63 protein-coding genes (2 of these 63 cut by a window edge) are annotated in these 57671 nt (G+C 39.9%); 37 read left to right on the top strand and 26 right to left on the bottom strand.

Annotated features, from left to right (window positions below; genetic code table 11):
- The 5 genes from HPE63_RS15310 to HPE63_RS15290 form a co-directional block, all read right to left on the bottom strand.
- On the bottom strand, positions 1-598 hold the 5' portion of the coding sequence (locus HPE63_RS15310; protein WP_188315161.1) for a carbonic anhydrase. 185 nt of this gene lie to the left of the window's left edge; 598 of the gene's 783 nt are visible here — the first part of the coding sequence; it begins with the start codon at positions 596-598; the stop codon falls past the left edge of the window.
- A gap of 53 nt (positions 599-651) precedes the next feature.
- Positions 652-1266, bottom strand: a complete 615-nt coding sequence (locus HPE63_RS15305) for a fumarylacetoacetate hydrolase family protein (RefSeq protein WP_188315160.1) — start codon at positions 1264-1266, stop codon at positions 652-654.
- A 297-nt stretch (positions 1267-1563) separates the two neighbouring features.
- Complete coding sequence (locus tag HPE63_RS15300; RefSeq protein WP_188315159.1) at positions 1564-2073, bottom strand: redoxin domain-containing protein; 510 nt, start codon at positions 2071-2073, stop codon at positions 1564-1566.
- A 117-nt stretch (positions 2074-2190) separates the two neighbouring features.
- A complete protein-coding gene (locus HPE63_RS15295) occupies positions 2191-2637 on the bottom strand; it encodes an OsmC family protein (protein WP_188315158.1) in 447 nt (148 codons plus the stop codon).
- Between the two features lie 191 nt (positions 2638-2828).
- Positions 2829-3788, bottom strand: a complete 960-nt coding sequence (locus tag HPE63_RS15290) for an extracellular catalytic domain type 1 short-chain-length polyhydroxyalkanoate depolymerase (RefSeq protein WP_188315157.1) — start codon at positions 3786-3788, stop codon at positions 2829-2831.
- A gap of 489 nt (positions 3789-4277) precedes the next feature.
- Here HPE63_RS15290 and HPE63_RS15285 point away from each other — a divergent pair, with 489 nt between their 5' ends.
- Positions 4278-4634, top strand: coding sequence for a hypothetical protein (locus HPE63_RS15285; protein ID WP_188315156.1), 357 nt, complete (start codon positions 4278-4280; stop codon positions 4632-4634).
- On the opposite strand, the gene HPE63_RS15280 is transcribed toward HPE63_RS15285, so the two are convergent.
- The 7 genes from HPE63_RS15280 to HPE63_RS15250 form a co-directional block, all read right to left on the bottom strand.
- Positions 4631-5344 carry a pirin family protein gene (locus tag HPE63_RS15280; RefSeq protein ID WP_188315155.1) on the bottom strand — a complete coding sequence of 238 codons (714 nt, stop codon included), beginning with the start codon at positions 5342-5344 and terminating at the stop codon, positions 4631-4633. The genes HPE63_RS15285 and HPE63_RS15280 overlap by 4 nt on opposite strands.
- Before the next feature lie 191 nt (positions 5345-5535).
- Positions 5536-6867 carry a DUF58 domain-containing protein gene (locus HPE63_RS15275; RefSeq protein ID WP_188315154.1) on the bottom strand — a complete coding sequence of 444 codons (1332 nt, stop codon included), beginning with the start codon at positions 6865-6867 and terminating at the stop codon, positions 5536-5538.
- Positions 6868-6871: 4 nt separating this feature from the next.
- Positions 6872-7870 (bottom strand): AAA family ATPase, encoded by a 999-nt coding sequence (locus HPE63_RS15270; RefSeq protein WP_188315153.1) that lies wholly within the window; start codon positions 7868-7870, stop codon positions 6872-6874.
- On the bottom strand, positions 7860-9077 hold the full coding sequence (locus HPE63_RS15265; RefSeq protein ID WP_188315152.1) for a DUF4350 domain-containing protein: 1218 nt from the start codon (positions 9075-9077) through the stop codon (positions 7860-7862). The genes HPE63_RS15270 and HPE63_RS15265 overlap by 11 nt, the downstream gene beginning before the upstream one ends.
- Positions 9070-9810 (bottom strand): DUF4129 domain-containing protein, encoded by a 741-nt coding sequence (locus tag HPE63_RS15260; protein ID WP_188315151.1) that lies wholly within the window; start codon positions 9808-9810, stop codon positions 9070-9072. The genes HPE63_RS15265 and HPE63_RS15260 overlap by 8 nt, the downstream gene beginning before the upstream one ends.
- Positions 9811-9918: 108 nt before the next feature.
- Positions 9919-10794, bottom strand: coding sequence for a hypothetical protein (locus tag HPE63_RS15255; RefSeq protein ID WP_188315150.1), 876 nt, complete (start codon positions 10792-10794; stop codon positions 9919-9921).
- A complete protein-coding gene (locus HPE63_RS15250) occupies positions 10772-11752 on the bottom strand; it encodes a stage II sporulation protein M (protein WP_188315149.1) in 981 nt (326 codons plus the stop codon). Before HPE63_RS15250 ends, HPE63_RS15255 begins: the two co-directional genes overlap by 23 nt.
- A gap of 32 nt (positions 11753-11784) precedes the next feature.
- Between HPE63_RS15250 and HPE63_RS15245 the strand changes: the two genes are divergently transcribed.
- Together HPE63_RS15245 and HPE63_RS15240 are read left to right on the top strand one after the other, a co-directional pair.
- Complete coding sequence (locus HPE63_RS15245) at positions 11785-12501, top strand: RDD family protein (protein WP_188315148.1); 717 nt, start codon at positions 11785-11787, stop codon at positions 12499-12501.
- Between the two features lie 3 nt (positions 12502-12504).
- A complete protein-coding gene (locus HPE63_RS15240; RefSeq protein WP_188315147.1) occupies positions 12505-13116 on the top strand; it encodes a trimeric intracellular cation channel family protein in 612 nt (203 codons plus the stop codon).
- 440 nt (positions 13117-13556) lie between these two features.
- Here HPE63_RS15240 and HPE63_RS15235 read toward each other — a convergent pair whose 3' ends face one another.
- Entirely contained in the window at positions 13557-14273 is a 717-nt protein-coding gene (locus HPE63_RS15235) for a peptidylprolyl isomerase (RefSeq protein WP_188315146.1), read from the bottom strand.
- On the opposite strand from HPE63_RS15235, the gene HPE63_RS15230 reads away from it, so the two are divergent.
- Both HPE63_RS15230 and HPE63_RS15225 read left to right on the top strand, forming a co-directional pair.
- Complete coding sequence (locus tag HPE63_RS15230) at positions 14272-14913, top strand: NUDIX hydrolase (RefSeq protein WP_188315145.1); 642 nt, start codon at positions 14272-14274, stop codon at positions 14911-14913. The two genes, HPE63_RS15235 and HPE63_RS15230, sit on opposite strands and share 2 nt — an antisense overlap.
- 188 nt (positions 14914-15101) lie before the next feature.
- On the top strand, positions 15102-15917 hold the full coding sequence (locus HPE63_RS15225) for a lysophospholipid acyltransferase family protein (RefSeq protein WP_188315144.1): 816 nt from the start codon (positions 15102-15104) through the stop codon (positions 15915-15917).
- Here the strand turns inward: HPE63_RS15225 and HPE63_RS15220 are convergent.
- The 3 genes from HPE63_RS15220 to xerA form a co-directional block, all read right to left on the bottom strand.
- Complete coding sequence (locus tag HPE63_RS15220; RefSeq protein WP_188315143.1) at positions 15914-16564, bottom strand: hypothetical protein; 651 nt, start codon at positions 16562-16564, stop codon at positions 15914-15916. The two genes, HPE63_RS15225 and HPE63_RS15220, sit on opposite strands and share 4 nt — an antisense overlap.
- Positions 16565-16568: 4 nt before the next feature.
- Positions 16569-17063: an RNA polymerase sigma factor gene (locus HPE63_RS15215; RefSeq protein WP_188315142.1), complete on the bottom strand. Its 495-nt coding sequence runs from the start codon at positions 17061-17063 to the stop codon at positions 16569-16571.
- Positions 17064-17220: 157 nt separating this feature from the next.
- A complete protein-coding gene (gene xerA, locus HPE63_RS15210) occupies positions 17221-18117 on the bottom strand; it encodes a site-specific tyrosine recombinase/integron integrase (protein ID WP_188315141.1) in 897 nt (298 codons plus the stop codon).
- Positions 18118-18266: 149 nt separating this feature from the next.
- Between xerA and HPE63_RS15205 the strand changes: the two genes are divergently transcribed.
- From HPE63_RS15205 to HPE63_RS15105, 21 genes are all read left to right on the top strand, one after another.
- On the top strand, positions 18267-18749 hold the full coding sequence (locus HPE63_RS15205) for an outer membrane beta-barrel protein (RefSeq protein ID WP_188315140.1): 483 nt from the start codon (positions 18267-18269) through the stop codon (positions 18747-18749).
- Positions 18750-18884: 135 nt separating this feature from the next.
- On the top strand, positions 18885-19490 hold the full coding sequence (locus HPE63_RS15200; protein ID WP_188315139.1) for a porin family protein: 606 nt from the start codon (positions 18885-18887) through the stop codon (positions 19488-19490).
- 234 nt (positions 19491-19724) lie between these two features.
- Positions 19725-20240, top strand: a complete 516-nt coding sequence (locus HPE63_RS15195; RefSeq protein WP_188315138.1) for a hypothetical protein — start codon at positions 19725-19727, stop codon at positions 20238-20240.
- Positions 20241-20434: 194 nt separating this feature from the next.
- Entirely contained in the window at positions 20435-20854 is a 420-nt protein-coding gene (aroQ, locus tag HPE63_RS15190) for a type II 3-dehydroquinate dehydratase (protein WP_188315137.1), read from the top strand.
- An 87-nt stretch (positions 20855-20941) separates the two neighbouring features.
- Positions 20942-21487, top strand: a complete 546-nt coding sequence (locus HPE63_RS15185) for a TPM domain-containing protein (protein ID WP_188315136.1) — start codon at positions 20942-20944, stop codon at positions 21485-21487.
- A 159-nt stretch (positions 21488-21646) separates the two neighbouring features.
- Positions 21647-22198, top strand: coding sequence for a GNAT family N-acetyltransferase (locus HPE63_RS15180; RefSeq protein ID WP_317172919.1), 552 nt, complete (start codon positions 21647-21649; stop codon positions 22196-22198).
- Positions 22199-22435: 237 nt separating this feature from the next.
- Positions 22436-23134: a DUF2490 domain-containing protein gene (locus HPE63_RS15175; protein WP_188315135.1), complete on the top strand. Its 699-nt coding sequence runs from the start codon at positions 22436-22438 to the stop codon at positions 23132-23134.
- Positions 23135-23347: 213 nt separating this feature from the next.
- Entirely contained in the window at positions 23348-24094 is a 747-nt protein-coding gene (locus HPE63_RS15170; protein WP_188315134.1) for a DUF6090 family protein, read from the top strand.
- Between the two features lie 22 nt (positions 24095-24116).
- The gene (locus HPE63_RS15165) at positions 24117-25787 is read left to right on the top strand and encodes a SulP family inorganic anion transporter (RefSeq protein ID WP_188315133.1); all 1671 of its coding nucleotides are present in this window, start codon (positions 24117-24119) and stop codon (positions 25785-25787) included.
- 162 nt (positions 25788-25949) lie between these two features.
- On the top strand, positions 25950-26459 hold the full coding sequence (locus HPE63_RS15160; protein ID WP_188315132.1) for a lactoylglutathione lyase family protein: 510 nt from the start codon (positions 25950-25952) through the stop codon (positions 26457-26459).
- A gap of 33 nt (positions 26460-26492) precedes the next feature.
- Positions 26493-27449, top strand: a complete 957-nt coding sequence (locus HPE63_RS15155) for a hypothetical protein (protein ID WP_188315131.1) — start codon at positions 26493-26495, stop codon at positions 27447-27449.
- A gap of 376 nt (positions 27450-27825) precedes the next feature.
- Positions 27826-28560 (top strand): DUF1538 domain-containing protein, encoded by a 735-nt coding sequence (locus HPE63_RS15150; RefSeq protein WP_188315130.1) that lies wholly within the window; start codon positions 27826-27828, stop codon positions 28558-28560.
- Between the two features lie 10 nt (positions 28561-28570).
- Positions 28571-29347, top strand: coding sequence for a DUF1538 domain-containing protein (locus tag HPE63_RS15145; RefSeq protein WP_188315129.1), 777 nt, complete (start codon positions 28571-28573; stop codon positions 29345-29347).
- Positions 29344-29688 carry a P-II family nitrogen regulator gene (locus HPE63_RS15140; protein WP_188315128.1) on the top strand — a complete coding sequence of 115 codons (345 nt, stop codon included), beginning with the start codon at positions 29344-29346 and terminating at the stop codon, positions 29686-29688. The genes HPE63_RS15145 and HPE63_RS15140 overlap by 4 nt, the downstream gene beginning before the upstream one ends.
- A gap of 10 nt (positions 29689-29698) precedes the next feature.
- Positions 29699-30085 (top strand): CBS domain-containing protein, encoded by a 387-nt coding sequence (locus HPE63_RS15135; RefSeq protein ID WP_188315127.1) that lies wholly within the window; start codon positions 29699-29701, stop codon positions 30083-30085.
- A gap of 49 nt (positions 30086-30134) precedes the next feature.
- The gene (locus tag HPE63_RS15130; RefSeq protein WP_188315288.1) at positions 30135-30524 is read left to right on the top strand and encodes a serine hydrolase; all 390 of its coding nucleotides are present in this window, start codon (positions 30135-30137) and stop codon (positions 30522-30524) included.
- Between the two features lie 170 nt (positions 30525-30694).
- The gene (locus tag HPE63_RS15125) at positions 30695-31498 is read left to right on the top strand and encodes a helix-turn-helix domain-containing protein (RefSeq protein ID WP_188315126.1); all 804 of its coding nucleotides are present in this window, start codon (positions 30695-30697) and stop codon (positions 31496-31498) included.
- An 83-nt stretch (positions 31499-31581) separates the two neighbouring features.
- The gene (locus HPE63_RS15120) at positions 31582-32124 is read left to right on the top strand and encodes a cupin domain-containing protein (protein ID WP_188315125.1); all 543 of its coding nucleotides are present in this window, start codon (positions 31582-31584) and stop codon (positions 32122-32124) included.
- A gap of 548 nt (positions 32125-32672) precedes the next feature.
- The gene (locus HPE63_RS15115) at positions 32673-34214 is read left to right on the top strand and encodes a serine hydrolase (RefSeq protein ID WP_188315124.1); all 1542 of its coding nucleotides are present in this window, start codon (positions 32673-32675) and stop codon (positions 34212-34214) included.
- A gap of 28 nt (positions 34215-34242) precedes the next feature.
- Complete coding sequence (gene yiaK, locus HPE63_RS15110; RefSeq protein ID WP_188315123.1) at positions 34243-35253, top strand: 3-dehydro-L-gulonate 2-dehydrogenase; 1011 nt, start codon at positions 34243-34245, stop codon at positions 35251-35253.
- Positions 35254-35679, top strand: a complete 426-nt coding sequence (locus tag HPE63_RS15105; RefSeq protein ID WP_188315122.1) for a PH domain-containing protein — start codon at positions 35254-35256, stop codon at positions 35677-35679. It abuts the gene before it with no gap.
- 2 nt (positions 35680-35681) lie between these two features.
- Here the strand turns inward: HPE63_RS15105 and HPE63_RS15100 are convergent, their stop codons facing one another.
- The 5 genes from HPE63_RS15100 to HPE63_RS15080 all read right to left on the bottom strand — a co-directional run bounded on the left by HPE63_RS15100 (position 35682) and on the right by HPE63_RS15080 (position 39381).
- Positions 35682-36011: a DUF3817 domain-containing protein gene (locus HPE63_RS15100; RefSeq protein ID WP_317172918.1), complete on the bottom strand. Its 330-nt coding sequence runs from the start codon at positions 36009-36011 to the stop codon at positions 35682-35684.
- A 48-nt stretch (positions 36012-36059) separates the two neighbouring features.
- On the bottom strand, positions 36060-37451 hold the full coding sequence (gene lpdA / locus HPE63_RS15095) for a dihydrolipoyl dehydrogenase (protein ID WP_188315121.1): 1392 nt from the start codon (positions 37449-37451) through the stop codon (positions 36060-36062).
- A 133-nt stretch (positions 37452-37584) separates the two neighbouring features.
- Complete coding sequence (locus HPE63_RS15090) at positions 37585-38112, bottom strand: DUF1572 family protein (RefSeq protein ID WP_188315120.1); 528 nt, start codon at positions 38110-38112, stop codon at positions 37585-37587.
- 10 nt (positions 38113-38122) lie between these two features.
- Positions 38123-38629: a peptide-methionine (R)-S-oxide reductase MsrB gene (gene msrB, locus HPE63_RS15085; protein ID WP_188315119.1), complete on the bottom strand. Its 507-nt coding sequence runs from the start codon at positions 38627-38629 to the stop codon at positions 38123-38125.
- A 164-nt stretch (positions 38630-38793) separates the two neighbouring features.
- A complete protein-coding gene (locus HPE63_RS15080; protein ID WP_188315118.1) occupies positions 38794-39381 on the bottom strand; it encodes a collagen-like triple helix repeat-containing protein in 588 nt (195 codons plus the stop codon).
- Positions 39382-39557: 176 nt separating this feature from the next.
- Here HPE63_RS15080 and glgB point away from each other — a divergent pair, with 176 nt between their 5' ends.
- From glgB to HPE63_RS15060, 4 genes are all read left to right on the top strand, one after another.
- Positions 39558-41453 (top strand): 1,4-alpha-glucan branching protein GlgB, encoded by a 1896-nt coding sequence (glgB, locus tag HPE63_RS15075; protein WP_188315117.1) that lies wholly within the window; start codon positions 39558-39560, stop codon positions 41451-41453.
- A 101-nt stretch (positions 41454-41554) separates the two neighbouring features.
- Positions 41555-43954 (top strand): glycoside hydrolase family 31 protein, encoded by a 2400-nt coding sequence (locus tag HPE63_RS15070; RefSeq protein WP_188315116.1) that lies wholly within the window; start codon positions 41555-41557, stop codon positions 43952-43954.
- Between the two features lie 37 nt (positions 43955-43991).
- Positions 43992-44801 (top strand): M48 family metallopeptidase, encoded by an 810-nt coding sequence (locus HPE63_RS15065; RefSeq protein ID WP_188315115.1) that lies wholly within the window; start codon positions 43992-43994, stop codon positions 44799-44801.
- Positions 44802-44892: 91 nt separating this feature from the next.
- Positions 44893-46236, top strand: coding sequence for an MFS transporter (locus HPE63_RS15060; protein WP_188315114.1), 1344 nt, complete (start codon positions 44893-44895; stop codon positions 46234-46236).
- A 58-nt stretch (positions 46237-46294) separates the two neighbouring features.
- Here the strand turns inward: HPE63_RS15060 and HPE63_RS15055 are convergent, their stop codons facing one another.
- From HPE63_RS15055 to HPE63_RS15040, 4 genes are read right to left on the bottom strand one after another with little or no spacing between them, the layout of a single operon-like run.
- Complete coding sequence (locus HPE63_RS15055; protein ID WP_188315113.1) at positions 46295-47020, bottom strand: head GIN domain-containing protein; 726 nt, start codon at positions 47018-47020, stop codon at positions 46295-46297.
- 49 nt (positions 47021-47069) lie between these two features.
- Positions 47070-48158: a DUF4097 family beta strand repeat-containing protein gene (locus HPE63_RS15050; RefSeq protein WP_188315112.1), complete on the bottom strand. Its 1089-nt coding sequence runs from the start codon at positions 48156-48158 to the stop codon at positions 47070-47072.
- Entirely contained in the window at positions 48139-48699 is a 561-nt protein-coding gene (locus HPE63_RS15045) for a hypothetical protein (protein ID WP_188315111.1), read from the bottom strand. The genes HPE63_RS15050 and HPE63_RS15045 overlap by 20 nt, the downstream gene beginning before the upstream one ends.
- Positions 48699-49184: an RNA polymerase sigma factor gene (locus HPE63_RS15040; RefSeq protein ID WP_394355024.1), complete on the bottom strand. Its 486-nt coding sequence runs from the start codon at positions 49182-49184 to the stop codon at positions 48699-48701. Before HPE63_RS15040 ends, HPE63_RS15045 begins: the two co-directional genes overlap by 1 nt.
- 286 nt (positions 49185-49470) lie before the next feature.
- Here HPE63_RS15040 and lon point away from each other — a divergent pair, with 286 nt between their 5' ends.
- Both lon and cmk read left to right on the top strand, forming a co-directional pair.
- Positions 49471-51921 carry an endopeptidase La gene (gene lon, locus HPE63_RS15035; RefSeq protein ID WP_188315109.1) on the top strand — a complete coding sequence of 817 codons (2451 nt, stop codon included), beginning with the start codon at positions 49471-49473 and terminating at the stop codon, positions 51919-51921.
- 41 nt (positions 51922-51962) lie between these two features.
- A complete protein-coding gene (gene cmk / locus HPE63_RS15030; protein ID WP_188315108.1) occupies positions 51963-52670 on the top strand; it encodes a (d)CMP kinase in 708 nt (235 codons plus the stop codon).
- Positions 52671-52699: 29 nt separating this feature from the next.
- Here the strand turns inward: cmk and HPE63_RS15025 are convergent, their stop codons facing one another.
- Positions 52700-53080, bottom strand: coding sequence for a LysM peptidoglycan-binding domain-containing protein (locus HPE63_RS15025; RefSeq protein ID WP_188315107.1), 381 nt, complete (start codon positions 53078-53080; stop codon positions 52700-52702).
- 263 nt (positions 53081-53343) lie between these two features.
- Here HPE63_RS15025 and rpsA point away from each other — a divergent pair, with 263 nt between their 5' ends.
- The 5 genes from rpsA to HPE63_RS15000 all read left to right on the top strand — a co-directional run.
- The gene (rpsA, locus tag HPE63_RS15020) at positions 53344-55185 is read left to right on the top strand and encodes a 30S ribosomal protein S1 (protein WP_188315106.1); all 1842 of its coding nucleotides are present in this window, start codon (positions 53344-53346) and stop codon (positions 55183-55185) included.
- Positions 55186-55326: 141 nt separating this feature from the next.
- On the top strand, positions 55327-55866 hold the full coding sequence (gene pyrR / locus HPE63_RS15015; protein WP_188315105.1) for a bifunctional pyr operon transcriptional regulator/uracil phosphoribosyltransferase PyrR: 540 nt from the start codon (positions 55327-55329) through the stop codon (positions 55864-55866).
- A 3-nt stretch (positions 55867-55869) separates the two neighbouring features.
- Complete coding sequence (locus HPE63_RS15010; RefSeq protein WP_188315104.1) at positions 55870-56796, top strand: aspartate carbamoyltransferase catalytic subunit; 927 nt, start codon at positions 55870-55872, stop codon at positions 56794-56796.
- A 6-nt stretch (positions 56797-56802) separates the two neighbouring features.
- On the top strand, positions 56803-57135 hold the full coding sequence (locus HPE63_RS15005; RefSeq protein ID WP_188315103.1) for a ribonuclease Z: 333 nt from the start codon (positions 56803-56805) through the stop codon (positions 57133-57135).
- 27 nt (positions 57136-57162) lie between these two features.
- Positions 57163-57671, top strand: partial view of a ribonuclease Z gene (locus HPE63_RS15000; RefSeq protein ID WP_188315102.1) — the 5' portion only. Its footprint extends 397 nt past the window's final position; only the first 509 of its 906 coding nucleotides appear in the window; its start codon is at positions 57163-57165; its stop codon lies beyond the right edge, outside the window.

Below are 57671 nucleotides of genomic sequence, written 5' to 3'. Positions count from 1 at the left end.
TATTTTCAAGGGACAATCCCGTGATATCAAGTTGTTGGTGTATTTCTTTGGTTTCCCCATTGGCAAGGGGCAGAAAACTTTTGAAAAATTCAAATAATTGACTTTCTTCCCCTTCAATGCCCATGACACTGAATACCGTTAATCCATTGTTCTTGGACATATGTACCAAGTGGACCTCAATAGGGTAGGTTACACCGTTGATCTTATGCTCGGAAGGCTCATGGAAGTGAATCTGTTTTAAGTAGTATACTTCGTTATTGAATTGTATGGAATCGCCCGTTTCAAAATCGAATTGAATGGAGTGGCCATTGTTCTCCACTTTACTCAATAATGTTTTTGGGGAATAATAGAGTTGAAGACTATCCTTGATCTCTATGGGAACCGTGGTATTGTCAATGATATTTATGGGGGATTGGGCCGTACCTCCACAATCGGAATTTTTTTCAATTTCCATCCAATGCTCAGGGGAGGTCTCCCCATGGTAGCTCCAATGCTTTTGCACTGCATGTTCATCCAAATGATCGGATTTTTTATTGTTCTTACAGGAACCCAACACCATTATGACTGTGAAAAGGAATAGTATGATTTTTTTATCCATGCTGATTTAATTTATATCCAACGATTTACCAGAGCACAAATCCAAGGTCAAGATCAGATCATTTTAAAGTCCAACAGCAATTCCCCTTCGATACTGGCTTGTATATGGTCGTACTTGAATATTTGTCCCGTACCTGTCGCGGGCGTTCCCGTAAAGATCAGGTCTCCCGATTGCAAGGTCATGAATTGTGAGATGAAAGCGATAATTTCCTGAAAATTGTAGATCATAAGGCCCGTATTCCCTTCTTGTAATCGTTTTCCGTTGATTTTTAAATCAAAATCGATGTTGTTCAAATCCTTAAAATCGGAAACAGGTTTGAAAGGGGATATGGGTGCGGCCCCATCAAAACCTTTTCCAAGGTCCCAAGGTCCCTTAACTTCCCTAGAGGCATCAAAAATATCCTTAGCTGTAAAATCTATGCCGATCCCTATTTCGGCGATATGGGCAATAGCGTCTTGGGTCGAAATATTTTTCCCCGCTTTACCTATTTTAAGGACCAATTCGGCCTCATATCTAAGATCTTTTGTAAACGAAGGATAAGGAACATTCTTGTTATTAGTAACCAAACTCGATTCGGGTTTCGAGAATATGATTTGTTGGCCGGTTTTGTTCGCGCTTTTTTCTACTTTATTGTTTACGTAGTTTTTACCAATGGCAAGTATTTTCATAAAATAATTTTTTAGGTTACGCTATAAATGTGTACTAAGAATATCACACCGAAAGGTAGCAGATCGGCAAGAAACTATAACTGACAATTATCATGGATTTTTTTTGCTGATAGGTGATGTTTGTTAGTTGTTGGTTGAAGGTTGACGGAAGACGCGAGTCAGGAAATAGGTTAAGGATGGTCAGATGTCAAATGTCAGATGTCAGCAGTGGGAATTGAGGTGTTAATTTAGTGGTCAAAAATCTCAAATCGTAAATCGATGGTTGGTTGTTGTTTGCTTTGACCCGCAAGCTATTTACTATTGCCCAATGATTTCATCAAGATCGGTTTGTAACTCTTCATAGGTGGTATAACTTCCAAACTTGAATTTTCGATGCGGCCCTTTTACGATCAAGGTGGCGGGAAGGGCCCCATACCAGGAGGTATCGATCTTATCGGTCCATGCGGTATAGTTTTGATCATTAAGCACTACCACTTCCGGTAGAATACCATGTTTCTGTACAAAGGGATAGATATGACTGTTTAATCGTTTGGGATCCTCCAGACTGATGAGGAGTATTTTCACCTTTTTGTCTTTATACTCCGTCGCCAGTTGGTTGAAATGGGGCAGCTCCTTGATACATGGCGGACAGGCGGTTGACCAAAAGTTGAGTACGGTTACCTCATTATCTTTCCCATTGATGACCTCCTCGATCCCTGAAAATTGATCAATGATCTCAATAGTGGCATTGGGCACCTTATCCTTAAAGTTGCAGGAGCCTAATACGGTTAGAAATACAAAAATGAATAGGGAGATGACATATTTCATACAAATACTATTGTTTAATGAGCTGGATATCACTTTGGGGGTGTTGTGTACTAGTTATAATTCCCTTTCAATTTTGTTTTATCCCCTGGCCCTGCAAGTAAATAATATTTATGGGCCCTAACCTACCAAAATGGTAGGTACCATAGTTATTTTTGATTTTATGGAATTGGAAATCAAACAGGCCGCCTCGGATTTTTGTAAGACCTTTTCCGCTTTTTCCCTATATTTTTCGTCAGTAATGGTGACCGAGGGTTCCAGCAAAATTTCGCTCATAACGAATTTTCCTTCTACGCGTTCCAATTTTCCTTTTGATTTACAACTGAAATTTGAAAATTCCAATTTCGAATTTTCGGCAATGGCCAGAAAAGTGGTCATTAAGCAGGTGCTTACCGAAGCGGTAAACAAATGTTCAGGCGACCATATCCCGGGCATACCTTTAGGAAATTCTGGGGGGGTAGCCACTTCGATACAGGTGTTTGCATCCCTGATCAATTCTGGGGAACACATAACCCCTTTGCGGTCCTTGTTCCAATTTACTTCTACATTATAAAAGTGCGGTTCCATATGGTTTATTTTTAATGAAGTGTCTAAAAACACCCTATTCTTATCATTGGTAATTAGACCTGCAAGGTAGGGGTAAAAACGAAACTATTTTGTAACATAAGTCACGTTAAGACCAAGCCAAGGACCATGGTAAAAAGGGCTTGAATTGCTTCTCGAACGATTTTCCTTGAAAGTCACTCATACTGACATTATTATTGGGTGTCGGGCAAGGTTTTGAAAAAATCCCATATCACATCACAGGCAACGATGTCCCGATTGGTCCTTCCGATCCAACGCTTCCCTAAATATTGCTTGCCGCCTGGCCATGTATGTCCACCCCCATTTATCTTGTACAGTACCAAGGCCCCTTGGTTTTCACAATCGTCATATTCGTCCACACTGACGGTAGTACCATCATCAGCCGTATTTGGTAATTCGACCGTATTCTTTTTGGTGGTACAGCCATTCTTTTCTTTCCAAAACCCAACAAATTCATCTGTAGAGACTATATCACCCCTCGTTTTTCGAAACACCTTCACAGGACCACCATCATATGGGACGAGGGGATCATCAGTACCATTCATCACCATCACCGCTACCGGTTTTTGTGGGTCACATTTGGGTAGATAATCTTTGGAGAGTGAGGCGGTTAAAATAGCGCCGCCCCTAAAAAGCTCGGAGGCATCACATAACAAACGGGCAGACATAAAGCCGCCATTCGACATGCCCGTGGTGAAAATACGTGTTGTATCGATTTTATATTTTTGCTTGATTACATTTACGATGGCGATGATAAAACCAACATCGTCTATATTTTCTTCCGATGCCTTGACATCTGCCAATTTTCGGCCATCGTTCCAGTTTTTGTCAATGGCGTTGGGGTAGACGACAATAAATCCGTCCCGATCTGCCAATTCATTAAAGCGGCCAAAAGTGAGGCCGGCCGTACCTTTGGCCGTTCCTCCCCCTCCATGGATATGAAAAAGTAAGGGTACTGGTTTCTGTAATTTATCTGCAGGCGGTATATGAACTATATAATTACGTTTAATACCATCGTGTTGAAGTGTATAGGTCTGGTCGCTAATCGTAGCCCCACGTTTGGAGGCACAGGTATTGAGGTTTAGAACGAGGACTGTGATCGATCCAAAAAAAAGAGTGATAATCGTTTTCATGATAAGGTTTTAATCAAAGGGTATCAAATTTGGTTCCAGAAATACATATTTGGCTATTGATAAAAATAATTAATTTGACGGGAACCCCTCCGCCTGTCGGCACATCCCCTTATTAAGGGGAGGACAAATAAGTATGCTTATGTTTTCTTTTTCACCTCTCCGCCTGTCGGCACCCTACCAACGGTAGGCAGGCTCTACTTTATTAATGGGAGGAGGGGGAGGAGTGTTCTTATTGTTTTTTCACCCCTCCGCCTGTCGGCACCCTACCAAAGGTAGGCAGGCACTACTTTATTAAGGGGAGGACGGGGAATAGTTTTTTAGGTTTGCTTATTGAACTATAGACCCGTGTGTATCTCCAAATTACGGAAAGACCAAGGGTGTTGTGACCTTACTTTTTAAGGTCCCCTCCTTTTTACAAGAAGGGGTGGCCGAAGGTCGGGGTGGTCAATTCTTGCAAATATCCCAGTTCTAATTATCTTTATCGATAGTATGAAAAATAGTCTTGCACTTCTTATTTTGCTTTTTACCGTAGTACGGCTGAATGCCCAATTAGAGAACGATAAGGTCTTGCATTTCGGAGCAGGGGTATTAAGTGGGGCCATAGGCGGACTTTTGGCCAGTGAAATTTCGGATGGTGATCGCACATGGACCTATGTTGGGGCCGTGGGTACAAGTCTTTTGGCCGGTCTGGCCAAAGAGTCCATAGACCAAAGCAACGGTAATCCATGGGACAATGGGGATTTAGCAGCTACAATCCTTGGAGGGGTAACCGTAGGTGTGACCATAGATTTGTTTTCGGGGAAAAAGAGGCGAAAAAGAAATCAGCTAACCCTTGTAGTGTTCTAAAGTGACATGGGTACTTCCATTAGTAAAACTTTGGATGCGCGGTTCGTTTTTATATCGAGTTGGTCAACATCCCAAAGCCCATAACCATCCCTTTTTTGCACTAACTGACCGTTGACTTCCAACTCACCTTCCAACACAAAAACATAAACACCATTCCCTTTTTTCTTTAGGGTATACGTTGTTTTGTGTCCTGGATCAAAATCCCCCATATGAAACCAGGCATCCTGATGTATCCAAACGCCAGGGTCTTCTTGGAAAGGCGATAAAATCTGGTACAAAGCGTTCTTTCTTTCGATTTCCTGAAGTGAAATTTGATCATATCGAGGTTCCACATCAATTTTGTTGGGCATTATCCAGATTTGTAAAAATTTTACGGGCCGATCTTTGTTTTTATTGTATTCGCTATGCTGAATGCCCGTTCCGGCACTCATCACCTGCACATCCCCTTGTTTTATTACCGTAGCGTTGCCCATATTGTCCATATGTTGTAAGTCACCTTCCAAGGGTATGGAGATGATTTCCATATTGCGATGTGGATGGGTGCCAAAACCGCGAGCTTCGGAAACCACATCGTCATTGAGTACCCGTATGACCCCAAAGTTCATCCGGCTTGGATTTTGGTAGCTGGCAAAACTAAAAGTGTGGTGGGAGTCTAACCAGCCGTGATTGGCATGGCCTCTTGATTCGGCCTTATGTAATACTGTTTTCATGGGCGTTTGATGTTTGGATTTAGAGTACGATTTGGCGGATTGGATTTCGACCATCTTAACTGCACCTTTTATCGTTGGCATTATATGGCCAATGCAATTCGTATAAAGTTACCAATATATTTTGATGTAAATAAACGGATAAAAGTCCTGTTGTTGACCATCATCCTTGAATAGAGGCCTTAGGGCATATGCTATAACAATCCCCTTGCCTTTATTTCCAAATACTTGTTTATGGTATTGATGGTCAGCTGCTCTGGTTTGGTAAGGATAGTCTGAATACCATGCTGTTGTAATTCTTTTTGCATCAACCTTTTTTCCAAAGAGAATTTTTCGGCTATTGTTTTATGATAGATGGTTTGAAGGTCTTCGGCATCCGAACTTATAAGGGCTTCCAATTCCGTATTCTCAAAAAAGATGACAACTAGGACATGCTTTTTTGCCATGGCCAGTAGAAATGGCAATTGTCTTTTTAAGGCCGATATATGTTCAAAATTGGTGTAGAGCAACAGCAAACTTCGATGTGTTATTTTGCGTTTTACTCGGGCGTACAGTAGCCCAAAATCGGAGTCGGTGAAAGCCGTATTAATGTTATATAGCTGCTCCAAAATCGTATTTAAATGGGTTATTTTTTGAACAGCGGGCACGAAAGTTTCTATATTTTTAGAGAAGGCCACCAAACCGGTTTTGTCATTCCTTTTCAAGGCGACATTCGAAAAGGCCAAGGTGGAATTTATCGCATAGTCTAACAATTTCAGGCCGTTAAAGGGCATTTTCATGACCCGCCCCGTATCGATGATAGAATAGATAGGTTGCGATTTTTCGTCCTGATATTGGTTCACCATTAACTGGTTCTGTTTGGCGGTAGCTTTCCAATTTACCGTGCGTATATCATCCCCAGCCACATATTCTTTGATCTGTTCAAACTCCTGTGTATGCCCTATACGCCTTATTTTCTTAAGCCCAAATAGGGTGAGTTTATTGCTGATGGCCAGAAAGTCGTATTGTTGCATTTGAATAATGCTGGGGTATACGGGCACCTTTTGGTCTTTTTGGAACACGAAACGCCTTTTAATGATCTTCAAAGGGGTAGAGGCATAGACGTTAAGGTTCCCGAAAACATACTCTCCCCGTTCCACGGGTCGCACCAAATATTCGAATTCCTTTTTTTGATCTTTCAGTAAATTCGTTCGATGTTCAAAGTCGCGCTTTTGGAACTGTTGGGGTAACTCATCGATCAAGGAAATATAGGTTTTGAAAGGGTAATATGATCGATAAATGATGGGGATGGGATTCAAATCGCTGTTCGAGAGTTTTTGAGGCAAGTTGCGCTCGGCGACCACACCTCTGGAATGGGAATAGAGCAGGTAGATATCGAATAAAAACAGACCCAATAAGACCCACGTTAAGATCCAAGTGATGGGATATAATAAGGGTATCCAAAAGGAAAGTATAAAACAACCCGCAAGGATTGCGATATACCAGAAAAAAGTGTTGTGTATGTAGAGCGATTTTAGAAATTGCATTTTATTATCTGGGTATTTCCACAGATTCCATAATCATTTTCACCACGCTATCGGTGGTCATGCCCTCCATTTCGCGCTCCGGGGTCAGGATCACCCTATGGTTCAACACGGGAACCAAGGCTTTTTTTACATCTTCGGGAATGACGAAATCCCTTCCCTGAATCGCAGCAAAGGCTTTTGCCGTGTTGAGGGTGGCGATCGAGGCCCGGGGAGATCCCCCCAAATACAAATGGGGATGGTTTCGGGTCTTGGTAATGATATCGGCTATGTATTTGATTATTTTTTCCTCAACGACGACATCCTGGATCTTCGATTTAAAATCGGCTAGTTGTTCCGGGGTCAAAACCCCTGAAATTTGTTCTTGGGGGGTCGCCCCTTTGCGTTCGTGATGCGTTTGTATGATTTTGATTTCCTCGGCAACAGAAGGGTAATCTACCTTGATTTTAAAAATAAACCGATCCAATTGTGCCTCAGGTAGGGCATAGGTGCCTTCCTGTTCAATGGGGTTTTGGGTGGCCAAGACCATAAATGGGGTATCCATGTTATAGGTAAATCCGTCCATGGTCACTTGTCGTTCTTCCATCGTCTCGAACATGGCCGCCTGTGTTTTGGCCGGTGCCCGATTGATCTCATCGATGAGAATGATATTGGAAAAAATAGGGCCTTTTTTAAATTCGAATTCCGATGACTTTACGTTGAAGATCGAGGTGCCCAAAATATCACTGGGCATTAGATCCGGGGTAAACTGTATACGGCTAAAACCCGTTTTCAAGGTCTTGGCAAAAAGTTTGGCCGTGATGGTCTTTGCGATTCCCGGAACCCCTTCAATAAGTACATGGCCATCGACCAGGAGGGAGACGATCAAGAGTTCGATAAAGTTTTCCTGCCCTATGATGACCTTGGCCAATTCGGACTTGATATCGGTTACCGCTTTTTTTAACTCCTCCAACGAAATCCTATTGTCGAAATTCAGGTCATTGCTATTTTGTGGATTATTTTCCATCGGCTTTCAATTTAAATTTTTCGATTAACGTATTCAGTTTTTTTAAATCGGCATTGGTGATTACCGCGCGTATTTTGAGTTTTTCCATAAAGGAAAAAAGCTTTTTCACTTCTTCTTCGGAATGGTTGCTTCGAGCCGCCAAATTGTGAAAGAAGGCATCATCTTGCTTTGTGGTATCCATATAAAAATGGGAACGGATATATTCCATAAAATAGGCGATTTTATGTTCGGTAATCGATTTCTGCTCGTCTTTTTCAAAATACATATCGGCAATGGTCCTAGTAAAGGCAAGAGTCTGGTTCTTTAAGGGCACCACTACGGGAATGGCCCTTTGCTTGCGTTTTCCTTCGAAAACCACATAGAACAGAACCCCGATCAATACGATGTAATAGGCCCATTTGAATTCTTTGGTATTCAAAAAGATATACATGGGTGAAGTATAAAACGATTTTCCCGATTTATAATGATTGTCCATATAAATGGGCCGGTTGCCATCGATATAGGACAGGAGTCCGGCCGTATAATCCTTGTTGTTGTTTTTGAGGATAAAATAATTTGTAAAGGCTTTGGGAAAAGCACTGAGTATGATTTTGCCTTGACCAAAATCCTGTTTTATGACATTAAAGTGCCCTTGCTTAAGAGAATCCGCTTCGGAATCATACTCCACTTGGGCTATGACCTTGGCATTTACCGTATCGATTTCACTAAAATACAAGGCAAAATTGTCCTTATCGAAGGTTGGGAGGCTATCATTCGTAAAAGCTGGGTTCAGCAGTTTATGTACCTGTTTTTGGTCCTCTCCAAAATCGGCGTATAACCCTGAGGTTTCAAAATTCAGGGTATCCTTTAGTTCGGTATCAAAACTGCCCGAAGCGATAAAAAGGGTATTCCCTTTAGATGTCCAATCGAGTAGACTTTTCAGTTCAGCCTCGCCAAACGAAATGCGATCGTTCACGAAGAAATAGGTGCCTTGAAAATAGTCGTTAGTTTGAAGCACTTCATAGGGTGGTCTTGTCACCTGTTTTAGGTGCTCCTTATACTTTTTCCCCATTAGTTCATTCAGAACAAAGGTGCCGTATGGGATTTTGTGTTGGGATACGAATGATGGGAACCAATTGATTTGCTTGGGCTTGCTATACTGAAATAGCATCAGTAGGGCCAAAGTGACCAAAACGATGATGATATATATGGAACCTTTTTTACGCATCGGCATCCAGGGTTTTTCGCAACGATGCAAATTTCAGTTCGGCTTTCAGATATTTAGCCTCATCTATTGGGAAGTCGCCATACCAGATATAGTCGTACAACCATGTGATATGAGCGAACGTTTTTTTTAGCTCCTCCTTTTTCAATTCATCGATATAGTCATCATTGGTTTTTTGTATTTCCCAGTTGATGAGTTCTTTCTGGCTCAATTGTTTTAAAATGAGCAGGTAGTAATACCGAATGGCCAAGCGGTAGTTCTTCTCTTTCAACGCGTTTTGGATAAGTTGGTCAATATCCTCGTTTTTGATGATCAGTTCCTCATCGGAAAGGGATACGACTGCTTCGTTGGATTTGGAATATAGCAGGGCCCTTGAATTTACGTTCAAAAAGAACTTTATCAGTAGAAAAAGTAGGATTCCGATAAGGATATAGGGCAGTAGCTGCAAGAAAAATAAAAAATACCCAGTGGCTTTTTCAGCACCGAACAGCCATTCAAAAAAGCGAAGGACGAGGTTGCCCATCCAGGTTTTAAGATTTTCCCACCAGGTGATGTCGGCCTTAACGATCTCATAATCGAATTTAGGGTCTTCCCGATAGGGTAGCAGGTCCCCATCGGTGATTTGCATCACACTTAGGTTGACCGTATCGTACTGAATCAAGGTCGAATCTTGTTGTGCTCCTAGGGGAAAAGCCATTACACCGAAAAGCAATAAGATCGAAAGCCGTTTAATCATAGTAGTGCTCGGTTCTAGGAAGCTAACTTCTGTTTTGTCGATTTGCCCAATAATTTTTACCTTGGTTTGGAGCTTGGTCCACTTCCGATTTCCTGCTTTTGGCGGTAATCAAAGCTCCGGGGTTTTTCCTAAATTCTGAATACGTTCAAAGGTACCCGTAAAGTTTTTCTTTTCATTCAGATTAAAGAAGATCAAGGCGCCCGCGACTATAGAAATAATGTTCAATAAAAGCTGGGCCAAGGTGCCTACCATATTCAGGATCATATAGATGGGGTCGATAAAACCATTCATGCCTACAGCATCGATTTCACCTGAAAAAATACCCATTTTTGCGTATTGGTAAATAACGGCAGGTATGCTAAACGCATAGCCGGTAATACCCACGATGATTCCGATGACCAAAAGGGTAGCAAACGTAATCCACCATTCATCCTTTACTAAGGTGAAACCATAGCTATAGGAATCCCCAACACTTTTATTCATAAATACCATAATGCTAAAGGATAAAGAGAGAGGCACGGCGAGGTAAATACCGGGTACGAAACAAAAAACAAAACCTACCATTATAGATAACACTACAATGATCCCTAGACCTATAAAGCTCCATAGGGAATCATAGACGTCTTTTTTAATCTCATCAAACTCAATTTGCCCATTGTGGGCGGTGTATGATTTTATGTAGTGTAGTACCGTTGACTGCGATATGGCATAAACCAAGATTAAGGAAGCCATAAAAACCAATACTCCGATCACCATACTTACCCCACTAAAAAGCGCATTGGAACTCTCGGTATTGAAATCCAAAATTGAACTGAAGGAATAGAGATAAAACCCCATGGAAATCAGTAGGATCACCAGATAAGGGGCAACGATCTTAAAATAGGTCGACATAAAGGGTTTGAACTCTGCTCTTAGAAAGGCAAAAGTATCTGAAAGGATCTCGCCCAATTCGCGCTGTTTTTTAAACTGTATGTATTGGTTCATTAGGGTTGGTTTTTGAATGTATTTGATATGGGTATATAACGTAATAAAACAGGATTAGTGCCAAGGAGGCAATAATTATAACTATTGCCAACCAATCGGGCATTTCGGTATGTCGGGTCACAAAGCCTTCCAAAAACCCAGCAATGATAAAAAAGGGAACGGTACTCAGCATAATTTTCAATCCGTTCTTAACCCCTCTTTTGAAGGACTCCAATCGGGTATAGGTGCCGGGAAAAAGCATCCCATTGGCTAGGACCAGGCCCGCACAACCCGCGATAATGATCACCGAAATCTCTATAGTGCCATGGATCCATATGGTACGTGCAGATTCCCAAAGCAGTCCTTTTTCGTAAAAGAAATATTGAAAACTGCCCAACATGATCCCATTTTGCATCATAATCCATAAGGTGCCAATGCCCAATAATATACCATAGGCGAAGGCCATCATAGCCACACGGATATTGTTGATGGTAATCCCAAGGAACATATTGAATTCCCCCATTTTCTTATAGACGGCCATAGGGTCGCCTTTATCAATGTTGTCGAGGGTCATGTTCACGTACCCATCCCCTAGAATGGAGCGTACAAAATCGCCCTCATTGGCTGCTGAAAATGCACCGACCATGGTGAAAAACGCAAAGACGAGGAAAGCGATCAAAAGTTCCCTTTGATGGGAATAGAATAGAGTGGGAAATTCGGTCTTCCAAAACCCCAAGATACGGTTCTTGGGTTCCTTTTTGGTCTTGTAGATTTTTTGATGCGCCTGGGAAGCCAGGGTATTGAGATAAAACTCCGTATTACTACCGGCATAAAAGGTCTTGGCGTAACTTAGGTGGTCGGTAATTTCTATGTAGAGGTCAGACAATACATCGGGCGCTATCTTCGTTTTGTTTGACAGTGCATTTTCAAAAGTTACCCATTTGTCTTTATTTTGCTTTACGAAGGCGGCCTCACGCATTACTACCGGGTTTTACCCAAAGAAACTAAAATATGGAACAATTTCAAATAGAAACCGCCCAAAATATAAGCATTAGCCAAAATACCGCCCATTTGGGAGATCGCATGCTCGCCTACTTGATCGATAGTTTTGTCATTCTTGCCTATACCATTTTGATCATTTGGATATTGATTGCTATGGACATTGATTTTGGTGATATGTGGGCCCTTTATCTGTTGCTCGGTTTGCCGGCATTTTTGTACTATGTGCTCTTGGAAACCTTTATGGATGGGAAAACGATCGGTAAGGGCTTAATGCATATTCGCGTGGTTAAATTGGATGGTTCCAAACCCGGATTTTCCAGTTATTTTATTCGTTGGATCTTTCGAATCGTCGATGTGGTGCTTACCTCTGGTGGTTTAGCGGTTTTAACGATATTGATTCGAGGTAATGGACAACGTATAGGGGATATTGCTGCGGGTACCACGGTAATCAGTGAAAAGAAGCGTGTTGGGTTACGCGATACCCTGTTACGGGACTTGCCTGAGGATTACGTACCCCAATATCCCCAAGTCACGATTTTTGAAGATCGTGAAATGCAGACCATCAAGGAATTGTATGATCAGGCACGGCGCAATGGAGATCATCAAATTATCGTTTCGTTGAGCGAGCGGATTAAGAAAGTGACCGAAATCAACACCGAAGTAAAACCTTTTGATTTTGTGGATAAGGTCATTAAGGATTATAGTTATTACACCCAAACACTCTAATACATGTTCTATTTTGCTATTGATATATTAGGAACTATGGCCTTTGCCATTTCAGGGGTCTTGGTGGCCATGGAGAAAAAGCTAGACCTGTTCGGGGTACTTATTATCGCCTTTGTAACCGCAGTTGGCGGGGGAACATTGCGCGATATGCTCATTGGAAATACCCCTGTGGTCTGGATGCGCGAATCGGTTTATATATTCACCATATTAGGAACGGTGGTTTTCGCCATCATGTTTGTAAAACAATTAAAATATTTACGAAAGACCTTATTCTTGTTCGATACAATTGGCATTGGGTTGTTCACCATGGTGGGTATTGAAAAAGGACTTTCTGCTGAATTAATGCCTATAATGTGTATAATCCTTGGAACGATTACGGCTTCGTTCGGAGGTGTGATCCGGGATATTCTATGTAACGAAATACCGGTGATTTTTCATAAAGAAATTTATGCAACGGCCTGCATTTTGGGAGGTATAAGTTATTTTCTGTTGATACAATTGCCTTTTGACGGGGCTTACGCATATATCACAGCCATCATAATCATTATTGTAATTCGATTGTTGGCCGTAAAATTTAAGATTGCTTTACCTAGTATTTATCGGGCAGGGAAATAATTGTACTAAGGTCGAAAGTCGAATGTCTAAAGTAGAAAGTCGAAAGTCTAATATCCAAAGTTGAAAGTTTAACTTTTCAACCACTATCTCAATTCCCAATACTCGTTACTTATTACTAACCATTGGCTTTTGGTTCTCGATACGATTTTCCTTGAAAATCACTTTAACCTACCCTTGGTAATTTGGATACTACCAATCTTCAACTTTCCAACTTCCCAACTTTTGACTCGCATCAACCAGAAACATGAAACACAAAACGTTTTACTAATTACTTAATACTGGCATCTGCCCACTGAAATCTGAGCTCTGTTTGCCATCAACCTTCGACTTTCCAACCTTTGACCTTCGACTCAAACCACCCAGAAACCAGAAACCATTAACCAACAACCGTCCCCCTTCTTCCGTCACCCCTTTACCATTAACCAACAACTTTCAGCCCTCTATTCTACCACTTCAGCCTTGGTGATATAGATGTTCTTAAAAGGCCAATCCCCTTTACCGACACGTTGTGCATTGATCTTGTCCACCACATCCATACCATCGATGACCTTTCCAAAGGGTGTGTATTCCCCATCTAAATGATAGGAACCGGGTTTGGTGACCACAATAAAGAACTCGAAGGGCGAAGCCAACATATGTGGATTGTTCACCTCACTACTGGGCATTGAAATGGTTCCCCTATGATGTTTGTAACCCTTCTTGGCATCGGGTGGGAGCAAATACCGACCTATGGCCCTACGTTTATCGGCCGTGGCCTGGTCGTCTGAATTACCTCCTTGAATAATGAAATTTTTCACGACACGATGAAACTGGGTATTGTCAAAATATCCCTTCTTCGTCAAATAAATAAAGTTTGCCTTATGGTAGGGTACATTATCATATAACTGAACGGTGAAACTGCCAAATTTGGTCGTGATCCTCACCTTGTCATCCTTTAGATCCTTGTTGTACTTAAAAAAGAAATCTATGACATTGTCCTCGGTCAGTACAAAGGGTTCTTCTTCCTCTTTCTGTGCCACTTCCGATGGCGCGGCAATGGAATCTTTTTGCTCCTCCGTAGTTTCCTTTTTGGTTGCACTTGCTTTAGGATTTTCTTTACAGGCAACTAAAAATATTAGTAGTAATATTGTGATGGAATAGAATCTTTTGAATACCATGAATTTTGATGATTTTGCCCTACGAAGTTCAAAAATAAAAAATCTACCCTTACCGGGGAGGACTTCCCATTATAAAATGGCTCCCCTGATTCGGATTAAAGAGCTGGAGGCGGGGCAGATCAAAAAATCAAACCCTAAAAAAGCAGGTGTTTTGGCCCTTTTCTATCCCAATAGGAAAAATGGCACCAATTTACTCTTGATACTGCGCAAGTCTTACAAAGGGGTACATTCGAACCAGATAGCCTTCCCGGGAGGGAAAGCGGAAAAAGAAGATTTTGATATTATGCACACGGCATTGCGGGAAACCCATGAGGAAGTGGGTGTGCCCCCCGAACGCATATCCATCATAAGATCGTTGAGCGAGGTCTATATTCCACCAAGTAATTTTGAGGTAAAGCCATTCATGGGTCTTTATGAAAATCCAAGGCCATTTGTGCTTCAAAAATCGGAAGTGGCCGCATTGGTCGAGGTACCCTTGCTTGATTTTATGGATGATGCCAAGGTCTTTACCCAAAAATTATCAACTTCATACGCAAAGGACATCGATGTACCTGCTTTTAAATTAAACGGTTACGTTGTTTGGGGCGCAACGGCCATGATGCTTAGTGAAATCAAGGAGCTTTTAAAACAGGTTTTATGATGAACTCGATTATAATTTATACCATTGGCTAAAAAATTGATATTTTACCCCTGTATTATGCCTTTTTCTTGCTCCTTAGCCCAGCTATGAATCTCAAAAAAGTCTTCATCCAGAGCCAAAATCTCTAATTTTCACTTCAACGTAAAAAGTATAAACGAGTTCAGTGCTTATTTTGTAGATTTGTTTTTATGGGCATATTCAAGGAAAATCCATTTGGCCACATTCTTTTTCTCAAAAGATGGCTTATTCGCATTATGGGGGCCATTACCCATCAACGCTATAAAGGTTTTAATACGTTGGAAATCGAAGGCTCGGAAATTATCCGAAACCTTCCGGATACCAATGTACTTTTTGTAAGCAATCACCAAACCTATTTCGCCGATGTGGTGGCTATGTTCCACGTCTTTAATGCCAGTTTAAGTGGTCGCGACGATTCCCTAAAGAATGTGGGTTACCTGTGGAATCCGAAATTGAACGTCTACTATGTAGCGGCAGCAGAGACCATGAAAAAAAGTCTTTTAACGAAGATATTCGCCTATGCGGGATCTATAAGCGTTGAGCGAACATGGAGAGCGGAAGGGAAAGATGTGAATCGACAGGTTAAGATGAGCGATATCTCGAATATCGGTAAAGCATTGAACGACGGTTGGGTCATCACCTTCCCCCAAGGGACCACAACGCCTTGGAAACCATTACGAAAGGGTACGGCACACATTATTAAAAAATATAGGCCGATTGTAGTACCTGTTGTTATCGATGGGTTTAGACGCTCATTTGATAAGAAAGGTCTTCGGGTTAAGAAAAAAGGCATTCTTCAATCTATGGTCATCAAAGAACCGTTGGATATTGATTATGAGAATGAATCGTTTGAATCCATCATCGAAAAATTGGAATATGCGATTGAGCAACATCCATCGTTCTTAAAGGTGATTTCCCAAAAGGAATTATTGGCCTATGAAGAAGAGAACGAATTGCGAAGGTACCGGAACCGAAAGAAGGTTTAAACCTCTAATTGTTTCAATTCCTTGTAATTCCGTTTCAATTTTCTCAGCAACAATCCGTAAAGTAGAAAGTAGATGCCAGCGGCAACGGCCGTAAAGACAATGGCCCCTATAGAAAGTACCCAAATCGCGGTGGTCTTGATCTTCTCCAAGGGGATTTCCTTACTCTTTTCGGCTATACCATCAAGGGAGAGCAATATGTCATCATCCAGGTAGATACCAAAGATGAACAGCGCGAAGAAGACAAGGCCCATTGATAGGCAGAAAATAATATAATATTTCACTGTTTTTCGGGTCTTGATAATCTGGCGCATTAAATTTTTTGCACTGGCCAAGACCGAAATTTCCCGATACCTTCTATAAAATTGGTAAATAAAGTAAGCCACTACTGAATAGAAAAATATATTGAAGACAAGGAAGGCGGTATTAAAGCTCTCTATATCCTCAAGGAAATTATTTTCCCGAAATGATGGGGAAAGGTAGATTAAATTGGGGAGGGTGATCTCCAAAATACTTATAATCAAAATCCATTTTACGATTGAGGAAGATTTCTTCCAGATCATTTTATGGATTTGGTCGTATGACAACTGGGGAAGATGTGCCTCCCTTTTTTGCCAGTCCTTTTTTAATAAATCCAGTTCGTCGATCATATGGTCAGGGGTTCAATATTGTTTTTAGTTTCTTTTTTATCCGGTTCATTTTCACTCGGGCATTTACCTCGGTTATACCTAGGGTTTCAGCAATTTCCCTATAGTCCTTATCCTCCAGATACAGAAAGACCAATGCTTTATCTATGTCGCCCAATTGCTTCACTGCGGCATACATGAGCTTTAGCTGTTCTTCTACCTGAGGGTCGTATTCATTGGCCGTGACCTTATAAATGACCGAGTCATAATCCTGTGTATGTATGCTTCTTTTTGATTTTCGATACAGCGTGATCGCCGTATTCAGTGCCACCCTGTACATCCAAGTGCTGAATTTTGATTCCCCTCGAAATTTTGGGTATGCTTTCCATAACTGTATCGTAATTTCCTGGAACAGATCATTGTGCGAATGCCTATCATTGGTGTACAATGTGCAGACCTTATGAACAATATTCTGATTGTTCTCAAGCTCGGTCACAAATTGATGCTCCAGTTTTTTATTCACGCTTTGGTTGGTAGTTGCTATCTTATTAGTAGCATCAAATTTAGAATTGTTACACTTCTATACAAAAATTGGGAATCTCTATGTAATTACAATGGGCATTATGCAATTCTTTCATTGTTAATGCGATGGCATAAAAACCGTGATACTGACCATGTTCTCATTTTCGGGGATGGTATTTGTCCATAACATCGGCCAAATGGGTGCGGTCTAGATGCATATATACCTCTGTGGTGGTGATACTCTCATGGCCCAACATTTGTTGAATGGCCCTAAGATCGGCCCCATTTTGTAATAAATGGGTGGCAAAGGAATGGCGAAATGTATGTGGACTGATGCTTTTTCCCAGATCGATCTTAACAGCGAGTTGTTTTATGATCGTAAAAACCATGGCCCGGGAGAGTTGTTTGCCCCTTCTGTTTAAAAAGAGGATATCTTCAAAGCCTTTTTTAATCGTTTGGTGTACGCGTACCTCATATCTATAGATATTGATGTACTTTTTATTGAAATTACTGATGGGCACAAAACGCTGCTTATCCCCTTTTCCGGTGACCTTTATAAAATCCTCCTCGAAGAAAAGGTCCGAAATACGTAGATTTATGAGTTCGGAAACCCGTAAACCACAACCATATAATGTCTCCAGGATGGCACGGTTACGTTCCCCTTCCGGTTTCGTGAGGTCAACGGCCCCGATAATTTCGTTGATTTCATCCTCGGAAAGGGTATCGGGCAGTTTTCTACCGATTTTGGGCGACTCTAGGAGGTCCATGGGATGGTCCGTGCGATACCCCTCAAAGTTCAAATAATTGAAAAAACTCTTCAGGCCTGAGATAATGCGGGCTTGTGATCTGGGATTTACATCCTTTGCTATTTCGTAGATAAAGCGCTGTACCGTGTCCTTATCGATTTTCAAAGGACTGACGTTCAGGGCATTGGTCTCAAGAAAATAGATCAATTTGGCAACATCATAAAGATAGTTCTTGATGGAGTTGTCCGATAAACCACGCTCTAGTTTTAGATAGTGTTCGAAATCTTCCAACGCCTGTTTCCATTTCATGGTACAAATATTCAATTTATATGGGTTAATTGGCCCGTTAAACGACAAAATCTGTCGTTACACAACATTTTCATGGACGAACACAACGAAAATTCGGTGAAAGGTATAGGTACTTCTAAGTTTGGTCTTTAATAACAAAAATTAAAATTATGAAAAAAGTACTAGTAGTAGCATTGGCTTTATTTGGTTACTGTGTTAATGCACAGGAAGGTTTTTTTGGAAAGGCTGGCTTGTCTAACGTCACTGCTAAAGTAGACGTATTCGACGAAACTGTTTCCGATTCTGAAATGGGTTTCTTTGTGGGAGTAGGCTACAATTTTGAGGTTAGCGAAACTTTTGAAGTTGAACCGTCTGTTCTTTATAGTCTTGTTAGTGATTTGAATTCATTATACATTCCAATAATGGCAAAGTATGAGGTTGCCGACTCATTCACTATTCAGGCAGGACCTCAAATAAATTACTTATTGGAAGATATGCCACAAGGTGAATTCGGATTGGATTTAGCCTTTGGTGTAGGGTATAGCTTTTCTGAACAATTCTTTGCAGATGCCAGATATGGTATAGAGGTTTCAAGGGATATTGAAGGATTTAGCTTAAACTCATTACAGATAGGGGTTGGTTATAGATTCTAAAACAATACATCAAAATTAAAAAAGCGAAAACATAAATTGTTTTCGCTTTTTTTTTGCCCTTTTTTCGGTTTAGGCATTGTATTTGTTCTGGGAATTAACAATCTATATATTTGAAACACTAAACTAGACACTATTATGAAAAAAGCACTTTCTTTTATCGTTATTGCCGTATTTGCCATGAACCTACTCAGCGCACAAGCTTTGCCAAAGTTTGGAATCACTGGGGGATTATTGAACACCAATGTGGATTTCAAGACCGGAAATTCGCTCTTGAACCTGATCGGGGTCAATAATTTTGCAAAAATAAATAGTACAGGTTTTTATATCGGAGGATTGGTTGATATTGAGGTGGTTGATAAATTCCATATTCAACCCGAACTTTTATATGGTAGTGCAGAGGACCTTTCCTTTTTTTATTTACCCATAATGGCCAAATATTATGTAGCCGATAAATTTCATATACAGGCTGGTCCCCAATTGAATTTTTCCTCTAATCTCGATGACATTAAAAGAGCTATACGGGATACGGAGGAGCTTTTGGGTACCAATGGCGATGTTGATGATGTTTTGCGTACCGTAGGGGTTGATATTGGATTTGGAGCTGGCTTCGATGTCACCGAAAACCTTGCCATACAGGCACGATATTCCTTTGAATTAACCGATAGATATTCAGGTCCTGCAGGTGGTGTACTCGATATTAAAGGGTCCGCCTTCCAAGTCGGGGTGGCCTATATGTTCTGATTCTTATGATTTAATAACTATCATATTTGATCGTACTATTAAAAGTTTTGAACGACCCCGTAAAAGGGTCGTTTTTTAATGCCCATTTTGAAGGTGAACCATTAATTTACGATATGCATTTCTTTAGGACGATTTGCTTTGTAGGTAATATTTTTAAGTTCATTTGGCAACAAATTACGCTAAGACACGTTCATTCATGTAGATTTATTACACAACCAAACGTAACCTAAACTTATGAAGAAAATAGTATTTGCTATATCCCTTTTATTTCTAGGAATGGGAGTCCACGCCCAAGAGGGCTTTAAAATCGGATTTCATGGTGGCTTGCCCATAGATGATTTCAATGATGCGGTGAGCTTGAGCCTAGCTTTGGATACGGGCTATATGTTCGCATTGGGCGAAGTCGTTGACCTTGGGGTAAGCGCAGGGTTTATCCATGGTTTTGCCGAAACTTTTGATTCACAGCTATTGGTCGAAGGCTTACCCGATATGCAATTTGTGCCTTTGGCCGCGTCAGTGCGTATATGGCCATCCAATTCACTATCAATTGGTATCGATGCTGGTCAGGCAGTAGGGATTAATGAAGATAACGAAGGAGGATTATACTACCGACCTATATTGGGCTATCTTATGGGTGCATTTACCGAAGTGAATATTTCATATACCACGATTAAAATGGACAATGAACTATCTTGGAATTCGGTTAATTTTGGATTGCTATTTACCATTCCGAACAAGAAAAGATTATAATACAAGTATCTTACTGGATAATACCAATAGGGAAGCGATAGGGCTTCCCTTTTTTTATGTCCTATAATTCGATACTTTTATCCTATCAAAGTTATGGATAGTCCCGCTCGGGGCTTCCAGGGAGTTGTTGCAAGACCAAAAGGTGTGTATATCACTACTGGGGTCTAGGGCGCCCAATTAAAAAAATAGAAACGATGAGAATAATGATAATCAACGGACCCAATTTAAACCTCTTGGGCAAAAGGGAACCCGAAGTTTATGGGAGTACCACGTTTGAAACTTATTTTAAACAGCTTCAGAAAAAATTCCCAAAGGTTACTTTGGAGTATTATCAGTCGAACATTGAGGGGGAGCTGATCGATAAACTCCACGAAGTGGGTTTTACCTATGATGGTATCATCTTGAATGCGGGGGCCTATACGCATACTTCCATCGGAATAGGTGATGCCATCAAAGGGGTTACCACACCTGTTGTAGAGGTACATATTTCGAATACCTTTGGTCGTGAAGCATTTAGACACCTCTCTTATATCTCACCAGTGGCCAAAGGGGTGATTTTGGGCTTTGGTCTTCCAAGTTATGATTTGGCGGTACAGAGTTTTGAAAGTAAATAAAAAGTAACCGCATTTATCATTTATATACCAGATTGGATGTATAAAGATGTATTATACACGTATATAAACGAGTTGTACACAATACGAATGAAACTCATTTTTAAAATAATATTACTAGCATTTTTGACCATTTCTGGTTGTAAATCAAAACAGATTGATAAAACCGAACCGAGTCCAAAAGCACCAAAGGTTGAGTTTACGGAATTCGATTTAGGAGAAAGTGATTTACCAAAACTAAAACGAGAAGTAAATGATTATGAATTTGTTTTCACACCTGAACAGTTAGAAAAATTGACCCTAATAATTCGTGAATTTGAAAAAGAAACGACTAATCAAATTGCTGTAGTTTCAATAGACTCAATTGGAAAACATACTGATTTTGACCAATTCGCAATTGACTTATCGAATTACAACGGAGTTGGACAAAAGGAAAAAGATAACGGACTGACAATTGTTTTCAGTAAAAACTTGAGAAAAATAAGAATTTCGACAGGTTATGGTACTGAAAAAATACTGACCGACGAAATCTGTAAGAAAGTAATTGACCAAACTATTATTCCTGAATTCAAAAACGGAGAATATTACAACGGAATTGAAAAAGGAATTACGGAATTAATCGCAAAATGGAAATAAAAGTACTGTGTACAACAATGTATAACCGCAATTACGGCGGATTCGACTACGTCCGAATCCACTCGGAATTGCTAATATCAGTGCCAAACCTAAAATTAACGCATATTAACCCGTAACTGACGGTTATACGAAACCGTTGTGGCCAATAAAATAGATATTGTGAGAAAAACACTAATCCTTCTGACATCAATCTTTTTAATTGGATTGCAACATACCATTTTGGCTCAAAGCAAACCTTTTGTGCCGGCCGGTTTTAAAGTACCTGATACATTGCAAAATGAACATTTCAGAATTAGAATGCTCACCGTTAACGATGTCGTAAAAGATTACGACGCTGTAATGTCTAGTATTGAGCATTTAAAGGCAATGTATCCGACATCTAGTTGGCCTTCAAAGGATTTGACCTTCGAACAGGATTTAATTGATCTGGGATGGCATCAAAAAGAATTTCAAATGAGAAGTTCATTTGCATATACTGTTGTTAGTATAGATGAAAACAAAGTACTTGGTTGCCTATATATTAATCCAACCACTAAAGGGGATTATGATGCAAGTATCACCATGTGGGTAAGAGCAAGTGAAGTAGACAACGGACTTGACCCTATCTTGTTTGATTCTGTCAAAATGTGGATTTCAAAAGAATGGCCATTTAAAAAAGTTGCCTATCCTGGAAGAGAGATAAATTGGACAGATTGGAAATCAATGAATTAAATTCATACTGGCTATAATAATGTTTAACCGCAATTTGTTTCACAGGTGGATTCGTTATAAACAGCGGATTCGACTACCCTTCGACGCTGCCTGCCATGCCATAGGCGGGTAAATCGGCAGGCAAGGTGCGCTCAGGAATCCACTTGAAATTGCTTACATTAGTGCTTAATAGAAAATCAGTAAATTAAAACCCTAGCTGACGGTAATAAGAAACCGTTGTGTGATATTATTTGAATCATGAAAAAGTACTTATACGTATTGATAATTGGCATTGCCTTATTGATCTCAAAGAATGCAAATGCCCAGATAAATGAAAACGCAATGGGTGCATGGTACATGTACTTCTTCGATACAACATTTAAAGAAGGCCCTTGGGGCGTTCAAGGAGATGTTCAATTACGTAATTGGAATATTGCTGGTGACAAAGAACAACTATTGTTACGTGGAGGAATAACCTATAAACCTAAAAAGGCAGACATTAAACTGACTTTTGGTTATGGAAATATTACAACGGGTACCTATGGCCCTGATAAATCAACAAGTGCCGAGAGCAGGATTTATCAAGAAGCGTTATTCCCAGTTCAATTTGGGAATCGTTTGTATACTAACCATCGATTCCGTTATGAGCAAAGGTTTGTTGAAGGTCAAGATCTAAGAACGCGCTACCGATATAATCTGTTTCTAAATATTGCCCTGAACAAAGCAGAAATGGACAATAAAACATTATACCTAGCATTCTATAATGAGTTGTTCATCAATGGCCAACGAAACATAGGAAATGGAAATACAGTAGAAATTTTTGATCGAAACCGATTCTATGCAGCTTTGGGGTACATGATTAAAAAAGGACTTAAAATTCAGTTTGGTGTGATGAGACAAACAACGGATAATTGGAGTAAAAATCAGTTACAATTAAGTTTTCATCAAAAAATTTAACATCACACAACAAAACCTGAACTGTATTAAAACGCAGATTAGCCGAGACGTTGGGCTTTATTGCTCCTACGCTGCAGCTTCGGCAGCAGAAACTATGACCGACCAAAAACCAATGATATTATCGAGCCAAAATCTACTCGGCAAATCAAATGTCCAGTGGACATTTGGGCGAGATAGCCGCTTGCGGGTTTAATAAGACCACAAATAGAAACTATGATCAAGTTCTTCAGACGTATACGTCAGCAACTTCTGACTGAAAACAAACCTGCCTTGCCGGCAGGCAGGTTCAGCAAATATCTTCTTTATGCGATTGGAGAAATAATCCTTGTCGTTATTGGAATTTTAATTGCGCTTCAGATCAATAATTGGAATGAAGATCAAAAAAAGAAGGCACTTGAAAGAAATATGTTGGAGAATTTAGTTGAGAATTTGGAACAAAATTGTGACAGGCTGAAAAGTCGAATCCAGGCAATTAGCTACTATCGAGAATCAGGGTCTGTTATTATTTCAGCCATTGAAAATAAGCTGAACGATCAAGATTCTTTAGAGAACTACTTTCATTTTGCTTTAATGAATACATCAAATATCGGACTGTCAGAAACCGGATATAATGTAATTAAGAATAATGGTTTTGAAATTATCCGAAATCAAGCCTTAAAAAATGAAATGATGGTTTTTTTCGAAGAAATCCAACCCCATCTACTGTCAGATTTAAGTTGGGGGACTATTGATATGGCAGATAGAGAGAAATTTATTGACGAGAACTTTATTCAAATACCTAATGACAAAGGAATAACCTACAAGCCTTTTGATCTAGAAAGTTTGTTAAGCAATCATTATTTCATTGCTCTTGTGCGTAAAACAGACGCACAAAGATCTTGGTTCTCTATAATAATGCAAAGACATTTAAAGGAAAGCCAAAGAATGCTAGAGATGATTAAAATAGAATTAAATAAATAGCGAAAGCGCAACAGCGTATCCTATGAAAAATATAGAATTCACGCCCAAGTTTTTTTCGGTGTTGAAAGAAGGGATTAGTAAAAAACAACTGGCCAAAGACATTTTATCAGGGGTTATTGTGGGTATAGTAGCCCTGCCATTGGCAATAGCGTTTGCCATAGCATCAGGCGTATCGCCTGAAAAGGGACTGATTACGGCAATTATTGCAGGTCTTGTAATTTCGGTTCTTAGCGGTAGCCGCGTTCAAATAGGGGGCCCAACAGGTGCATTTATTATCATCGTATTTGGGATAGTACAAGAACATGGAGTTGATGGCCTTACCATAGCTACATTTATGGCAGGTTTCCTGATTATTGGTCTAGGTTTGTTAAAACTCGGCAATTACCTTAGATTTATTCCATATCCTTTAATCGTTGGTTTTACAAGTGGGATTGCAGTAGTCATTTTCTCTACGCAAATCAAAGACTTTTTGGGATTGGAGATTGAGTCAATTCCTGCTGACTTTGTTGAAAAGTGGGTAGTTTACTTTCAACATATTGGTAGTGTAAATTGGATAGCGATCGGAATAGCAATAAGTACCGTTTTAATAGCCCTTAATTTTTATCGAATCACGACCAAGATACCTGGTTCATTAGTGGCTATTGTACTTTGCACGTTTCTCGTGTATTTTTTTGAGTTACCTGTGGATACTATCGAAAGCAAATTTGGTGAAATACCAAACAAAATTGCTATGCCACAAATACCACACTTAAATTTTAGTATGGTTAAAGAGCTTATTGAACCCGCCATTGCCATTGCACTGTTGGGAGCTATAGAATCGTTGCTCTCAGCAGTAGTTGCCGATGGAATGATCGGTGGAAGACATCGCTCAAATATGGAGCTTGTCGCTCAAGGGGTAGGGAATGTTTTTTCGGGCCTTTTCGGAGGCATACCAGCAACAGGTGCTATTGCAAGAACAGCTACCAATGTCAAAAATGGTGGTAGAACGCCTATTGCAGGGATTGTTCACGCTATTTTTCTATTACTCATAATGTTGCTATTCGCCCCAATAGCCAACCTTATTCCACTCTCTTGTCTAGCAGGTATTTTAGTTGTGGTTGCTTATCACATGAGCGAATGGAGACATTTTAAGGATTTGCTAAAAAGTAATCGAATGGACATAATTGTCTTGCTTACTACCTTTTTTCTTACCGTATTTTTTGATTTGATTTTAGCTATTGAGATAGGAATGATTTTATCGAGTTTTATTTTTATGAAACGTATGAGCGAAGCGACAACCATTAGGAATGCAGAAAACCTTTTTGGAATAACCGAACCGAATGGAGAAAAATTATTTGAAGAAGAACTGCCATACATTCCAAAAAATACCATGCTTTACGAAATAAATGGACCACTATTTTTTGGAGCATCACAAAAATTCCAAGAATTCTTGACGGACTTAAAGCAAGAGCCTAAAGTTTTGATTATTAGAATGAGACATGTTCCTTTCATAGACGCTACCGCAATCAATAGATTAAAACAATTTATTCAAAAACTGCAATCGTGTGGCACAACCATCATAATTTCAGGAGCAAATAGAATAGTGAGAGAAGAATTATTTAAATCTGACCTTTATTCAATTCTTGGTAAAAAAAATATACATGATAATATTAATGATGCAATTAAAAGGGCCGAAGGGATAATAAAAGAATAACGACAGGCTAGAACAATGTATTTTGTAAACGAAATGCGGACTAAAGTGCTAAATTTAAACGAATAGAATTTTAATAAATATGGTTAAACAAAAAGAGAAATGCTCCCAATCCCACACTAAGCTTATACTTGACCTTTATATACAATTTAAAAAGACAATTATATGAAAGAAACAACATACCCTAAATCATTTTCGCATATTGGAATAACAGTTCCGGAAATAAATAAAGCTGTAGCGTTTTATCAAGATATTATGGGATGGTATGTAATAATGCCACCATCTTCAGTTAAAAAAGAAAATGATACAGCCATTGGACAAATGTGTATTGATGTTTTTGGAGAGCATTGGGAAGAATTTGAAATTGCCCATATGTCTACTTCAGACGGTATCGGAATAGAATTATTTTCTTTCCAACACGGAAAAAAAGAAGCACCTGAATTCAATCCGTTCAACACAGGACTTTTTCACTTTTGTGTTCAAGACCCGGATATCGAAAATTTGACCAAAAGAATAGTAGAGGCAGGTGGTAAGCAGAGAATGCCCATACGAGAGTATTACCCAAATGAAAAACCCTATAAAATGGTTTATGTTGAAGACCCATTTGGAATCGTATTCGAAATCTATACACACAGCTATGAATTGACCTATTCATCAGGCGCATATCAGAAATAAAAACTGTTGAAACAATGGCGATAATCCAAAAGAATGAATAGTAACAACATCATTAATTGGTTGCTTGAAGGGGATGTGTCAATACAATATCAGGTTCACCGTGACCTGTTGGGAGATGATAAAAAGAACTTGCAAGCTAGGATTGCTATTGAAGGGTGGGGAAAACAATTTTTATCCAAACGAAAAAAAGATGGAAATTGGGGCATCAAGTTTTATCAACCCAAATGGACTTCTACTCATTATACACTCTATGATTTACGAAATTTATGCATTGCACCCAATAATCCACTTATTCAGGAATCTATTGAAATAATCTTGGAAAATGAAAAAGCAAGTGATGGTGGAATTCTTGCCATTGGTCGCAATCAATTAAGTGACTTATGTATTAATGGAATGTTCTTAAACTACGCCTCTTACTTTAATGCAAGTGAAAAAGACTTGAAATCTGTAGTCGACTGTATTCTTTCTCAAATCATGCCTGACGGTGGATTTAATTGTAGGTCTAATAGATATAATACCGTTCACAGTTCTTTGCACACTACATTATCAGTATTGGAAGGCATCACCGAATACGAGATTAACCAATATAATTATCGACTTAAGGAATTAATTAATACAAAAAAATCAGCGATTGAATTTATACTCCTGCACCAGTTGTTTATCTCTGACAGAACCGGAGAAATAATCAATAAGGATTTTCTTAAACTAACCTATCCAAGGCGATGGCGTTATAATATTTTGAGTGCTCTGGATTACTTTCAACACGCCCGAATACAATGGGACGATAGAATGAAGCCTGCCATACAGGTATTATTAAAAAAGCAGAACAAAGATTCGACCTGGAATACACAAGCAAAACATCCTGGGCAAGTTCATTTTGAAATGGAAAAAGCTGGGAAACCAAGTCGATGGAATACCTTAAGGGCCATGCGTGTATTTAAACATTTTGAAATTGAACAACTACTGCCAACAAAAACCATAGCGCATTAAAACGCGCCATCGCCTAATCGCTAAGTGAAATTTAAGTACATGGTAATGAAATTACAACTTGATAAAAACTACAGCTAACACCAGATGAAAAATAATTGCGGTTTAGTACTTAAACACTGGTAGTTGCGGATTTACCATAACTGATTTTCTTATTGAAAATCCTCACAAGCTACCTCGTAACTTTCCGTATACGAAGACATTATAATTCATTTAGACATTCAATGATTGAAACATCCAGGCTAGCGTATAGGAAGAAAATTTCGCCTATTCATCATTGCCTAAGTATGGGTTTAGTGATTTTACTCTCAATTCTATGGGATAAAACAATGGTTTACCGGAAAAATAACTAAGTTAGGAGATTATAAGGATTGAATACATGATTTTAAAAATAATAGGGAATATAGCAGGTAAATTAAAAACCTCTTTTTTTGATTTACTACCTATTATATTGGTGGTATCATTCTTTCAAATTGTAGTACTGCAGCAGCCCTTCCCAAATCTATTTGAAATTCTTGTAGGTTTGGTTTTTGTAGTAGTTGGCCTTATGCTATTTGTGGAAGGACTCGAGATAGGGTTGTTTCCCATTGGAGAGAATTTATCTTACTCATTGGTCAAAAAAGGAAGTTTGTTTTGGCTTTTGTTATTTTCCTTTCTAATAGGATTTTCAACGACCATTGCAGAACCTGCATTAATTGCCGTGGCAAAAAAAGCTGCGGAAATAGCTGTAGAATCCGATCTGATCAAACCCGAAATTGAATCAAGTTACGCCTTTGGTTTGCGATTATCTGTTGCGATTTCTGTTGGATTGGCTATCCTCATGGGTATATGGCGAATCATCAAGGGCTGGCCCATATATTATTTAATAATTGGGGGATATATAATGGTAATTGTAATGACCCTATTTGCACCGGAAGAAATTATCGGTATCGCTTATGATGCCGGCGGGGTTACTACATCTACGATTACGGTACCCTTGGTTGCTGCCCTTGGTGTTGGTTTGGCAACGGTAATTGAAGGCAGAAGTCCCCTTACAGATGGTTTTGGATTAATAGCATTTGCATCGCTTTTACCAATGATATTCGTAATGGGTTATGGTATGTTGATTTTCTAAGTTTATTAAGATGTTAAAAGAATTAGGAATAACTTTTTTAAATACAATCAGAGATGTAGCACCTATCGTGCTATTGATTGCGATATTCCAAATTTTTATTATAAAAAAATCAATCCCAAACCTTAAAAATGTTGTTTTTGGGGTCGTTTTGGTGATTTTTGGATTAACCTTTTTTCTTATGGGATTGGAACAGGCGTTATTTCCCGTGGGAGAGTTGATGGCCAAGCAACTTTCAAATCCTGATTTTATCGGTGCAAATTATTCCGGTTCTTTATCAGACTGGCAGGCCTATTATTGGGTTTACATTTTTGCGGCCTTGATTGGGTTTTCTACGACTATTGCCGAACCCTCGCTATATGCCGTGGCAGTAAAGGCGAATGAGGTATCGGGAGGAACTATCGGCACATTCAATCTTCGCTTGGTTGTAGCAATAGGGGTGGCCTTTGCATTGGTTGTTGGCACTTATCGCATTGTGGTTGGTGATTCCTTGGCTACCTATATTATGGTGGGCTATATAATCGTGATGATTCAAACCTTGTTTGTAAAAAAGGACCTTGTTGCTTTGGCTTACGATTCAGGAGGTGTTACGACCTCAACAGTCACTGTGCCTATTGTTGCGGCTTTGGGCTTGGGACTGGCATCGGTTGTGCCAGGACGAAACCCGGCCTTGGATGGCTTTGGATTGATTGCCTTGGCCAGCGTTTTTCCAATAATTACCGTTTTAGGATATGCACAAATGAATGACTTGATCAAGTATTTAATTAAATTTAAAAAAATAATATCATGAGATTCGATCTAATAGTAGGGTTTGTTAACCCGAGCATCACAGAAAAAGTTATAAAAACAGCTAAAAAATCAGGTGCTACTGGTGATGTGATCATTCAGGGCAAAGGTAGCGGTATGGAACCATCTAATTTTTTGGGATTATCAATACAAGATAAAACGGATATAATTCTTTTTGTGGTAGAAGAACACCATACCTCCAAGATAATTAAATCCGTTTCAAAGGAATGCCATATTGAAGATCCCGGTAACGGAATATTGATTGCTTTAAATATAGATAAAGTAGCAGGCTTATCTAATCAAATTGAAAAAATCAGAGAGAATCTCAAAACAGAACAATTATAAATATAAGATTATGGAAACTTTTAAAAAAGCAAAGGATATAGCTTCTGATAAATTATTCTATATAGATGGCCTGGCAAGTGTAAGATCCGCTGTTCAATTAATGAAAGATAAAAATGTTCAGGCGCTTATCATCCAGAAAAGAAATAATGCGGACGCCAACGGAATTATTACGGTGAATGATATAATAAAAGGCGTGATAATCCCAAAAAAAACCCTCGATGAAGTAAGCGTTTATGAAATTATGACCAAACCCATATTTTCTATCTCCGCACACTTGAATGTTAAGTATGTACCGAGGTTAATGTTTAATTATAGTGTGCGGATTGCACCTGTTGAAGAAAACGGAAAGTATATCGGAATAATTGACTATTCTCAATTTTTATTTGCCAAACTATAACAGGGCATAAGGCGGAATCATTTTTTGAAATAACCCTCGACCTTCAAAAATAACCGTCAATAACAATCCCCAATCCTGGAAATTTTTAAGCGGTGCTTTAGGTTTGTGGATGCCAGCCAATGACTATGCGGTTTTTATGCAAATGTGGTTGAATAAAGGTAAATACGGTAATCTCGAATTATTGAAGGAATCCACAGTAAAGGAAGCCCTAAAAATACATGTGAATGCCTATGATGAAAAACATTTTGGACATGGTTTTGGATGGTTCATAGAAGAAAATCCACTTGTTTTTAGATATGGAGGAAGTACAGGTTCTTTTGCAAAAGCATATCTATCTAAAAACTCAATAATGGTATACTTAACACATTGTAGTGGCGGCACGCATAAAAGTAGGTTTGAGGATGAACTTGATAGAATTTGGTTCCCTAATGCTTTTTAAAAAATGCTCGAAATAACCTACATAAAACATAACGGATTGCGATAATATTTCATGTTTTCACTGCGCTCTGAAGGTTAGGTTCAATCGACTTTTTAAAATCAGGGAATAAATTCACTATTTTTAAAATCAAGAACCCAAAACATTTAGCGGGTTGTTAGTATTTATTTAGAATGAAACAGGATTATATTAATATATCGCAGATAATCAAGGAAATTACACCTAAGGCCAATAAGGATGATTATGCAGTTTGCTGGATAAAAAATGAAGTAGATGGCATTGAAATCGACCATGTTTTATATAGGAATGTCTCAAATTCTATTTTTTTCCTCGATCCTAAATTACAATGGAAAATATTCAAAAGTGATGGTTCTACATCGGTAGGTTATATTTTGCATTTGTCCAAGGAGGTCTTGAATAATCCTATTTTAAGCAATCTTCATATAAACAAAGTAAGGCTCTTCAATTCAGGTGAAGTGCCCTTATTTAAATTAAGCCCGGGCATTGAAATAAGAACCCAGGCCATATTGGAAATGATCGATGAACTTTTAGGGTCTCACTTGAATCATAAAGATGAAGCCATACTCTCGCTACTGAATACTTTTTTTGTCTACTGCGACGGTCAATGCAATATAAAATCGATAGTTTCAAATAATAATTCCAAAACGAATGTCGTATACAAGTTCAAACAGTTGGTCGACCAAAATATTCTTGAAAATCATGAAGTCACCTATTATGCAGAAAAACTGAATATATCGCCAAAATACTTGAATGAATGTGTACAGGAAGTACTATCGGTAAGTTCAAAAAGTATTATAATTGAACAGCTGCTTATGCGGTCTAGGCACGCCCTAAAATTTTCAAACCAGTCGATAAAGGAAATCAGTTTTGAATTGGGTTTTTCATCTCCTGATTATTTCAGTTACTTTTTTAAAACCCACACAGGAGTGACGCCTTCAACCCTTCGAAAAACTTGATTGTTCGCAATTTCTAAGGTTTTACCGTGTTTTTCGCATTGCGGCGACCTCATGGTCCATGTAAATTGCGATAAAATAGAATCATGGATAGAAAAAATTTCATAAAAACTTCAGGAATTGGTTTAAGTCTAGTTTTAATTCCAGGAATGGTGCAATGCCAGAATTCCAACACAGAAGAACTAACCAACAGTGTAGAACCGAAAATTATTAAAGATTCAGAAGGGAATGTCTTGAATGTAATCGGTGATATTCAAACCCATAAATTGTTAGGTAGTGATACTGGAAATCAAATAGTCGAATGGGTTGATAATGTTGAGCCAGGGGTTGGGATTCCACCCCATGTCCATACCCTTGAGGATGAAATATTCAGGGTCGTTAAAGGGCAGATAGAAATTATGGTAGACGGTAATGTTACAATTTTAAATGAGGGTGATGTGGCTTTCGCACCCAAAAACATACCACATTCATGGAAAGTGGTTGGCACGGAAAAAGCCAAAATGATCACCTCTGCATTCCCAGCGGGCATAGAACATATGTTCCAAGAATTGGCGAAACTTCCTGAGGGACCTCCAGATTTTGAAAAAGTAACTGAAATTTGTGCGGAACATGGAATTCGTTTTATTTAACTACGATTCCCTACGATTCCCTACGATTCCCTACGATTCCTAAAGGTAATAGCGGTTCAAATGCAAAGTTGAATCGCTTTTTCCATTGTATTAATTAGATTATGCGAAGGCAATATATAAGGCAATATATTACGTGTCCATGGCTACCTTAAACCAATCTATGGCAGCATTACTTCAAAACCCGAATACCTATGGCGATTAACGGGAAGTACCATAGTATCAAACTTAAAATAATAAAAAGCCCTTTCCCAAGGGCTTTTCTGTTTAAATCCACTTTGTGCTGAACTTCAAAAGTTTAGCGTATGTTAGGTAAATTAAACCATGATCTGTCCTTGCATTACTAAGGTTACCTTAGAATTGATCTTTTAAAGCGAAAAGTTTCGCGTAGACTTTCCCGATTAAAGTCCCTATTCCAGTTCCATAGGGTTTAACCCTTGGATTTTTTTAAGCTAAACTACGCGGTAAAACTAAAAAAACAAGTAATTTGAATCCCGAAACCAACAGTTCTGTTACGAACTCCCCAGAGTTTAAATTAAAAATATTGGACTATGAAAAAGATGCTTTGCCAGATAATATTTTCTTTGTTTGTTATTATCACCATTCAAGGTCAAGGTACAAAGGAAGTTGATTATAAAGAACTGGATAGTTACTATGCCCAAATGGTCAAGGATTGGGATTTGCCCGGTGCATCCATAGGGGTTGTAAAAGATGGGAAACTCGTTTTTAGCGGGAATTATGGTGTTTTGGAAAAAGGGAAAAAAGGGAAACCCAATGCCCAGACCTTGTATGCCATCGCCTCCAATTCAAAGGCATTTACATCGGCCATTATAGGGATGTTGGTGCAAGAAGGCAAATTAAACTGGGACGATAGGGTGAAGAAACACCTTCCATATTTTACCATGTACGATCCTTGGGTGAGCGAGCATATGACCATTCGGGATATACTGAGTCATCGCGTAGGCCTTGGCACTTTTAGTGGTGATAATATTTGGTATAAATCAAACCTTTCTACCAAGGAGATTATTGAACGTATCAAATACGTACCCCAGGCCCATGAATTTAGGGCGGGATATGGTTATTCGAACCTCATGTACATAACGGCCGGTGAAATCATAAAGACGGTAACTGGTAAAAGTTGGGGTCAAAATGTCAAAGAACGTATTTTGGAACCTTTGGACATGACCCGCAGTATCTCTTCCCTAAAAGAATTGGACAAAATGGGTAATTATGCCCAACCCCATGCAAGAAAGGATGATGAAAATTATGTTATCCCATGGGTAGATTGGGAAAATGTGGCTGCCACCGGTGGACTTATTTCCAGTGTGGAGGATCTTTCCAAATGGATGATTTTTAATCTTAACAATGGTATCCACAAAGGGGACACCCTCTTGACCTCGGCCGCCCGAAATATGGTTTGGACCCCCCACAACAATTTTATAGTAGACCATACATCTGCGAACGACTTTGATAGGCATTTTAATGGCTATGGACTAGGTTGGGGCCTAAGTGATTATCATGGACGAATGAGGGTGGGACATACCGGGGGTTACGATGGTTTTATCACGGCCATAAATTTGATACCGGATGAAAATTTAGGTGTGGTCGTATTGACCAACGGAGTTAAAAGTCCGATTATGGCGGCAACGTATTATGCCCTGGACCATTTTTTAGGTATTGATGGCAAGGATTGGTCGGGTGAATTGTTGGAAAGGACCAATAAAAATGCTGCATCTGATACACGAATTGCTGATCGTATGGCAAAAAGGGTACTTCATAGCAGTCCTTCGGTACCTATAGAAAAAATGGTCGGGGAATACACATCGGATCTTTGCGGTAGCATAAATATCCAGAAAAAAAATGAGGGTTTGCATTTGGATTTTGAAAACTATCCCCTCTTGTCGGCGACGCTTACCCATTGGCATTATGATGTATGGGAAATACATTGGGACCATCCACAAGCCTGGTTTGGTTTTGGCACCTTGAAATTGAAGACCGATAATAATTTAGAGGTCATCGGTTTCGATTTTGATGTTCCAAACGATGATTTCTTTTTTGAGGAATTGAAACCCTATAAAACCAAATCTCCATAAAAGGATTTTTAATACAAAAAGATACGAAATGTCAGTACGGATCCAGGCCAATGAGATGCAGGAAGTGCTATGCCGGTTGTTTCGAAAATACGGTTTTACTGATAAAAAGGCCATTTCCATAGCCAAGGTACATACAGAGAATTCGTTGGCTGGGGTACTCTCACATGGTATCAATCGAGTTCCACTATTCATTGAATATGTAACCAAAGGGATTGTCAAGATCGATGCGGAAGCGGAAAAAATAGATTCCTTGGGAAGTATGGAACGCTGGGATGGCAATTACGGTCCTGGCGTAATCAACGCCTTAAAATGTACAGATCGGGCGATTGCCTTGGCAAAAACACATGGTATGGGATTAGTGGCACTACGCAACACCAATCATTGGATGCGAGGTGGGGCGTATGGATGGCAAGCGGCGAATGCAGGGTGTATTTCTATACTGTTCACCAATACGCAACCAAATATGCCAGCTTGGGGGGGTAAAGACAGTCGTTTAGGGAACAATCCCCTAATAGTTTCCATTCCTAGGGAACAAGGGCATATTGTTTTAGATATGGCACTTTCACAATATTCCTTTGGCAAGATCCAATCCTATAAGCTAAAAGGCGAAAAATTACCCTATCCCGGAGGTTGGGACGATAACAACGAATTATCGGATGATCCCGAACGGATATTGACCAAGCAACGCGGCCTTCCTATAGGTTATTGGAAGGGTTCTGCCCTTTCCATGGTTTTAGATATGTTGGCAACCCTATTATCAGCAGGGAATTCAACCTATAAAGTAGGTTTAAAAAAATACGAAACCGGTATTTCGCAGGTGTTTCTTTGTATCTATCCGGCACTTTTTCAAGATACGGATCTACAGCAAAAACTCTTGAACGAAATCATAGACTATAGCCATGATGTAGCACCCATGCAAGAGGGCGATAGGACGTATTATCCAGGGGAACGAGCCTTACAAAACAGTACATTCAACAAGAAGAATGGCATGCAGGTGAATGAAACTATTTGGCAGAAGATATTGGAATTATTAGATTGAATGAAAACGTACAAATCAAAGTTCGGGTATCGTATGGTTGGTTTTGTCACCTTGATTTTGGGCTTGATCATAAGCACACTCGTTTTTAATAATGAACCTTTTGGGGCATTCCTGTTTGTAGGCGGAATCTCAATCGTGGTTTACGCAGTGGTCCTTTATTTGAATTTTTCGACCGTTTATATCATTGACAAGGGCATTTTAACCGTAAAATGCGGCATTTTCTATCTCAAGCGATTTGATATTTCGAAAATCAAATCCATAAACAAAACTGGAAACATTATCGCTTCACCGGCCCCTTCAATGGACCGTATCGCATTGACCTATGGGGAATATGACGTTATTATCCTTTCCCCAAAAAACAAAATGGATTTTGCCCGGGAACTGACCCGTATAAATCCAGCGATAAAAAATAAGCTATTGGATTGAAATCAGTTTAAACTCTTAGCATCATCCTTTAAATACTTCTTATCTATATAAAAGGTGGCAAAGGGTAGGAGCGAAGCTAGGAAGAGTACCCCGAACCTTTTAAGACCCCATTGGCGTTCTTTGGTCAATACTACGGCCAAAATCATATAGACAATGAACAAAAAACCATGTGCATAGCCTATATATTTATTCGGTTCCCCAATTCCGGCCAAATATTTCAAAGGCATGCTTATGGCAAAAAGGGCCAAGTACGAAATACCCTCGATGATGGCAGTATATCTAAAGGTTTTGAGCATATTTTGGTATTCCCTGTTGAGGTCTTGTTTGAGCATGTCTACCGACATGGTAGGCCCGACCTTACTGTTTATAGTTGCTTTAAATTATAAATGGATTACCTCGTCGTAGGCATCGGCCACGGCTTCCATCACCGCTTCACTCATCGTAGGATGTGGGTGTACCGCTTTCAATATTTCGTGCCCCGTGGTTTCCAATTTACGGGCCACGACCGCTTCGGCGATCATATCCGTTACTCCAGCCCCGATCATATGGCACCCTAACCATTCACCATACTTGGCATCGAAGATTACTTTTACGAAACCATCGGCATTGCCTGATGCCTGTGCTTTTCCACTGGCAGAGAACGGGAATTTACCCACTTTGATATCATGGCCGGCATCTATTGCCTGTTGCTCGGTAAGGCCTACGGATGCAATCTCTGGCATGCAATAGGTACACCCGGGAATATTGCCATAATCCAAAGGCTCAACATGCATTCCTGCAATTTTTTCAACGCAAAGAATCCCTTCTGCAGATGCAACGTGTGCCAAGGCTTGTCCTGGGGTTACATCTCCAATGGCATAATATCCTGGGATATTGGTTTGGTAATAGTCATTCACCATGATCTTGTCACGATCGGTAGCGATTCCAATATTTTCAAGCCCGATATTCTCTATATTCGTTTTAATACCCACTGCGGAAAGTACAATGTCCGCTTCCAATATTTCTTCCCCTTTGGCCGTTTTTACTGTGGCTTTAACTCCGTCCCCTGAGGTGTCGACAGCGGTGACTTCTGATGAAGTCATTATTTTTACACCTATTTTCTTGAAGCTGCGCTCCAGTTGTTTTGAAACGTCGATATCCTCAACAGGTACAATGTTCGGTAAAAATTCCACAACGGTTACCTCGGTACCCATGGCATTATAGAAATAGGCGAATTCGATACCTATGGCCCCACTACCGACAACGATCATTTTTTTGGGCTGTTTGCCCAGAGTCATTGCTTCTCGGTATCCTATGATTTTTTTACCATCTTGGGGTAAACTGGGTAGTTCCCGACTTCTGGCACCCGTGGCAATGATGATATGGTCGGCACTATAATCGGTTTCTTTCCCCTGTTCGTCCTTAACAGAAAGTTTCTTTCCAGGTTTAAGGGTTCCATACCCTTTGATTACCTCAATCTTATTTTTTTTCATCAAGAACTGGACGCCCTTGCTCATGCCGTCGGCGACTCCTCGACTTCTTTTTACAACGGCATCAAAATCCTTATCAACACCTTCTGCTTTAAGTCCATAATCCCCGGCATGTTGCAGGTATTCAAAAACCTGAGCGGATTTCAATAATGCTTTGGTAGGTATACAGCCCCAATTTAGACAAACGCCACCAAGATTTTCTTTTTCAACAATCGCTGTTTTCAACCCAAGTTGGGACGCTCGAATGGCAGTTACATATCCTCCAGGACCACTCCCTAAAACAATTACATTAAAATCACTCATATGTACAATCTTTGATTTTCGAATTTCAAAAGCAAAAATACAAAACCAAACGGAAGTAAATCAAATTCCAATTTAAAATAACAAATTGTGTTGCCATTGAGAAATTGGCGGAAAATAGAAGTCGATATTGGGATTATGAATTGAATTTTTCGGAGTTGAAAGCTGCTGATTGGCCTTTTGGGATCGATAAGGAAACCCAATTTTCACTTTTGATCATTTTGCCCAAAAGCACGATTTGACCAACATGGCTTGCATAGTGCGCCAGTTGCCGATTGATAGCTTCCACAAGGGTATGCTCCTCATTCCTGATTTTTATCATTGTATTGATATTATCGGAATTCACCAAGCCTAGCGCATCAAAAAGACATTGCCAGCCCTTTTCCCAAGAGGTTATCATTGCTTTTTTTGTAGTGAAGGGATCTACAAACTCGGTGTCCCTATCTCGCCATGGTTTCTCACCATCCTCTGAAAGGAAGTTGGTCCACCTGCTCAACATATTCCCTGAAAGGTGCTTTACGATTTGTGATATGCTGTTGTCGTGATCATGGTATCTCCAAAGAATATCGGAATCCTCCAATTGGGCAAAGGTTGCATCCCCCATCGTTTTGTAACGACGGAATTCAAAAAGCGTACTCTCCAAATAATTTTGGGCAAAGTCCATTTACATACTACTATTGATTATCGGCCGGAACGAATTTCAAGGCAGCGCCATTGACGCAATGTCTTATACCAGTGGTTTCCCGGGGCCCATCATCAAAGACATGGCCTAAATGCCCTCCACAGACGGCACAATGTTCCTCAGTGCGTTTAACGCCTATTTTATAATCGACATCATAGGCGACATTGCCCTTGATTTCACGATCAAAACTTGGCCAACCCGAACCGGAATCATATTTATGCTCACTGCGGAATAGTTCGGTATTGCAGGCAGCACAAACATAAACCCCTTTCTTTTTATTGTCCAATAGCTCACTGGAGCCTGCAGGCTCGGTACCTGCTTTACGCAGTACATAATATTGCAGCTCTGAAAGTTCGTTACGCCATTCCGCATCGGTTTTATTTACCTTGTAGGTTACTTGCTTGTCAGTCCTTGTTTTTACTTCTTCTGTTTTTTCTTGTGAATTGCCTTTACAGCCTACAAGCAGTATACTTAAGGTAAAAATCATTCTCTTGATCATAGTTCACTTTTTAGTTTTTTAGACGATGGGTTTGCACCATCCTTTCAAAAATAAAGATCTTTCGCCTGGCAGATCATTAAGGTTTTGTTAATCAAGCATTTTATCTTCAGCCATAAAAAAACCCCGCTGTGATCAGCGGGGTGGTTCTGTATCGTGAACTGGTATTAATAAACACGCACCTCCTGTATATCTTTGTTTGAAATATTCAAGGAGTTCATCAAAGCACCGAGGTTTGACTTATCTACATTAGACCCATCTAAAAATACACTGGGTACAATTACGATCCTAAAAAACTGGTTCTGCGTAAAATCTTGATTTAAATTGGCCAAATCAAAATCCCCGTCTATAAACAGCTCCAGATCCACAAAGGTATGTGCCACGGTATATTGTATGATTCCCTCGGGCAAAAAGAAGTTTTGGGGTATCAAGCTCCATGAATCGGCATCACTTCCATCATCGAAACCGACAACGCCATCAAATCTATAGACTAAAACCGCATCAGACTCAAAAACCTCGAAATCGGTGTAATCTGAAAAAGTCAAAATGCTGGTGTGTAAATTCGTTGATGCATCATAATCAAAATCAACCCCATCGATTTGTAATACTTGTCCTTGGATTCCGGGCTCTCCGTCCAAACCATCCAATCCATCCCGACCATCGAACCCATCAAACCCCGGAGGTCCTGCGGGACCTTCACATGAAATGAATAATAAGGCCATGACCGCACCGAATACTATGCTCATTTTTCTCATAATTATGATTTTAATTGTTTATTTGAATAGTGATGTAAGGAATTCTTCAAAAAGCGTTCCACTTTTTAAATATTCCCTATTTTTATGAATAGAAAATATTAGTAGGTCAAAGTAAAGGCTTTATTAGCATACACTTTATATAAAGTTGATTAGCTTTGCCAAAAAACAACCTAACTATGTCGAAAGTAATTGTTCATTCCCTTTTTTCTGAATTCGATATTAATCTGTTCAAGGCTGGAAAACATTTTAAACTATATGAAAAATTAGGATCCCATCCGATTGAATTGAACGGGGTGAAGGGGACTTATTTTGCAGTTTGGGCACCAACAGCCAATTCCGTATCCGTTGTTGGCGACTTTAATGGTTGGAGGGATAAGGAACACCAACTGAACGTACGCTGGGATGCCAGTGGCATTTGGGAAGGATTTATTCCGGAACTTGGCCAAGGTACACTATATAAATATTACATACATTCCAACAACTTCGGTATTGCGACCGAAAAGGCCGATCCTTTCGCAAAGTATTGTGAACATCCACCAAAAACGGCTTCGGTAGTTTGGGATGGGGAATATTCTTGGAAAGATAAAAAATGGATGGATACCAGGGAAGAAAAAAATGCCCTGGACAAACCTTATTCCGTTTATGAGGTGCACTTAGGCTCTTGGAAACGCAATGCAAACAACGAATTTCTGACCTATGGTGAATTTGCCGTGGATTTGGTAAAATACGTGAAAGAGATGGGTTTTACCCATGTTGAGTTTATGCCTATTATGGAATTTCCGTATGACCCTTCCTGGGGCTATCAGCTTACCGGTTATTTTGCCCCTACCTCCCGTTTTGGGAATCCAGAGGAATTCAAGCTATTGGTCGATAAATTACATCAAGCAGGCATTGGGGTGATCTTGGATTGGGTGCCATCCCATTTTCCTGAAGATGCCCACGGATTGGGATTCTTCGATGGGTCACATTTATACGAACACCCAGATAGAAGAAGGGGTTATCACCCTGACTGGAAAAGTTTGATCTTCAATTATGGGAGAAATGAAGTTCGTGCATTTTTAATAAGCAATGCCTTGTTCTGGTTAGATCAATACCACGTTGACGGCTTACGGGTAGATGCCGTAGCCTCCATGCTATATTTGGACTATTCACGGGAAGAAGGGGAGTGGGAACCGAATATCTACGGTAAAAATGAAAACTTAGAGGCCATTTCCCTTATTCGGGAATTGAATGAAACCGTCTATGGAAATTTCCCAGGTGTACAGACCATCGCTGAGGAATCTACCTCATTTTCAATGGTTTCCAAACCAGTGAACATGGGTGGATTGGGTTTTGGAATGAAATGGATGATGGGTTGGATGCACGATATTTTGGAATACTTTAAGAAAGAGCCTATTTATAGGAAACACCATCAGAACGATCTTACTTTCAGTATGACCTATGCGTTTACCGAAAACTTTATGCTTCCGTTTTCACACGACGAGGTGGTCTATGGGAAACAATCCCTTTTATACAAGATGCCAGGGGATGAATGGCAAAAGTTTGCGAATCTGCGCTTGCTTTATGGGTATATGTTTACACATCCCGGGGCCAATATCATATTTATGGGGGGCGAATTCGGACAGTCTTCGGAATGGAATTATAATCAAAGCTTGGACTGGCATTTGACCCAGTACGACTTGCATTCGGGAATTCAAGAATTGATCAAGGATTTAAATGCGATATACAAGACATATCCCGCCTTATACGAAAAACAGTTTAGCCATGAAGGTTTTCAATGGATAGATTATGGCGATGCCGAAAATTCGGTGCTGACCTATATCAGAAAGGGCCACAATGCGAAGGATGACTTGATCATTGCTGCAAATTTTACGCCCGTACCCAGGGATAATTATCGCATAGGAGTGCCTAAAACAGGTGCCTTGAAACAAATATTCACCAGTGATGCTAAAAAATATGGGGGATCTGGTTCCAGGAAATCCCCAGTAACCACCGAAAAAAAACCATGGCATGGTTTTGACGATTCTATTGAAATCACAATTCCGCCCTTAGGAATCGTCATTTTTCAATAATTTTTTTCATGTTTATCGCAATTGTTGACAATTGGTCGCTTATCATTTCACATTTATCGGGTAATGTGCGTATTTTGCCGCGTTTTAAATTTTGAAAATATATGATTACCAATACAGAACTTGAATATAAGGGGAACCTTTACCCCAACCAAATCATAAACTTTAAGCAAGATGTTGACAAATTCTATTTCACAACCGAAAATGGGGTTGTCTTGCAGATTACCGTATTACGAAATAGTGCCCTACGGTTTAGATACGCCACCGAAAATGTCTTTGAACCCGATTTCTCCTATGCCATCAGTGAAGTTGCGAGTAGGGGATATAGCAGTTTGGAAGTTGATGAGACTGCGACCGAGTACCTGATCCTCACATCCAAGCTCAAAGTGTTGGTCGATAAAAAGACACTTCGTATTCAGATTTCCGATTTGGAAGGCAATATAATCAATGAGGATGAAATTGGTTTTCACTGGGAGGAAAACTATGAATATGGGGGGAATACGGTAAAAATGAGTAAGATTACCCAAAATGCTGAAAGCTTTTTTGGCATGGGTGATAAAGCTACACACTCTAACCTAAAGGGGAAAAGGGTCAATAATTGGTGTATGGATCAATATGCCTATGCTAAGGACCAAGATCCGTTGTACAAGGCTGTACCCTTTTATACCGGACTGCATAAGAATATGGCCTATGGGATTTTCTTCGATAATACGTTTAGAACGTATTTTGATTTTGCCCATGAAAAAAGACACGTAACCAGCTTTTGGGCCGATGGTGGTGAGATGAACTACTATTTTTTCTATGGTCCGGAAATGTCCAAAGTGATAATGGGCTATACCAATTTGACCGGAACTCCCGAATTACCGCCCATGTGGGCCATGGGGTACCATCAATCAAAATGGAGTTATTTCCCTGAAAGCAATGTGAAGGCATTGGCCCGTAAATTCAGAAAGCTGAAAATACCTTGTGATGCGTTATATCTGGATATAGATTATATGGATGGCTTTCGTTGTTTCACTTGGGATAAGAAAAAGTTTCCAGATCCCAAGCGAATGATGGCCGAATTGAACGAGGATGGATTTAAAACGGTCGTAATGATCGATCCAGGAATCAAAATCGACAAGGATTATTGGGTGTATCAGGAAGCTATGGAAAAAGGGTACTTCTGTAAGCGTGGTGATGGTCCGTATATGAAGGGCAAGGTTTGGCCTGGGGAATGTAATTTCCCTGATTTTACCAATCCGGAAGTACGTAAATGGTGGGCAGAACTTTATAAAGAATTTATGTCAGAATTAGGGGTCCATGCGGTTTGGAACGATATGAACGAACCCGCTGTCATGGAGGTGCCTACAAAAACAGCTCCCTTGGATACGAGGCATAATTACGATGGTTACCCTTGTACCCATCGTAAGGCGCATAACGTTTATGGAATGCAAATGGTACGGGCTACTTATGAGGGAATCAAGAAGTATGTGTACCCAAAACGACCTTTTGTGATCACAAGGGCTGCCTATGCCGGTACGCAACGGTATTCCTCAACTTGGACGGGCGATAATGTCGCTACTTGGGAACATTTATGGTTGGCCAATGTACAGGTACAACGAATGTGTATGAGTGGAATGTCTTTCGTTGGTTCCGATATCGGTGGATTTGCGGAACAACCCAACGGGGAACTTTTTGCACGATGGATACAGTTAGGGGTTTTTCACCCTTTTTGTAGGGTACATTCAAGTGGCGATCACGGCGACCAAGAACCTTGGTCTTTTGATAGCGATGTTACCGACATTGTTAGGAAATTTATCGAATTGAGATACCAATTGTTACCGTATCTATATACCATGTTCTGGAAATATTCAAAATACGGGGAACCGATGGTAAAGCCTTTGGTCTATTTTGATCAAGAGGACCCGCAAACACATTTCAGGACCGATGAATTCATTTTTGGTGAGCATATTTTGGTTTGTCCTGTACAAGAACCTAATTCCCAAGGCAGACGTATGTACATGCCTAGGGGAAATTGGTATAATTATTGGGACGATTCAATGGTTGTCGGTGGTAAAGAGCAATGGGTCGATGCCGATATTGATATAATACCCTTGTTTGTAAAAGAAGGGGCCATAATCCCTAAATTTCCTGTTCAACAATATGTTGGGGAACTGGTAATAAAGCAATTGGACTTGGAGGTGTACTATAAATCAGGCATCGAGAATTCCTCGTTCTATGAAGATGATCAAGATGGGTATGAATATAATAAAGGAAATTATAGCTATAGGAGTTTTAAGTTAAACGGAAAAGAGAATAGTCTCGCCATACAACAGTTTAAAGATGGGGATTTTGTGCCTTCATACACTTCCTTTAGGTTGAATTTACATGGTTTACCCTTTACCATCGAATCGGTTGAGGTAGATAATGAAGTAGTACCTTTAAATCAGGTTAAACCCAATGGGAACAATGTGATAGAGGTTGTCAAGAATTTTACCCAAGTGCTTATCAAGGGAAAATAAATTTTTGTATTTTAACACTACTAAACACTTTGATAAAATGAAAAAATTAGTATTAACTATTGCCATTTTTATGGTAGTGGCTGCATGTAAGGTAAATCCTTTTACGGGTAAAAAAGTACTCAACTTTTATCCCAACAGTCAAATCTTTCCTATGGCATTTGCCCAATATGATCAATTTTTAACAGAGAACAAGGTTATAGAGGATTCTCCAGAGGCTCGAATGATCACCAATGTGGGCCAACGTATCTCTTCTGCGGCCGAACGATGGTTGGCTGCCAATGGGTACCCTGGATATTTGAACGATTATAAATGGGAGTATAATTTGGTCGATGATAAGACCGTCAATGCATGGTGTATGCCGGGGGGGAAAATTGTATTTTACACAGGCATTTTGCCTATTACCCAATCTGAGCGAGGGGTCGCTGTGGTCATGGGCCATGAGGTTGCCCATGCCTTGGCAGATCATGGGGCCCAACGAATGAGTGCCGGAACCTTACAACAATTGGGAGCCGTGGCGGGAAATATTGCGATACAGGATGAGCAGAAAAGAAACATGTTCAATCAGGCATACGGCTTGGGTTCTACCGTAGGTTTAATGCTTCCGTTCAGTAGAAGTCACGAAACCGAAGCGGATAGAATAGGATTACAGATTATGGCCATAGCAGGTTACGACCCGTCCGAGGCTGCGGAATTATGGAAAAGGATGAAAGCCAATAGCGATGGCCAGGCCCCACCGGAATTTTTAAGCACACACCCTTCTAATGATACACGTATCGCCAATTTAACGGAATGGGCTCCTTTGGCCAAACAGGAAGCCATGAAATTTGGGGTTACCACGTTTAAATAAAAATCACTACTTACGATTTTCGGGTAATAATTGTATATTGAAAGCTGTTCCTAATAGGGGCAGCTTTTTTTATGATCCTATATCAATATCTATGACTGTAACATTGGCCATAAAGGGCAGTAAAAGATTATTGAATGCCTGGGCCTTTTATGATTGGGCCAATTCAGTTTATAGTTTGGTCATCTCCTCTGCGATTTTCCCTATTTTCTATGGAGCCCTTTTTAGGGTCGCCAATATTGAAAAGGTTTCTATTTTTGGTGGTGAAATAGCAAGGGCACCTCTTATAAGTTACGTTACTTCCTTGGCATTTGTGTTCATAGCGATTATTACTCCTTTGATTGCGGGCATTTCCGATTATATGGGGAACAAACGATTGTTTCTTAAAATATTCTGCTACTTAGGAGGAATTTCCTGTATAGGATTGTATTGGTTTTCATTGGAGAATATTTACCTAGGGTTGGGTTGTTATTTTTTCGGATTGGTGGGTTTTTGGGTAAGTTTTGCCATTAATAACTCCTATTTGCCTGATGTGGCCTATCCAGAACAACAAGACAGTATAAGTGCAAAAGGGTTTTCGATGGGTTATGTTGGCAGTGTGTTACTTCTCTTGTTCAACTTGGCCATGGTCATGAATCCGGATTTCTTTGGTATAGAAAGTGATGTAGGGGAAGCGGCTGAAATAAAGGCCATGAAATATTCTTTTGTTACGGTAGGTATTTGGTGGATAGTTTTCAGCCAGTATACCTTTTATCATTTACCTAAAGGATTTAAAAAAGTAGGCAAACGGGACCACATTATCTTGAATGGGTTCAAGGAGTTGAAATTGGTCTGGCATCAATTGGGTGATGAAATCAGGTTAAAACGGTATTTGGGGGCCTTTTTTGTTTATAGCATGGCGGTGCAGACGGTCATGTTGATCGCTACATATTTTGGGGAAGAAGAAATACAATGGGGTTCGGATACCGAACGCACTACAGGGCTTATTGTAAGTATTTTGGTCATTCAGATCGTAGCGATTCTAGGGGCAACTTTGACCGCTTTTGCCTCAAGGGTTTTCGGCAACATCAAAACCCTGATCGTGGTGAATATCCTTTGGGTCTTTATATGTATCTATGCCTATTATGTGATTACCCCTATTGATTTTTACATCGCCGCAGGTTGTGTAGGGATGGTCATGGGTGGTATCCAGGCCTTATCCCGATCGACCTACTCCAAATTTATTCCTGAAACAAAGGATACGGCCTCATTTTTTAGTTTTTATGATGTGGCCGAAAAGATAGGCATCGTTATAGGCACCTTTTTATATGGTTTTGTGGCCCAATACTCTGGAAGTATGCGAAACGCCATTATTTTTTTGGGCCTGTTCTTTCTTATAGGGATGTTTCTGTTGACCCGGGTGAACCATAAAAAACAGGAAAAAGTCCCGACATTATAAGGTCGGGACTTTTCTTCTGATTGTTGTTCGCTTTTTGATTTGCCTGTATATAAACAGGTTATACTTTTGTTATATCCCCGGAACCAGAGGTTTTGGTATCCACTTTTTCGGGATTTCCTTTGTAATGTATATCGCCGGATCCAGACACCCTTGCTTTTAAGCTTTTGTTTGCTGTTACTTTGATATCCGCAGACCCAGATACTGTCGCATTAACATGGTCGGCCTCCAATTCATAGGCCTTTATATCCCCACTGCCTGAAATAGTGGCCTCAAAATTTGAGGTAGATCCACTTAACATAATATCTCCGGAACCAGACATGGTGGCCTCGATAGTGTCGGATTCGATCGCTAAGGTAATATCGCCAGAACCAGACATTGAGGTCTTGAAATTATCGGTTTTTATGGTGGTTTTCCCAACGATATCCCCTGAACCTGAGAGGGAGACGGCATCGATGCTTTCAACAGGTACCGTAATATGAATTCCATTTTTCCAAGAAGAAGGTCTTAGATTCATTCCTTTTTCAACCTTAATGACCAATTTGCCATCCTTGACCTCGGTAATAATGTGTTCTAATAGGTTTTCTTCGCCTTTCAATGAAATTTCGCCTTCCTTCCCTGCTACTAGGTCCACATCGAACCATCCTGATATTCCAATGGCATCATAATCACCGGTGGATCTTTCAATGGTGATCACATTACCATTACCTTTTATTCTTTTACCCCATTGTGCGGAACAGGATAAAGTGAATAATACGACGAAACCCAATGTTGCTATTTTTTTCATGCCTATATTTTTTACGACCCAGGATTTATCTAAGGGTCTGATTGATTGATTATTTTTTTGTAAATGTTATTCCACCGTATTCGCTGTTTATCGATACTGAGTTGCCACTATTGGGTGACCCATAATACCCCTTATAATATCGATTGTTCGATTTTTCAGTACTGATGTTGATCTCAAAATCTTCCTTACCGCTCACACCGGCATATTCAGCCCTGATTTCAAAATCAAAATGGTACTGGGGAGCATATCCTATCTTGATACCCGTATAATCCGAACTGATGTCTATATTGCCTGCATCTTCTGCCATTTCCAATATTTTCAGGGAACCATAGTCCGCATTGATATCCACATTGCCGTGAACGGTCCCCAGTTTCACATTGATGTAATCCCCATTTCCATGTATATTTTGGACTTCGCCAACTTCAATATTCCCATAGTCGCAGGAGTATTGTAGGTTTTCCATTTGATGGATTGTAGAATTCGTATAATCTGCATTCAGCTTAAGATCACCTGCTTTTTCAATTGTAAAACCGGAATAGTCGGCCTTGATTTCACCACTATTGATATAACCAATGCTGGACTTGGAGGTATAATCAAAATTCAAATAGTTGTTTCTGCCCCGAAGTTCGCCAATTTCCAATCTACCATAATCACAGTTGATTTTGGCATGGCCATCGACCCTGTCCAAAACGATATTGCCATAATCATTGTTCAGATGAACGCTATTCTTTACCGGTAATTTTATGGTGTAATTAATTTGCATATTCACATTATTGTTGCCCCAGTTCCATCCCCAGCTACTCTTGTTCTTATTAAATATTGTTTTCGCAGAGACCATTTCACTGTTGGCTTCAAAATCAACGGTAATATCGTCAAGTTTCTTTTGCACTTTATCCTCATTGTTGCCACTGGTCTTGATATGGACCTCGATGAGGATACGATCCTCATTCCAAGAAGTAATGTTAAGATTGCCATAACTGTTGTCTACCTTTAAGAGGGCATTGGAATTAACGCTATATTCTTTTTTTATGGTTTTCTCCTTCGTGTACTTCCCCTTAAGTACGCCATCATTGGCGGCAAGGATCATCGGTGCTATAAAAAACAGCACGGTAACGTATTTATATAGTAAAGTTTGCATCGTTATGATTTTTTAAGTTTTTAATTGTTTCTATTTGATTGATGACATCGTGTAATAGGTCTATTCGTGTTTGAAAGTTGGTGATCATAGCACTTAAGATCAGTTTGTCATTGCCACCATGGATCAGGTCGTTTTCCAATTGCTTGTAATTGGCTTCCAACTTTTTTAATTGTATCATGGTATCACTAATGATCTGCTGTGCTTCTGGGGAACTTTCATTTTCAAGCTGCTTTACCTGGTCCTCGATCAAACTGGCAAAATAAACTTGTGTATTGCTTACTTCTGGTGAGATCTGGGCAACTTGCTCATCCAAGCTTGGCCTCGAGGTATATACCCCAATGGCGATCAAACAAAGCACGGCTATGGAAGCAGCGATCGATAAGGGTCTCCACCAATTCTTTGTTGGTCTTGGGAAGCCCACTACATTGTTGGCATCGTTTAATTTTTCCAGAAACCGTTCTTTATGCCCTGCTTTGGGTTCCTCGGTATCAAAAGTCCCTTCCAGGCCCTTGAACAACTCTTTAAACTCATCTTTTTCCATTAGTAAGCATTTATCATTTTATTACGTAAGCTTTCTTTTGCCCTGGAAATCATCGTACGACAATTGGCATAGCTTATATTCATTATGGTACTGATTTCTTCATAATCATAGCCTTCTATCAAATGTAAGGTCAAAGAAATTCTGTAATTATCTTTTAACCGTTTCATGGTCTCCATCACTTTTTGAGCCTTCAGTTCGGTAAACACATGATCCGAAGCAACTCCATCATTATCTTCGACCTTGTACATTATATCGTCCAATGCAACCTCATTTTTTTTGCGTTGCTTTCGGTAATGATATATACTGTTGTTTATAACAATGCGTTTTAACCAAGATCCAAAGGTTACTTCACCTTTAAACGTATGCAGTTTCGTAAACGCGCTCAAGAACGATTCTTGCATTACATCTTCAGCTTCGGCACTATCTTTTACAATTCGCAACGATGTATTATACATCGCTTTATAATAGCGGTTGTAAATTTCCATTTGTGCTCTTTGGTTCCCTTTAAGACACAATTGTATTAAATCATCAGTATGTTCTCTTTCGTGGCTCAAAAAGTGATTGATTTACTTAATAGATAGCCTAATTTAACCAATGTTACAGTTTACAGAAAATAATTGTGGCTGTTGGCACAGGAATTGCCCAATATAGCATGAAATGATGCGTGCTATGGCTTTAAAACAAAGGGCTAAGGACGTTGTTGGACTTTTTTTAAATACTAAAAAATGCCTATTGCTGTTACATATCTGACAGAATGGCTGAAAATATACTATGGGAGATTCTAAATTTGCTAATTTTGACAATATGTCCTTACAAAGTATTGACCAGGATGCTGAGTTGATACCCTTATTGACCCCTGAGGATGAAGAGGAAATGAACAATGAAAGGTTGCCTGAAACCTTGCCCATTTTGCCTTTGCGCAACACGGTTTTGTTTCCGGGGGTGGTAATTCCGATTACGGCAGGTAGGGATAAATCGATTAAATTGATAAAGGATGCCAATAATGGTTCGAAGGTCATCGGTGTTGTAGCGCAGAAAGATGAAAAAACCGAGAACCCAGGTGTCAAAGATATCCATACTTTAGGTACTGCAGCTCGAATATTACGAGTGCTTCAAATGCCCGATGGTAATACCACGGTTATCATACAAGGTAAAAAACGCTTTGAATTGGCCGAGGTACTTACCGAAGAGCCATATATCACGGCAACGGTGAGGGAAACAATGGAAAAAAGACCGGGCAAGGATGCCCAGGAATTCTTGGCTATCATAGAGTCTATAAAAGATTTAGCTTTAAAAATCATAAGGGACAACCCGAATATTCCCAGTGAGGCCTCTTTTGCCATTAAAAACATACAAAGCAATTCGTTTCTGATCAATTTTGTTTCCTCCAATCTTAATTTGGAAGTAAAGGAAAAGCAAGAGCTATTGGAGATAGATAATCTTAAAGATCGGGCTTTGGCTACCTTGAAATATATGAATGTGGAACTTCAAAAACTGGAATTGAAGAATGTAATTCAATCCAAGGTGAGAAGTGATATGGACCAACAACAACGGGAGTACTTCCTGCACCAGCAGATGAAGACCATTCAGGAAGAATTGGGCGGGGTTTCCTATGATGAGGAAATCACTGAAATGGGTTTAAGGGCCAAGGACAAAAAATGGGATGCCAAAGTTGCCGAGCATTTTGAAAAAGAGCTTGCGAAATTGCAGCGTATGAATCCGCAAGTTGCGGAATATTCCATTCAAAGAAATTATTTGGATCTCTTTTTGGACTTACCCTGGAATGAATATTCAGAGGATAAGTTCGATTTAAAGCGAGCTCAAAAGATATTGGATCGGGACCACTACGGATTGGAGGATGTTAAGCAACGTATAATCGAGTACTTAGCGGTGTTGAAACTACGAAACGATATGAAGTCTCCCATCCTCTGTTTATACGGGCCTCCAGGTGTTGGTAAAACCTCTTTGGGCAAGTCGGTAGCTGAGGCTTTGGGCAGAAAGTATGTTCGGATGTCCTTGGGCGGACTACGCGATGAGGCCGAGATTCGTGGTCATCGAAAGACGTATATCGGGGCGATGCCGGGTAGGATTATCCAAAGCATAAAAAAGGCAGGAACCTCAAATCCCGTATTTATTCTTGATGAGATCGATAAACTGTCCAGTAGCCATCAAGGCGACCCTTCTTCCGCAATGTTAGAAGTATTGGATCCCGAGCAGAACAATTCGTTTCATGATAATTTTCTGGAAATGGGCTACGACCTATCCAAGGTTATGTTCATAGCTACGGCAAATACCCTCTCTACCATTCAACCTGCTTTACGGGATAGAATGGAGATCATCAATGTCACCGGATATACTATTGAGGAGAAGGTGGAAATTGCGAAACGGCATTTGTTGCCAAAGCAATTGAAAGAACATGGACTTTCTTCAAAAGATCTGAAAATAGGAAAACCCCAATTGGAAAAAATCGTTGAGGGATATACTAGGGAATCCGGGGTGCGTTCTTTGGAAAAACAAATTGCCAAAATGGTGCGTTATGCGGCAAAATCAATAGCCATCGAGGAGAAGTACAATATAAAAATCAGTAATACGGATGTTGAAAAGATATTGGGACCTGCCCGAATGGAAAGGGACAAGTATGAGAACAATGATGTGGCCGGAGTAGTCACGGGATTGGCATGGACCAGTGTAGGGGGCGATATCCTTTTCATAGAATCGATTCTATCGAAAGGAAAGGGTGCCTTGAATATTACCGGAAATTTAGGTCAGGTTATGAAAGAATCGGCCACCATCGCTTTGGAGTATATAAAATCGAATGCAGAGAGTTTTGGTATCGACCCCAGTGTTTTTTATAAATACAATGTACATATCCATGTGCCCGAAGGGGCTACCCCAAAAGATGGGCCCAGTGCGGGTATCACCATGCTTACCTCCTTGGTTTCGTTGTTTACCCAGAAAAAGGTCAAAAAGAGTTTGGCGATGACCGGTGAAATTACATTACGGGGTAAAGTACTACCTGTAGGTGGTATCAAAGAAAAAATCTTGGCAGCGAAAAGGGCTAGGATCAAAGAAATTATTTTATGCGAGGATAATAGAAAGGACATAATGGAAATAAAGGAGGAATACCTAAAAGGACTTACCTTTCATTATGTTAACGATATGAGTGAGGTCATCGATTTGGCGATTACAAACCAGAAAGTAAAGAACGCAAAAAAGCTATAGGCATTTATAGACGTTCTCTTTTTTCTATCTATTTTTAAGGTATGGAAAAAATAACTATTGCGATTGACGGGTATTCATCTACCGGGAAAAGTACCATTGCAAAGCAATTGGCCAAGGCGCTCAACTATATCTATGTTGACACAGGTGCTATGTATAGGGCGGTTACACTTTATGCCATGCGCAATGGTTTTATAAGTGAAAACAGTAAAGATGTTCCTGGATTGATTTCATCACTCGACAAAATTAATCTCCATTTCGTTTTCAATGAAACCTTGGGATTTTCCGAGATGTACATGAATAATGAGAACGTGGAACGTGAAATCAGGGCCATGGATGTTTCGAGATTGGTGAGCAAAGTGGCGACTATCGATGCCGTACGTAAGAAATTGGTAAGTATTCAGCAGAAGATGGGAGAGGAAAAAGGCATTGTCATGGATGGAAGGGATATTGGTACCGTTGTTTTTCCTGAGGCAGAACTTAAAATATTCATGACGGCATCACCGGAAAAAAGAGCAACCAGACGGTATAAGGAGTTGTTGGATAAAGGTGAAAATGTGAAATATGCCGAGGTACTGAAGAATGTGGAAAATAGGGATTATATAGATTCACATCGAGAGATATCGCCTTTGAAAAAAGCCGATGACGCCATTGTTTTCGATAATAGTGATATGGGCTTGGAAGACCAGTTCAGTAGGATATTGCATTTTGCGAACCGAGTCATTAACAAACAAAAAAAAGACGTTCATTGAACGTCTTTTTTAATTGTTGTGCTTCTTTCCTATAGGTTCGGGATGACCAAGACCTGATCAGGATGGATGACATCCGGATTCTTGAGAATATTGGTGTTGGCGGCAAAAATTTGCTTATATTTCATCGGATCACCATAATAATGTTTAGCGATCTTACTCAACGATTCCCCACTTTTAACTGTATGTCTATGAAATACGGATTCATCGGCAACCGAAATATTGGCCTTAAGGTCAGAAGGTTGTTCCCCGCCTATTTGCTTGATTTTATCCCATAAGAGATTTTTCTCATATTGGGTTCCTGCAATGCCTTTGATTTTCAAAACGCCATTCTCTTCAGTAACCTTGCCGTCCTTGATTGCCAATTTTTCACCAAGGTCCAAAACGGGCTGATACTTTGCTTTTACGCTCATAGTTTTAATTTAATTACGGTTAATATTTATAGAGGTGAAGATAAGAATTAATGCCCTATTTAACGAAAAAATGAATAAAATACTCCCGATTAAGAAATAGGGCACCATGCCTTGTTTGTAAATCCATATTAATATTGTAGTTTTGCACTCCTTTTTTACAGATAATCAAGAGGAAAAGGGAAGATAAAAAAAATGAATTTAACATCTTCTGTAGTCATTGTTTAACTCTTGCAGCACTACGGAATACAAATTTAAATCAGCAAATGGCTGAAGAAAAAGCAACAGAAGCAGTAGAGGAAACTACTGAAGCTACCCAAGAAACCAAGGTGGAGACACCGGTACAGGACCCTAAGGAATTTTTAGAAAACTTTGATTGGGATAAGTACGAACAAGGCATCGAACGTGTGGATGACTCCAAACTTCAGGAGTTCGAAACGTTGGTTGCAGAAAATTTTGTCGATACAGCAGATGAAGAGGTTGTACAAGGTACCGTAGTGTATCTGACCGATAGGGAGGCTATTATCGATATCAACGCAAAATCAGAAGGCGTTATTTCCTTGAACGAATTCCGTTACAACCCAGACCTGAAAGTGGGTGATAAGGTAGAGGTATTGATCGATATCCGTGAGGATAAAAGTGGTCAATTGGTCCTATCTCACAGAAAGGCTCGTACCATAATGGCTTGGGACAGGGTAAATGCCGCACACGATAATGAAGAAATCGTCAGTGGTTTCGTTAAATGTAGGACCAAAGGGGGAATGATAGTCGATGTCTTCGGAATCGAGGCCTTCTTGCCAGGTTCACAGATTGATGTAAAACCGATTAGGGATTACGATCAGTACGTAAATAAAACGATGGAATTCAAGGTGGTTAAGATAAACCATGAGTTCAAAAACGTTGTTGTCTCACATAAAGCCCTTATAGAAGCTGATATTGAGGAACAGAAAAAGGAAATCATCAGCCAATTGGAGAAAGGACAGGTACTTGAAGGTGTTGTTAAAAACATCACTTCATACGGTGTCTTTATCGACCTTGGTGGTGTTGATGGTTTGGTACACATCACCGACCTTTCATGGAGTAGGATCAACCATCCTAATGAAGTGGTCGAATTGGATCAGAAACTGAATGTGGTGATCCTTGATTTTGATGAGAACAAATCACGAATCCAATTAGGATTGAAACAATTGGAGAAACATCCTTGGGATGCCTTGAGTGAAGATATTAAAATTGGGGATAAAGTTAAAGGTAAGGTCGTTGTTATAGCTGACTATGGTGCCTTTATTGAAGTCGTTGAAGGTGTAGAAGGATTGATCCACGTCTCTGAAATGAGCTGGTCAACACACTTACGCTCCGCGCAAGACTTTGTGAAAGTCGGTGATGAGGTAGATGCTGTAGTATTGACCTTGGATCGGGAAGATCGTAAAATGTCGTTGGGCATTAAGCAATTGACCCCTGACCCATGGACAGATATCACCACTAAATACCCTGTAGGATCTAGACACAAAGGAATCGTAAGAAACTTTACCAATTTTGGGGTATTCCTTGAATTGGAAGAGGGCATAGACGGTTTGATATATATCTCCGATCTTTCCTGGACCAAGAAGATCAAGCACCCATCAGAATTTGTTACGGTTGGGGATACCTTGGAAGTGGAGGTATTGGAATTGGATGTTGAAGGACGCAAATTAAGTTTGGGTCACAAACAGACCACCGAGAACCCATGGGATAAATATGAAAGTGAGTTTGCAGTTGGTACGGTACATACATCGGCCATCACGGATATCGTGGATAAAGGTGCAACGATAGACTTTAATGAGGATATCACTGCATTTGTTCCACAACGTCATATGGAAAAAGAGGATGGTAAGAAATTGGCCAAAGGCGAAGAAGCGGAATTCAAGATCATTGAGTTCAATAAGGACTTCAAACGCGTTGTTGCCAGCCATACTGCTATCTTTAGGGAAGAAGAGCAACGCAATGTAAAAGCCGCAGTAAAAAGAGCTGCAGCCAGTGCTGACGAAGCCAAACCTACTATAGGGGATGCTAATGAAGCTTTACAGGCGTTAAAGGATAAAATGGAAGCTAGTTCTAAAAAGAAGAAATAAGCTTTTCCAAATAAAACTCCTATGCAAGCGGGAAAATAAAAGCCCTGACGAATTCGTCAGGGCTTTTTTGTTGGCTCCAGGATAAATGATTATTTGTAATAATTCCCTATTTTTGTCAAACAAAAGTGTTGCTGGCCTATTATGAGTCAAAAAGTACTACTCTCCTCAAAGGAAATCAATATCATTCTTCATCGTTTGGCTTGCCAATTACTTGAAAATCATCTCGATTTTACCGATACCGTATTGATTGGCATCCAGCTTGGGGGTACTTTTGTGGCCAAAAGGCTTACCAAAATACTGAAAGAGGAATATGGGGTAAAACATATCGATCTCGGGTTTTTAGACATAACCTTTTATAGGGATGACTTTAGGAGAGGGGAAAAGCCCCTTGAAGCCAATCAGACCAAAATCGACTTTTTGGTAGAGGACAAAAAAGTGGTTTTGATCGATGATGTACTTTATACCGGTAGAAGTATTCGGGCGGCATTGACAGCTATACAATCTTTTGGACGCCCTTCCGAAATAGAATTATTGACCTTGATCGATAGGCGATTCAGTAGACACTTGCCTATTCAACCCGATTATAGGGGACGGCAGGTCGATGCGATAAACAATGAAAGGGTTAAGGTCATGTGGGAGGAGAATGATGGTAAAGACCAAATTTATTTGATAAATACATAAGCGATGAGCGAATTGAGTGTACAACACTTACTGGGTATTAAATATATTAACGAAAAAGATATTCAGCTCATTTTTGAAACCGCAGATCATTTTAAGGAAGTTATCAATCGTTCCATTAAAAAGGTACCTTCATTGCGCGACATCACCATAGCCAACATATTTTTCGAAAACAGTACTAGGACCAGGCTTTCGTTCGAGTTGGCTGAAAAACGTCTCTCCGCAGATGTGATAAATTTCTCTGCAGGCCAGTCTTCTGTGAAAAAAGGGGAAACCTTGATCGATACGGTGAACAACATCCTGTCGATGAAGGTTGATATGGTGGTAATGCGGCATCCTAACCCGGGAGCAGGTATTTTTCTATCAAAACACGTTAAGGCAGCTATAGTGAATGCAGGTGATGGGGCACATGAACATCCCACCCAAGCGTTGTTGGATTCATTTTCAATTCGCGAAAAATTAGGGGATGTGGCAGGAAAGAAAATAGTCATTGTCGGTGATATTTTGCATTCCCGAGTGGCACTTTCCAATATCTTTGCCTTAAGGTTACAGGGTGCCCAGGTAAAGGTTTGCGGGCCAAAAACATTGATACCGAAACATATTGAGTCATTAGGGGTTGAGGTGGAGACCAATTTGAGAAAAGCCTTGAACTGGTGCGATGTCGCCAATATGCTTCGTATACAGAACGAACGTTTGGACATAAGCTACTTTCCTACGACAAGGGAATACACCCAACAATTTGGGGTGAATAAGGCCTTTCTCGACTCGTTGGATAAGGAAATAGTGATCATGCACCCTGGACCAATTAATAGAGGGGTTGAAATTACCAGTGATGTTGCAGACTCAAAACAATCGATTATTTTAAATCAGGTTGAAAATGGGGTCGCTATACGTATGGCAGTGATTTATCTGTTGGCCTCAAAAATAAAATAACACCCTATGATATTTGATAAGGAGGATACCACCACGATTGTATTCCAGGAGAACATATCGATCCAGGAATTTCTACGGAATTTTGAAAAGGGCTACCCGAAAATTAAAAACGATAATATTATAGTTAATCTTTTTTCATTCACAAAGCTTACCACCGGTGATATTTTAGAATTTCTCCCAATTTCGAGCAGGCACCGGGATTCAAGGAAATCTTTTGTTTTGGTTACCGATAAGGTTTCTTATGATGAAGTTCCTGAAGAATTATGTGTAGTGCCCACGATACAGGAAGCCAAGGATATTATTGAAATGGAGGAAATAGAAAGGGATTTAGATCTTTGACACCTAAGAATTCACAATGCTGAACTAATGAAATTACATATTTTGGGTTGTTATGCTGCGACCCCTCGTACGTTGACAAACCCTACGTCCCAAGTATTGGAGATCAGGGACCATATGTTTTTGATTGATTGTGGGGAGGGTACACAAGTACAACTACGCATAAATAGGATCAAGTTTTCCAGAATCAACCATATTTTCATTTCACACCTCCACGGTGATCACTTTTTTGGTTTGCCTGGATTGATCTCTACATTTCGACTCTTGGGACGGGATAAAGAACTTCATATCTATGCGCCTAAAGGAATTAAGGAGGCCATTACCCTACTTTTAAAATTGGGGGACTCATGGACCAATTATCCCTTGGTTTTCCATGAGCTTACTTCAAAAGAACCCCAAGTAATATATGAGGATGACAAAGTAACCGTAGAGACCATTCCCTTAAATCATAGGGTATTTACCAATGGTTTTCTATTCAAAGAAAAATTACGGGAAAGAAAATTGAACATCAATGCCGTAGCCCAATACAAAATAGATAA

The organism is Maribacter arenosus, from assembly GCF_014610845.1.
GTDB lineage: Bacteria > Bacteroidota > Bacteroidia > Flavobacteriales > Flavobacteriaceae > Maribacter_A > Maribacter_A arenosus.
This window is presented reverse-complemented; position numbering and strand designations above follow the sequence as displayed.

What these genes read in the sequence shown, in the direction of transcription:
- cmk (WP_188315108.1), top strand. Translation starts at nt 51,963, where the DNA reads ATGGAAAAAATAACTATTGCGATTGACGGGTATTCATCTACCGGGAAA.
- HPE63_RS15185 (WP_188315136.1), top strand. Translation starts at nt 20,942, where the DNA reads ATGAAACTCATTTTTAAAATAATATTACTAGCATTTTTGACCATTTCT.
- HPE63_RS15195 (WP_188315138.1), top strand. Translation starts at nt 19,725, where the DNA reads ATGAAGAAAATAGTATTTGCTATATCCCTTTTATTTCTAGGAATGGGA.
- HPE63_RS15090 (WP_188315120.1), bottom strand. Translation starts at nt 38,112, where the DNA reads ATGGACTTTGCCCAAAATTATTTGGAGAGTACGCTTTTTGAATTCCGT.
- HPE63_RS15250 (WP_188315149.1), bottom strand. Translation starts at nt 11,752, where the DNA reads ATGCGTGAGGCCGCCTTCGTAAAGCAAAATAAAGACAAATGGGTAACT.
- HPE63_RS15295 (WP_188315158.1), bottom strand. Translation starts at nt 2,637, where the DNA reads ATGGAACCGCACTTTTATAATGTAGAAGTAAATTGGAACAAGGACCGC.
- HPE63_RS15010 (WP_188315104.1), top strand. Translation starts at nt 55,870, where the DNA reads ATGAGCGAATTGAGTGTACAACACTTACTGGGTATTAAATATATTAAC.
- HPE63_RS15275 (WP_188315154.1), bottom strand. Translation starts at nt 6,867, where the DNA reads ATGCAATTTCTAAAATCGCTCTACATACACAACACTTTTTTCTGGTAT.
- HPE63_RS15105 (WP_188315122.1), top strand. Translation starts at nt 35,254, where the DNA reads ATGAAAACGTACAAATCAAAGTTCGGGTATCGTATGGTTGGTTTTGTC.
- HPE63_RS15080 (WP_188315118.1), bottom strand. Translation starts at nt 39,381, where the DNA reads ATGAGAAAAATGAGCATAGTATTCGGTGCGGTCATGGCCTTATTATTC.
- HPE63_RS15260 (WP_188315151.1), bottom strand. Translation starts at nt 9,810, where the DNA reads ATGATTAAACGGCTTTCGATCTTATTGCTTTTCGGTGTAATGGCTTTT.
- HPE63_RS15245 (WP_188315148.1), top strand. Translation starts at nt 11,785, where the DNA reads ATGGAACAATTTCAAATAGAAACCGCCCAAAATATAAGCATTAGCCAA.
- HPE63_RS15230 (WP_188315145.1), top strand. Translation starts at nt 14,272, where the DNA reads ATGAATTTTGATGATTTTGCCCTACGAAGTTCAAAAATAAAAAATCTA.
- xerA (WP_188315141.1), bottom strand. Translation starts at nt 18,117, where the DNA reads ATGAAATGGAAACAGGCGTTGGAAGATTTCGAACACTATCTAAAACTA.
- HPE63_RS15200 (WP_188315139.1), top strand. Translation starts at nt 18,885, where the DNA reads ATGAAAAAAGCACTTTCTTTTATCGTTATTGCCGTATTTGCCATGAAC.
- pyrR (WP_188315105.1), top strand. Translation starts at nt 55,327, where the DNA reads ATGAGTCAAAAAGTACTACTCTCCTCAAAGGAAATCAATATCATTCTT.
- HPE63_RS15270 (WP_188315153.1), bottom strand. Translation starts at nt 7,870, where the DNA reads ATGGAAAATAATCCACAAAATAGCAATGACCTGAATTTCGACAATAGG.
- aroQ (WP_188315137.1), top strand. Translation starts at nt 20,435, where the DNA reads ATGAGAATAATGATAATCAACGGACCCAATTTAAACCTCTTGGGCAAA.
- HPE63_RS15060 (WP_188315114.1), top strand. Translation starts at nt 44,893, where the DNA reads ATGACTGTAACATTGGCCATAAAGGGCAGTAAAAGATTATTGAATGCC.
- HPE63_RS15065 (WP_188315115.1), top strand. Translation starts at nt 43,992, where the DNA reads ATGAAAAAATTAGTATTAACTATTGCCATTTTTATGGTAGTGGCTGCA.
- HPE63_RS15100 (WP_317172918.1), bottom strand. Translation starts at nt 36,011, where the DNA reads ATGCTCAAACAAGACCTCAACAGGGAATACCAAAATATGCTCAAAACC.
- HPE63_RS15255 (WP_188315150.1), bottom strand. Translation starts at nt 10,794, where the DNA reads ATGAACCAATACATACAGTTTAAAAAACAGCGCGAATTGGGCGAGATC.
- lon (WP_188315109.1), top strand. Translation starts at nt 49,471, where the DNA reads ATGGGAGATTCTAAATTTGCTAATTTTGACAATATGTCCTTACAAAGT.
- HPE63_RS15285 (WP_188315156.1), top strand. Translation starts at nt 4,278, where the DNA reads ATGAAAAATAGTCTTGCACTTCTTATTTTGCTTTTTACCGTAGTACGG.
- HPE63_RS15280 (WP_188315155.1), bottom strand. Translation starts at nt 5,344, where the DNA reads ATGAAAACAGTATTACATAAGGCCGAATCAAGAGGCCATGCCAATCAC.
- HPE63_RS15040 (WP_394355024.1), bottom strand. Translation starts at nt 49,184, where the DNA reads ATGGAAATTTACAACCGCTATTATAAAGCGATGTATAATACATCGTTG.
- HPE63_RS15055 (WP_188315113.1), bottom strand. Translation starts at nt 47,020, where the DNA reads ATGAAAAAAATAGCAACATTGGGTTTCGTCGTATTATTCACTTTATCC.
- HPE63_RS15165 (WP_188315133.1), top strand. Translation starts at nt 24,117, where the DNA reads ATGAAAAATATAGAATTCACGCCCAAGTTTTTTTCGGTGTTGAAAGAA.
- HPE63_RS15005 (WP_188315103.1), top strand. Translation starts at nt 56,803, where the DNA reads ATGATATTTGATAAGGAGGATACCACCACGATTGTATTCCAGGAGAAC.
- HPE63_RS15220 (WP_188315143.1), bottom strand. Translation starts at nt 16,564, where the DNA reads ATGATCGACGAACTGGATTTATTAAAAAAGGACTGGCAAAAAAGGGAG.
- lpdA (WP_188315121.1), bottom strand. Translation starts at nt 37,451, where the DNA reads ATGAGTGATTTTAATGTAATTGTTTTAGGGAGTGGTCCTGGAGGATAT.
- HPE63_RS15205 (WP_188315140.1), top strand. Translation starts at nt 18,267, where the DNA reads ATGAAAAAAGTACTAGTAGTAGCATTGGCTTTATTTGGTTACTGTGTT.
- HPE63_RS15025 (WP_188315107.1), bottom strand. Translation starts at nt 53,080, where the DNA reads ATGAGCGTAAAAGCAAAGTATCAGCCCGTTTTGGACCTTGGTGAAAAA.
- HPE63_RS15305 (WP_188315160.1), bottom strand. Translation starts at nt 1,266, where the DNA reads ATGAAAATACTTGCCATTGGTAAAAACTACGTAAACAATAAAGTAGAA.
- HPE63_RS15145 (WP_188315129.1), top strand. Translation starts at nt 28,571, where the DNA reads ATGTTAAAAGAATTAGGAATAACTTTTTTAAATACAATCAGAGATGTA.
- yiaK (WP_188315123.1), top strand. Translation starts at nt 34,243, where the DNA reads ATGTCAGTACGGATCCAGGCCAATGAGATGCAGGAAGTGCTATGCCGG.
- HPE63_RS15225 (WP_188315144.1), top strand. Translation starts at nt 15,102, where the DNA reads ATGGGCATATTCAAGGAAAATCCATTTGGCCACATTCTTTTTCTCAAA.
- HPE63_RS15240 (WP_188315147.1), top strand. Translation starts at nt 12,505, where the DNA reads ATGTTCTATTTTGCTATTGATATATTAGGAACTATGGCCTTTGCCATT.
- HPE63_RS15160 (WP_188315132.1), top strand. Translation starts at nt 25,950, where the DNA reads ATGAAAGAAACAACATACCCTAAATCATTTTCGCATATTGGAATAACA.
- HPE63_RS15070 (WP_188315116.1), top strand. Translation starts at nt 41,555, where the DNA reads ATGATTACCAATACAGAACTTGAATATAAGGGGAACCTTTACCCCAAC.
- HPE63_RS15290 (WP_188315157.1), bottom strand. Translation starts at nt 3,788, where the DNA reads ATGAAAACGATTATCACTCTTTTTTTTGGATCGATCACAGTCCTCGTT.
- msrB (WP_188315119.1), bottom strand. Translation starts at nt 38,629, where the DNA reads ATGATCAAGAGAATGATTTTTACCTTAAGTATACTGCTTGTAGGCTGT.
- HPE63_RS15150 (WP_188315130.1), top strand. Translation starts at nt 27,826, where the DNA reads ATGATTTTAAAAATAATAGGGAATATAGCAGGTAAATTAAAAACCTCT.
- HPE63_RS15300 (WP_188315159.1), bottom strand. Translation starts at nt 2,073, where the DNA reads ATGAAATATGTCATCTCCCTATTCATTTTTGTATTTCTAACCGTATTA.
- HPE63_RS15050 (WP_188315112.1), bottom strand. Translation starts at nt 48,158, where the DNA reads ATGCAAACTTTACTATATAAATACGTTACCGTGCTGTTTTTTATAGCA.
- HPE63_RS15175 (WP_188315135.1), top strand. Translation starts at nt 22,436, where the DNA reads ATGAAAAAGTACTTATACGTATTGATAATTGGCATTGCCTTATTGATC.
- HPE63_RS15120 (WP_188315125.1), top strand. Translation starts at nt 31,582, where the DNA reads ATGGATAGAAAAAATTTCATAAAAACTTCAGGAATTGGTTTAAGTCTA.
- HPE63_RS15140 (WP_188315128.1), top strand. Translation starts at nt 29,344, where the DNA reads ATGAGATTCGATCTAATAGTAGGGTTTGTTAACCCGAGCATCACAGAA.
- HPE63_RS15155 (WP_188315131.1), top strand. Translation starts at nt 26,493, where the DNA reads ATGAATAGTAACAACATCATTAATTGGTTGCTTGAAGGGGATGTGTCA.
- HPE63_RS15235 (WP_188315146.1), bottom strand. Translation starts at nt 14,273, where the DNA reads ATGGTATTCAAAAGATTCTATTCCATCACAATATTACTACTAATATTT.
- HPE63_RS15125 (WP_188315126.1), top strand. Translation starts at nt 30,695, where the DNA reads ATGAAACAGGATTATATTAATATATCGCAGATAATCAAGGAAATTACA.
- HPE63_RS15135 (WP_188315127.1), top strand. Translation starts at nt 29,699, where the DNA reads ATGGAAACTTTTAAAAAAGCAAAGGATATAGCTTCTGATAAATTATTC.
- HPE63_RS15265 (WP_188315152.1), bottom strand. Translation starts at nt 9,077, where the DNA reads ATGCGTAAAAAAGGTTCCATATATATCATCATCGTTTTGGTCACTTTG.
- HPE63_RS15045 (WP_188315111.1), bottom strand. Translation starts at nt 48,699, where the DNA reads ATGGAAAAAGATGAGTTTAAAGAGTTGTTCAAGGGCCTGGAAGGGACT.
- glgB (WP_188315117.1), top strand. Translation starts at nt 39,558, where the DNA reads ATGTCGAAAGTAATTGTTCATTCCCTTTTTTCTGAATTCGATATTAAT.
- HPE63_RS15115 (WP_188315124.1), top strand. Translation starts at nt 32,673, where the DNA reads ATGAAAAAGATGCTTTGCCAGATAATATTTTCTTTGTTTGTTATTATC.
- rpsA (WP_188315106.1), top strand. Translation starts at nt 53,344, where the DNA reads ATGGCTGAAGAAAAAGCAACAGAAGCAGTAGAGGAAACTACTGAAGCT.
- HPE63_RS15170 (WP_188315134.1), top strand. Translation starts at nt 23,348, where the DNA reads ATGATCAAGTTCTTCAGACGTATACGTCAGCAACTTCTGACTGAAAAC.